Raw genomic sequence first — 55,261 nt, 5'->3', positions numbered from 1 at the left:
CGTCGAACGCTGCTTCAACCAGCTCAAGCAATGGCGCGGCATCGCGATGCGCTCCGACAAGACCGCCCGCCACTACAACGCCGCGATCACCCTCGCCGCCACACTGATCTGGATCAAATCAGACTTGATCCACACGCCCTAGAACAGGAGACTTTGGCTCCATTGCGCCGATTTCTCCTGCTTTAGCGCTGAGCAAGGAGAATCCGGCTGCGTTCTCCTTGTCACCACATCCGGCCATCTGGGGCCGTCGTCCACAGATTTCGAGAGGCGGCACCCTCACGATCGCCGCCGGCGCGACGATTGCTGCATGAAATGGATGGGGAGGCTTCACGAGCTCGGCGGCGCCGCGACCACCCTCCAGCTGCGAAACGCCGGAGCAACCCGCGAGACGCTCGCCGAAGCGGTGAACGCGGGCGTCGTGGTCAGGCCGCGGAGGGGAGTGTACGCACTCGCGACACTGGCGGGCCCGCCGCGGGCGGCGGTCGCGGCCGGTGCGCGGCTGTCCTGCGTGACCGCGTGCCGCAGCTACGGGATCTGGGCGGGGACCGACCCGCGCGTCCATGTCGTCATCCCGCCGAACGGCCGGCGGAGGCCGGACGGGTTCGTCTGTCACTGGCGCGCCGCGGAGCCCGGTGAACAGGTCTGGCGCGTCTCGCTTGCCGACTGCCTCCGAACCGTCGGCCACTGCGCCGACGAGGAGACCGCTGTCGCGGCCTTCGACACGGCACTCTCCGCGGGCCTCCTGTCGTCGTTCGAGCTGGCGGACATCATGCGTTCCGCTCCGCGAGCGGTGCGAGCACGCGCGGCCAGGGCCCGCACCGGCTCAGAGTCGGGTGTCGAGTCGCTCGTGCGTCAGCGTCTGGAGGCCCGCGGGCACCATGTCCAGCAGCAGGTGCACGTCAGCGGTGTCGGACGAGTGGACATGCTCGTCGATGGTGAGCTCTACCTGGAGGTCGACGGCTACGCGTTCCACGGCGATGCGGGGGCCTTTGAACGGGATCGGCGGCGCGACACCCGATTGGCGGCTGACGGACACCGGCGGCTGCGTGTCTCCGCGCGGAGTGTGCTCACCGAATGGCCCGTGGTGGCGCACTCGATCGAGCGTGTCCTGCGGCCCCTTCACCCTCAGCGAACTCACAGCAACGGCGGGACCAACCCGGCCCTCCCAGCTGTTCTCCTTACTGACGGCGCCGCAGCCAGCGCTCGCCGCACACAGGAGGAAACGTGACACAGGACTATCGCAAGAGCCAGGACGCCGTCGCGCGGCTCACCCCCGCGCAGTACGCGGTCACCCAGGAGGCGGCCACGGAGCCCGCTTTCCGCAACGAGTTCTGGAACAACCACGAGGCGGGCCTCTACGTCGACATCGTGTCGGGCGAGCCGCTCTTCGCCTCGGTGAACAAGTACGACAGCCGTTCCGGCTGGCCGAGCTTCACCGTTCCGGTCGACCCTGCGAACATCGTGGAGAAGACCGACCGCACCTACGGCATGGTGCGCACCGAGGTGCGCTCCGCCCACGGCGACAGCCACCTCGGGCACCTGTTCGACGACGGGCCCGCCGAGGCCGGCGGCCTGCGCTACTGCATCAACTCCGCCGCACTCCGCTTCATCCCGCTCGCCGAGCTGGAGGAGCAGGGCTACGGCGACTACACCCACCTTTTCGAGAACGAGGAGCAGCACTGATGACGACAGAGAAGGCCATCCTGGCCGGTGGATGTTTCTGGGGCATGCAGGACCTCATCCGCAAGCGTCCCGGCGTGGTGAGCACCCGCGTGGGGTACTCCGGCGGCGACGTCCCGAACGCCACCTACCGCAACCACGGCACCCACGCTGAGGCGATCGAGATCGAGTTCGACCCCGAGCGCATCAGCTACCGCGACCTGCTGGAGTTCTTCTTCCAGATCCACGACCCGTCGACGAAGAACCGTCAGGGCAACGACGTGGGCACCAGCTACCGTTCGGCGATCTTCTACGAGAACGACGAGCAGCGCCGCGTGGCGGAGGACACCATCGCCGACGTCGACGCGTCCGGTCTCTGGCCGGGCAAGGTCGTCACCGAGGTGGAGCCGGCCGGGCCGTTCTGGGAGGCCGAGCCCGAGCACCAGGACTACCTGGAGCGCATCCCGTGGGGGTACACCTGCCACTTCGCGCGTCCCGACTGGAAGCTCCCGCGCCGCGAGGCGGCGGCGAGCTGACCGCTCGTCCGATCCGGGGCCCGCGTCTCCTGCCGAGGCGCGGGCCCCGCCGCGTATCGGGAGGTCACACCCGATCGAGCAGCACCGCGACCTCCAGGTGGCCGGTCTGCGGGAACATGTCCAGGACCCGCCCGGTGCGGATGCGGTACGACGGCATGCGGGCGAGGTCGTGCGCCAGGCTGTTCGGGTTGCAGCTGGAGTACACCACGTTCGGGATGCCGGAGCCTTCGAGCCATCCCGACAGCTCTGCGCCGATCCCGCGCCGCGGCGGGTTCACGATGACCAGGTCCGGGGCGGTCTTCGCTCCGAGGGCGAACGCGGTGGCATCTCCCGCCCGGAACGCCACGCGCGCCAGCCCCGCGGCCGCCGCCGTCGCGCGGGCGCTGCGCACCGCCTCCGCGCTGGTCTCGACTCCGACGACGCGTCGTGTGGGCGCCGCCACGTTGAGCGCGAAGCCGCCGACGCCGCAGTAGAGGTCCCACACGCTCGACGGCGACACCTCGTCCACCCACTCGGTCACCTGCGCGTAGAGGCTCTCGGCGACCGCGGTGTTCGTCTGGAAGAAGCTCTGCGGGCGCAGCCGCAGCGGGATGCCGCCGACCCGCATGACGAGGGACGATTGTGCGGTCAGCACGATCTCGGTGTCGCCTTCGACGACCGCCTTGTGCTCCGGCTGGAGGTTCGCCGTCACGACGACGGCGTTCGGCAGTGCGGCGAGCAACTCGTCCAGCCTGGTCCGGATGCGGTCGACGGCGGCGTGGGTCCGCACGACGAAGCGGACCATCAGTTCGTCGTCGGGGGAGTGCGTCACGAGAACGTATTTGAGTTCGCCGCGCCGCTCCGGGACGCTGTACGGCTCGAGGCGGGTGCGGATGATGAAGTCCGCGAGCACCGGGAGCGCTGCCCGCACCCCGGGTGCGCAGATGCCGCACTCACGCAGGTCGACGCCGCGGCCCGCCTCGTCGAGGATGCCGATGGTCGGCGCATCGACGGTGCCGGAGACGACCATCTTCGCCTTGTTGCGGTAGCCGGACTCGGCGCTCGCCACCGGCGGAAGCCAGACCGTGTCGCCGTAGGCCGCGAGGAGGTCGCGCGCGTGGCCGTCCTTGCGGGCCAGCTGGTCGGCGTAGGGGACGCCCATCAGTGTGCACGAGCGGCATACGCCGGCGTCGAAGTACGAGCAGTCCATTCCGCGAACGATTGTACGTGGCCTCCTCGGGCGGCGCGGACGACGAAGAATCGCACAGAAAACCACAGAGAAGTGTATTGCTTCCTGTTGATCCATGTTGTATTGTGTTGGAAATCCAAAGGAGGCGCCAGGTGTATGCAATGGAGCGTCAGGAGCTGATCGAGCGGCTCCTCCTCGAAGAAGGCCGCGTCGCCGTGATCGAGCTCGCCGAGCGCTTCGGCGTCACGACGGAGACGGTGCGCCGCGACCTCGATGCTCTCGAGCTCTCCGGAGCCCTCCGCCGGGTGCACGGCGGCGCCGTCGCGGTCGACCGCGCGAGCACTGCGGAGGCCTCCGTCATCGAGCGCAGCGGGCTGCGCGCCGACACCAAGCTGCGCATCGCCGCGCGAGCGCTCGACGCACTCGGCGACGGCTTCCGCGGTTCCCTCTACCTCGATGCGGGCACGACCACCGGTGCTGTCGCACAGCTGCTCCCGGCCCGGCTCTCGGCCAGCGGGGGAGAGGCGGAGGTCGTCACCCACTCGCTCACCCTCGCGCCCGCGCTCGCCGCGGCCGATCGCGTCTCGCTGACCGTCGTCGGCGGCCGCATCCGCGGCGTCACCGCGGCAGCGGTAGGCGCGGCCACCGTCCGTGCGATCCAGTCGCTCCGCCCCGACATCGTCTTCGTCGGCGTCAACGGCGTCTCCGCCGGGTTCGGCCTGAGCACACCCGACCCTGAGGAGTCCGCGGTCAAGGAGGCCATCGTCCGGGCCGCGCGCCGCGTGATCGTCCTCGCCGATTCGTCCAAGTTCCAGCAGGAATCGCTGGTCTCGTTCGCCGCGCTCGACGCGGTGGACGTGCTGGTCACCGATCGCGCGCCGGAGGGCGAGCTCGCCGACGCACTGGCGGCCGCCGGTGTGGAGGTCTGGGCGGCATGATCGTCACCCTCACCGCCAACCCGTCGCTCGACCGGGCCGTGACGCTGAGTGCGCCACTGAGACCCGGCGAGGTGCAGGCGGCCGCGTCCTCGCGGGAGGACGCCGGCGGCAAGGGGATCAACGTGGCGCGCGTCGTCGCCGCGGCCGGCGTGCCCACGCTCGCGGTCCTCCCGCTGGCCGCCGACGATCCGTTCGGCGTCGTGCTGCACTCGACAGAGCTCGCCATCCGTCCTGTGCCGATCCACGGCAACGCCCGCGCGAACCTGACCATCACCGACCCCGCCGGTGTCACCACCAAGCTCAACCTGCTCGGTGCCGCCCTCGACGCGTCCGACGCCCGGCTCCTTGTGGCGGCCGTCGTCGACGCGTGCGCCGGCGCGGGCTGGCTGGTGCTCGCGGGCTCGTTGCCCCCCGGCGTCGACGACGACTTCTATGTGACGGTCATCCGTGCCGTGCGCGAGCACTGGGGCGACGCCGCTCCGAAGATCGCAGTGGACACCTCGGGGGAGGCGCTGCGTGCGGTCGTCTCGGCGGCGCGGCCCGACCTGATCAAGCCCAACGAGGACGAGCTGGCGGAGCTCACGGGTGTCGCTCTCGACTCCGACGACCTCCCCACCGCTGTGCTCGCCGTGGCGCAGACGCTCGTGCCGGAACGCGTCGGCTCCGCCCTCGTCACGCTCGGAGCACTCGGCTCCGTGCTCGTGACCCCCGACGGCGGCTTCGTCGCCGCCGCCCCTCGCATCCGCGTGCAGAGCACGGTCGGCGCCGGGGACAGCGCGCTCGCCGGGTACCTGCTGGCGGATCTGGCGGGGGCGACCCCGCCCGAACGGCTCGCGCACGCGATCCGCTACGGCTCCGCCGCCGCGGCGCTGCCCGGCACCCAGGCGCCCCGACCGGCCGACCTGTCCGCCGGCGACCTCCCCGTCGCCGCGCTCCACCCCTGAGCTTCGTCTCGACTCCGCACAGACACATTGGAGGAAACCGTGTCACCGAAGACCATCACTCCCGAACTCGTGAGCCTCGCTCCCGGCCTTCTCGGCGACAAGAGCGCCGTCATCCGCGAGCTGGCTGCCCGCGTCGTCGCGCAGGGGCGCGCCAGCGACACGGATGCGCTGTACGCCGACGCCTGGGCGCGCGAGCAGAAGGACGAGACCGGCCTGCCCGGCGGCATCGCCATCCCGCACGCGAAGAGCCCGTCGGTGACCGTGCCGACTCTCGCCTTCGCGCGGCTCGACCCTGCGGTCGACTTCGGCGCGCCCGACGGCCCTGCCGACCTGGTGTTCCTGATCGCGGCTCCCGCCGACGCGGCGGAAGCGCACCTCGCCGTGCTGTCCAAGCTGGCCAGGAGCCTGATGACCGAGGAGTTCACCTCCGGGCTGAGGGCGGCGCAGCGACCGGAGGACGTGGTCGCGCTCGTCGACGAGGCCATCGGGGAGGGCGAAGGTCGGAGCGCCGCGCGCGGCGCTTCCGCCGCAGCGCCCGCCGAGTCCGCGTCGGCGCCGGCCGCGCCCGCCGCCGACGGCTTCCGCATCGACGGCCGTCCCGCCCGGATCGTGGCGGTCACCTCGTGCGCGACCGGCATCGCGCACACGTTCATGGCGGCCGACGCCCTCACCGCCGCGGGCCCGAGGAACGGCGTCGACCTGGTCGTCGAACCCCAGGGATCGAGCGGCTACCAGGCGCTGCCGCAAAGCGTCATCGATGCGGCGGACGCGGTCATCTTCGCGAACGACGTGGACGTGCGAGAGGAGGCGCGGTTCGCGGGCAAACCCGTGGTGCGCTCCACCGTCAAGCGCGGCATCGAGCAGCCCGACCAGCTCATCGCCGAGGCGGTCGCCGTTGCGGCGGACCCGAACGGCGCGCGCGTGAGCGCGTCGGGAGTGGCCGTCTCCGCTCCTGCCGAGGCGCTCTCCTGGGGTGCCAACCTCAAGCGGATCCTGCTCACGGGCGTCAGCTACATGATCCCGTTCGTCGCCGGCGGCGGCCTCCTCATCGCGATCAGCTTCCTGCCGTTCCTCGGCGGGTACGGCATCGCCCTCGCCCACGGCGACTCGGGGATGAACAACGCTGTCTACACGCTGACCCATTACGCGATCTGGAATCTCCCTCCCGAGGGGCTGGGTTACTACTTGGGCGCGATCGCCTTCGAGATCGGGAGCGTGAGCCTCGGCTTCCTCGTTCCTGCACTCGCGGGCTACATCGCGTTCGCCATCGCCGACCGGCCGGGAATCGCTCCGGGTTTCGTCGCGGGTGCGATCGCGGTCTTCATGAACGCCGGCTTCCTCGGCGGCCTGATCGGCGGTCTGCTCGCGGGCTACGCGGCGTGGCTCATCGGCCGGCCCGCCGTGCCGCGCTGGCTGCGCGGCCTGATGCCCGTCGTGATCATCCCGCTCGGGGCGTCGATCATCGCCTCCGGATTGATGCTGCTCATCCTGGGCGCCCCGATTGCGTGGCTGATGACCCAGCTGACGAGCTTCCTGAACGGCCTCTCCGGAGCCGGCGCGATCTTCCTCGGGATCATCCTCGGCTTGATGATGTGCTTCGACCTCGGTGGCCCCGTCAACAAGGTGGCCTACGCGTTCGCGGTCGCCGGGCTGGCGCAGCAGACCGATGCGAGCTTCCACATCATGGCCGCGGTGATGGTCGCCGGCATGGTGCCCCCGCTGGGGATGGCACTGGCCTCCACGGTGCTCTACCGTCGCGGCTTCACGCAGGTCGAGCGGGAGAACGGCGCGGCAGCGTGGCTGCTGGGAGCCTCGTTCATCTCGGAGGGCGCGATCCCGTTCGCGGCGGCCGACCCGCTGCGTGTGATCCCCGCCAACCTCGTGGGCGGTGCGGTCGCCGGAGGCCTGGCGATGGCCTTCGAGGTGAGTTCGCGGGCCCCGCACGGCGGGATCTTCGTCTTCTTCGCCATCGACCCGATCTGGGGCTTCGTGGTCGCCCTCGCGGCCGGAACGCTCGTCACCGCCCTGTTGGTCGTCGGCCTGAAGCGCTTCACGGCCCCACGTCGCACAACAACCGTCGCCGAAGCCACCGACCAGTCCGCCGACCAGCCCGTCGCGGCGACCGTCGCCGCCTGACATCCGCCGTTTTCAGAAGGAGAGATCGATGACCGAACGTACCGCCACCGTGGCCAGCAGCTCCGGCCTCCACGCCCGCCCCGCGAAGCTGTTCGTGCAGGCTGTGCAGGAGAAGGGTGTGCCCGTGACCATCGCCGTGGGCGACGGACCGCAGCTGAACGCCGGCAGCATCCTGTCGCTGATGGGCTTGGCCGCGAGCAAGGGCACGGTCGTGACCCTGCGCTCCGACGCGCCGGGCTCCGACATCGCCCTCGATGAGCTGGTCGCGCTGCTCGAGACGGACCTCGACGCCGAGTAGCCGGCTCGAACAACGAAAAGAAGCCCCCTCCGCAAGGAGGGGGCTTCTTCTGCGTTACGGCGCTCAGCTGGGCTACGGTGCCCCCAGTAGGATTTGAACCTACGGCCTTCTGCTCCGGAGGCAGACGCTCTATCCCCTGAGCTATGGGGGCCAGGAGTGCCCGTCCAGGCTAGCAGCTTTTCGGAGCGCCTCAGTTCGCGGGCAGGTTGCCCAGGACGCTCTGCATGAGCGGCGCCGCATCACCCGGCTCATAGAACGCGGCCGACTCGGCGACGATCCAGAACGGGCCGCGGAAGATCTGCACCTGGCCGGCATTGCCTGCCTTGAAGTAGCCCTCGACCTGCGGAGGGGTGCCGTAGGTGGGTACCGGCTGGGCCGCCGTGATGGCGGCGTTCTTGAGGCCTTCCAGCTGGTCGGCGGGGGGATGAGCGATCGCGATCTGCACGACGTCGCCGCTGGTCTGGTTCTGCCAGGCACACGTGACGCCCTTCCAGTCGGCGATCTGCTTCTCGAGGCTGCCGGACTTGGGTGCGTATCCCGGCTGCGTCGAGTAGTTGGGGTTGTACGCGTACAGCTGGTCGGGCGTGACCACCTGGTCGCAGGTGAGGGTCACGGGAGTCGGCGGCAGGGTCGGCGTGGGAGTCGGTGTCGGGGTCGGCGTCTGCGAGGCGTTCGCGCCGCCGGCGGTAGCCGACGTGGACGGCGTGGAGCCGGGCTTGCCTGCCGGTGTGCAGCCCACGAGCGCGACCGCTGCGGCGGCGATCGCGAGTGCGGCGAGGGTCCTGGCGGTGTAATGCTGCATGGTGGGGTGCGTCTTCCGTCGTCTGGCGGTCGTGTCGAATCGCACCCTATCAAGCGTTGCGACGGGTTGCCCGTCAGTCCTAGGTAGAATCGTTCGTCATGACCCCCGCTGACCTCTCCGCCTCCCTGCTCGCCATCGTGACGACCGTGGTGGACCGGCGACGCGAGGGCCGCGATGACATCGCGGAGCTGACGATCACGGTCGACGACATCCCCCTGGAGCGGCCGAAGAACCGTGAGCACGGCGACTGGTCGTCGAACGTCGCGATGCGGCTCGCCAAGCGTGTCGGCGCCAACCCGCGCGAGCTCGCCGGCGAGATCGCGGAGGCTGCCGCCGGGATCGACGGTGTCGCCTCCGCCGAGGTCGCAGGCCCCGGGTTCATCAACTTCCGGTTGGAGGCCGCCGCTGCCGGGCAGCTCGCCCGGACGATCGTGGAGGCCGGCGACGCGTACGGCCGCAGCGACCTCTACGACGGACTGCTCGTCAATCTCGAGTTCGTCTCGGCCAACCCCACGGGCCCCATCCACCTGGGCGGCGCGCGCTGGGCCGCCGTCGGCGACAGCCTCGCGCGCATCCTGCAGGCGGCGGGCGCCGACGTCACGCGCGAGTACTACTTCAACGACCACGGGTCGCAGATCGACCGGTTCGCGCGCAGCCTGCTTGCCGCCCACCTGGGCGAGGCGACTCCGGAGGACGGCTACGGCGGCGCCTACATCGGCGAGATCGCCGAGAAGGTGGTCGCGCTGGCCGCGGCCGACCCGCAGACCGGCGACCTGGCCACGCTGCCGCGCGAGCAGCAGCAGGAGGTCTTCCGCCGCCTCGGCACCGGCCTGATGTTCCAGGAGATCAAGGACCGGCTGCACTCGTTCGGGGTCGACTTCGATGTCTACTTCCACGAGGACTCGCTGCACGAGTCCGGTGCGGTGGAGCGGGCCATCGAGCGGCTCCGCGAGCAGGGCCACATCTTCGAGGAGGACGGCGCGATCTGGCTGCGCACCACCACCTTCGGCGACGACCGCGACCGGGTCGTCGTGCGCTCCAACGGCGAGCCGGCCTACATCTCGGGCGACCTCGGCTACTACCTCGACAAGCGCGAGCGCGGCTTCGAGCAGAACATCATCATGCTCGGCGCCGACCACCACGGCTACATCGGCCGCATGATGGCGATGGTGGAGGCGTTCGGCGACGTGCCGAACGAGAACCTGCAGATCCTCATCGGCCAGATGGTCAACCTGGTCAAGGACGGCGAGCCGGTCAAGATGTCCAAGCGCGCAGGCACCATCGTGACGCTCGACGACCTCGTCGACGCCGTCGGCGTCGATGCCGCCCGCTACTCGCTGGTGCGTTCGTCCACCGACTCGCAGCTCGACATCGACCTCGACCTGCTCACCAAGCGCAGCAACGAGAACCCCGTCTACTACGTGCAGTACGCGCACGCCCGCACGCGCTCCGTCGCGGCCAACGCGGCCAAGTCGGGTGTCGATCGCAGCGTCTTCAAGCCGGAGCTGCTCACCCATGAGACCGAGAGCGCGCTGCTCGGCGGCCTCCAGGAGTTCCCGCGCGTCATCGCCCAGGCCGCGGAACTGCGGGAGCCGCACCGCGTCGCCCGCTACATCGAGGAGGTCGCTGGCCTGTACCACGCCTGGTATGCCGTGCGCGACGGCTCGACGCGGGTCCTCCCGCACGGCGACGAGCCGGTCACCGACGCGCACCGCACGCGCCTCTGGTTGAACGACGCGACTGGCCAGGTGGTCAGGAACGGCCTCGCTCTGGTGGGGGTGTCCGCTCCGGAGCGGATGTGACGCGATGAGCGATCAGCCCACCCAGGTCGTGCCCGACGAGTCGTCGCCAGCCGGCGGCGCGCCGACGCGCCCCCGCCCGCGCTGGCTGAAGCCGCTGCTGTGGGCGGCCGGCTCCGTCATAGTCGTGCTCGTGCTCCTCGTCGTCGCCGACCTCGTGACGCGAACCGTCGCCGAGCAGCGTGTCGCCGCGGAGATCGAGAAGAACCTTCCGAGTTCCGTGAAGGCCGATGTGCAGGTGCACATCGGCGGGTTCTCGGTGCTCGCGCAGTTCGTGGGCGGCAGCTTCGAGAGCGTCGACATCGACGCCCCCCATGCGGTCGTGAACGGTGCGCCGCTGAGCGCCTCCGTCCACGCCACCGGCGTGCCAGCCGACTTCAGCAAGCCGATCCAGGCCGCCACCGGGACCCTGAGCATCTCGCAGGCGTCGCTCAACAAGCTGGTCACGATCCCCGGCGCGAAGGGCGACATCACCCTGGGTGACGGCGTCATCGGGTACGACGGCACGATCGACCTGCTCGGCTTGCCCGTCGACTACACCGTCACCGCGACAGCGGAGGCCGCGGGTGACACGGTGCTGCTCACGCCGGGCAAGGCGACGGTCTCCGCCGGCTCCGGAAACGTCAACATCACCAAGCTCCTCCAGTCCCTGACCGCGAACGGACCGTTCCCGGTGTGCGCGGCCCAGTACCTCCCCGCCGGCGTCAAGGTCACCGACATCGCGGTCACGCCGGGCCACGCCACCGTGACGCTGAGCGCGTCGGACTTCGTGATGAACGAGGAGTTCCTGCACAGCAAGGGCAGCTGCTCGTAACACGGCGGCCCACCCCGGGCGGCCTCGATAGACTGCTGCTACTTCTCCACCGGCTTCAGGGGCCAATCCGGGTCCGCTCGCCAGAGAGAACCCCATCGACTGTACTCGTCAGTTTCTGTACTCGTGAGGTTGTCCCCATGGCATCGAATCCGCTCGCGCCCCCGTGGCTGCGCGTTCCCGACGATGCGAACGCGCTCGTCCCCGGTCTCTGGTCTCGCACCGTGCGTCGACGAGAGGGCGCGATCGAGGTGGGCGGAGTCTCCGTCGCCGACCTCGCCGACCGGTTCGGCACTCCGCTCTACGTGGTGGACGAGCACGAGGCGCGCGAGCGCGCGGTCGAGGTCCGCTCCGCCCTGCAGCGCGCGTTCGCAGAGGTCGGCTCCGCCGCCAAGGTCTACTACGCGGGCAAGGCGTTCCTCTCGATCGAAGTCGCGAGGTGGATGGCCGAGGCCGGCCTCAACATCGACGTCTGCTCGGGAGGCGAGCTCGCGGTCGCGCTCGCGGCCGGCGTGCCGGCCGAGCGGCTGGGGTTCCACGGCAACAACAAGTCCCTCGCCGAGATCGACCGCGCGGTCTCCGTCGGCGTCGGCGCCCTGATCATCGACAGCGTGCAGGAGATCGAGCGGGTTGCCGAGGCGGCCTCCCGGCACGGCGTCGTGCAACGGGTGCGTCTGCGGGTGAACTCGGGTGTGCACGCGCACACGCACGCCTTCCTGGCGACAGCCCACGAAGACCAGAAGTTCGGCATCGCGCTCGACGACGCCGCAGAAGCCGTCGCGCGAATCCGCTCGCACGCCGGGCTCGACTTCCTCGGGCTGCACTGCCACATCGGCTCGCAGATCTTCGGTGCGGACGGCTTCGCCGAGTCGGCAGCCCGCCTGCTTTCCGTGCACAAGCACCTGCTCGCGGGCGGCGACATCCCCGAGCTCAACCTCGGCGGCGGCTTCGGCATCGCCTACACGAGCGTCGACGACCCGGCGTCGATCGACGAGCTGGCGCGCCGCATCGCGCAGACCGTCGCAGCGACGTGCGAAGACCTCGAGATCCCCCTGCCCGCGGTGGCCTTCGAGCCGGGCAGGACCATCATCGGCACAGCCGGCCTCACCCTGTACACGGTGGGCACGACCAAAGACGTGACCGTCTCGGCGCAGGACGACGGCGAGACCGCCGTGCGACGCTACGTGAGCGTCGACGGCGGCATGAGCGACAACGCCAGGACCGCGCTCTACGGCGCCGACTACTCCGCCCGGATCGCCGGTCGCGAGTCGGCCGCGCAGCCTGCGCTCGTGCGCGTCGCCGGCAAGCACTGCGAGAGCGGCGACATCGTGGTCGATGCCGAGTACCTGCCGGGCGACGTGGCGCCAGGCGACCTCCTCGCGGTTCCGGCGACCGGTGCATACTGCTGGTCGCTGGCGAGCAACTACAACTATCTCGGCCGACCCGCGGTGGTCGCGGTGCGCGACGGCGCCGCCCGCGTCATCGTGCGCGGAGAGACCGAGGCCGACCTACTGGCGCGTGATGCCGCCTACGACGACGGGAGCACCGAGCGATGATCGAGTACCGCAATCTGCGGGTGGCGCTCCTGGGAGCCGGCTCCGTCGGGTCCCAGGTGGCGCGACTGCTGCTGGAGCAGGGCGACGAGTTCGCCTCCCGGGTCGGCGCGCGGCTGGAGCTCGTGGGCATCGCCGTGCGCGACGTCGACGCCCCGCGCGACGTCGACCTCCCGCGCGAGCTGTTCACGACCGACGCCAGCTCCCTCATCCTGGGCGCCGACATCGTCGTCGAGCTGATGGGCGGCGTGGAGCCGGCGCGCGGCTACGTGCTGGAGGCCCTCAACTCCGGAGCCGACGTCATCACAGCCAACAAGGCGCTGCTGGCCACCCACGGCCCCGAGCTGTTCGAAGCGGCGGAGCAGGTCGGTGCACAGCTGTACTACGAGGCGGCGGTCGCCGGGGCGATCCCGATCATCCGGCCGCTGCGCGACAGCCTCGCGGGCGACACCGTGACGCGCATCCTCGGCATCGTCAACGGGACGACCAACTTCATCCTCGACCGCATGGACACCCACGGCGAGACCCTCGCCGACGCGCTCGCCACTGCGACGGCACGCGGCTATGCGGAGGCCGACCCGACCGCGGACATCGGCGGCTACGACGCCGCCCAGAAGGCCGCGATCCTGGCGAGCCTCGCCTTCCACACCACGGTGCCGCTGGAGCGCGTGTACCGCGAGGGCATCACGTCGGTCACGCGCGAGCAGGTCGACGCCGCCCGTGAGGCGGGGGCGGTCATCAAGCTGCTGGCGATCTGCGAGCGCCTGACCGATCCCGAGACGGGGGAGGAGGGCGTCTCCGCCCGCGTCTACCCGGCCCTGATCAGCCGCGAGCACCCGCTCGCCGCGGTGCGCGGCGCGCACAACGCGGTGTTCGTGCAGGCGGCCGCCGCCGGCGACCTGATGTTCTACGGTGCCGGTGCCGGCGGGGTCGAGACGGCCTCCGCTGTGCTCGGCGACGTGGTGTCGGCTGCCCGCCGGCACGTGGTCGGCGGCCCCGGCGTCGCCGAGTCGACCCACGCGGGCCTCCCCGTGCTCGACATCGGCCGCGTGGTCACCCGCTACCAGATCACCCTGTCGGTGGAGGACCAGCCCGGCGTGCTGGCCACGGTCGCCCGCATCCTGAGCGACGGCGGCGTGAGCGTCGAGACGATGCAGCAGTCGGTGCCGAGCACGACCAGTGCCGTCGTCCTCCCCGGTCGGTCCCCGTTGCAGACTGTGGCGCCGATTCACGGCGCGGGCGCCCCCACCGCTACCCTGGTGATCGGCACCCACGAAGCCGAGGAGGCCGCGCTCGCGGCCACCGTGGAGGCGCTCGCGGCCAGCGACGTGGTCACCGCCGTCTCTTCCGTTCTCCGAGTCGAAGGATCTTAATGCCCGAGAAGTCCTACAGCCGTCAGTGGCGTGGCGTTCTGCGCGAGTACGCGGACCGCCTGAACATCTCCGAGGCCACCCCGATCGTGACGCTCGGCGAAGGCGGCACCCCGCTCCTCCCGGCCCCTGCGCTCTCGGCGCGCACCGGAGCGAACGTCTTCGTGAAGTTCGAGGGCATGAACCCGACGGGCTCGTTCAAAGACCGCGGCATGACCATGGCGATCTCGAAGGCCGTCGAGCACGGCGCGAAGGCCGTCATCTGCGCCTCCACCGGCAACACCTCGGCGTCGGCCGCGGCGTACGCCACGCACGCGGGCATCCAGGCCGTCGTGCTGGTGCCGGAGGGCAAGATCGCGATGGGCAAGCTCAGCCAGGCCATCGCGCACAACGCGCAGCTGCTGCAGGTGCAGGGCAACTTCGACGACTGTCTCGACATCGCCCGCGACCTGGCCACCAACTACCCGGTGCACCTGGTCAACTCGGTCAACCCCGACCGCATCGAGGGGCAGAAGACCGCCGCGTTCGAGGTCGTCGAGGTGCTCGGCGACGCCCCCGACTTCCACATCGTCCCCGTGGGCAACGCCGGGAACTACACCGCCTACCACCGCGGCTACACCGAGGAACTGCAGCGCGGCGAGTCGACGAAGCTCCCGCGCATGTTCGGCTTCCAGGCCGCAGGCAGCGCCCCGATCGTGCTCGGCCACGCCGTCAAGGAGCCCGACACCATCGCCACCGCCATCCGCATCGGCAACCCGGCGTCGTGGGAGCTCGCGCTCAACGCGCGCGACGACAGCGAAGGCTACTTCGGCGCGATCGACGACGCGGGCATCCTCGAGGCCCACCGCATCCTCTCGGCAGAGGTCGGCATCTTCGTCGAGCCGGCCAGTGCGATCAGCGTCGCCGGCCTGCTGGAGCGTTCCGCCGCCGGCGCCATCCCCGCCGGCTCCACCGTCGTGCTCACCGTCACCGGCCACGGCCTGAAGGACCCGCAGTGGGCGCTGCGCACCGCCGACGGCTCGGACGTTCAGCCGACGAGCGTCCCGGTGGACACCGCCGCGATCGCCGACGTGCTCGGCCTCTCGGCCAACGCGGGAGCGTCGGCGTGACCCCTCGCGCCGTCGACCTGCGCGGCCGCGCGGTCGCGGTCAAGGTCCCGGCGACGAGCGCCAACCTCGGCCCGGGCTTCGACACGCTGGGGCTCTCGCTCGCGCTCTACGACGAGCTGCGAGTGGCGGTCCGCGACGAGCCGGGCGCGACCGTCCAGGTCACCGGCGTCGGCGCAGGCGAGGTGCCGACCGACGAGACGAACCTCGTCGTTCGCGCGATCGCGCACACGTTCGAGTCGGTCGGAATCGCCCTGCCGGGGCTCGACCTCCAGGCGCGCAACAGCATCCCGCACGGCAGGGGCATGGGCTCCTCCGGCGCGGCGATCGTCTCCGGCATCATGGCGGCGAAGGGCCTGCTGGAGGGCGTCGTCGAGTTCGACGCCCAGGCGCTCCTCGCGCTCGCCAACGACATGGAGGGCCACCCCGACAACGTGGCCCCCGCCCTCTTCGGCGGCCTGACCATCGCCTGGGTCACCCCGGACGGACCGCGTTTCAAGAAGCTGATCGTGCACCGCGGGGTCTCGCCCCTGGTCCTGGTGCCGGAGCACGTCATGTCGACAGCGCTCGCACGCAGCCTTCAGCCGCAGTCCGTGCCCCACGAGGACGCGGTGTTCAACGTCTCGCGCTCCGCGCTGCTGGTCGCGGCTCTCATCCAGAGCCCCGAGCTGCTGCATGCCGCCACCGAGGACAAGCTCCACCAGAGCTATCGCGCCTCGGCCATGCCGGAGACCGACCGCCTGATCACGCTTCTGCGGTCCAACGGCTTCGCCGCGGTGGTCTCGGGGGCAGGGCCCTCCATCCTCGTGCTCTGCAGCGATCCGAGTCAGCGACTCGCCGCCGCCGAGCTGGTCGCCCGCGAGGCGCAGACGGCCTGGCAGCCGCTCATGCTCGCGGTCGACTTCAAGGGAGCGACGGTGACCGCGGCCCCTGCGGACGAGGCGGACACACCGGCCGCGTAGCGTCAGAAACGCCCGGTATGAAGTGGTAAACTGTTCGGGCACCCGTGAAGAACCCGCGTCACGAGCGAATCAAGCTTCCGGGTGATCTCTTAGCAATCATGCCGTCACTCCTGCCTGCGCTTTTCGGATATCCGGAGCATCCGGGTATCCCGAGCGCACCGTAGCGCGGATCCGTACGCAGCGCGGCAAGGCAGGTTCACGTGACGAGTGCTCCACAGCGGCGCGCAGAGTGCGCGTCGGGGGAAAGGAATCCTCTTCAGTGACTGATGTCGAACTCCACGCCGGGGGCGTGGACAACAGCGACCTGACCTCGCTCAAGGTGGCGGAGCTCCAGGCTCTTGCCGCCGAGCTCGGCCTCCAGGGCGCGACCCGGCTCCGCAAGGGCGAGCTGGTCGAGGCGATCGCGACGGCCCGTGCCGCCGTGGCCGGGGACGCCGCGACAGGGGACGCCGCCGCGGCGCCCGCGCAGAGCGAGGCAGAAGCCGCCGCTCCCGTCGTCGAGCCGGTCGTGGCCGAGCCCGTCGAAATCGCGGCCGAGCAGCCCGACCACGCGTCGGCCGCCTCCCAGGTCCTCGTCGAGCCGCTCATCGCCGAGCCGGCCGCGATCGCCGAGCCGCTCGTGGGCGATGCGCTCCTGGCCGGGGTCGAGGCACCGACGGCACCGCGTCGCCGCGGCTCGCGCCGCGCCTCCAGCCCGGACGGCACCATCCTCCCCGCCGCGACGAGCGTCGCCGCGGGCACCCACGTCAACACCGGTGAGACCGGCGTCGAGTCCCTCATCCCCGACGTGGATGCGCTGCTCGACTCCGCGCTCGCGTCGCGCGAGCAGGCTCAGCGCGACGGCCAGGGCGGTCGCCGCCGTCGTGGCCGCGGCCAGAACGGCGGCCAGGGCCAGCAGAACGGCGCGCAGGAGGCCGACGAGCAGTCGACCGACGCGAGCGCCGAGACCGAGACTGTGCAGGCCGAGTCGGCCGAGCAGGGCGGCGAGCAGCAGCAGGGCGGTCGCAACCGCCGCAACCGCAACCGCAACAAGGGCAACGGCCAGAACGGCGAGCAGAACCAGCAGGGCGGCCAGAACCAGGGCGGCAACCAGCAGGGTCAGCAGAACCAGCCGAAGGACCTCCAGGGCGACGGCGACAAGCAGGGCGGCCAGCAGAACCGCGGACCGCAGCAGCAGCAGGCCGACGGCGACCGTTCCGGGCGCTACCGCGACCGCAACCGCAAGCGCCGCGGCGGCGTCGCCGGTGACGAGTTCGAGCCCGAGATCGCCGACGACGACGTGCTGATCCCCGTCGCGGGCATCCTCGACGTGCTCGACAACTACGCGTTCGTCCGCACGACGGGCTACCTCCCGGGCGCCAGCGACGTCTACGTCTCGCTCGGCCAGGTCAAGAAGTACAGCCTCCGCAAGGGCGACGCCGTCGTCGGTGCGATCCGCCAGCCGCGCGAGGGCGACAGCAACAGCCGCCAGAAGTACAACGCGCTGGTGAAGGTCGACTCCATCAACGGTCAGACCGTCGAGGAGGCCGCGAACCGCGTCGAGTTCGGCAAGCTGACGCCGCTCTACCCGCAGGAGCGCCTGCGGCTGGAGACCGAGCCCGGCAAGGTGACCCAGCGGATCATCGACCTGGTCGCCCCGATCGGCAAGGGCCAGCGCGGCCTCATCGTCGCGCCGCCCAAGGCCGGCAAGACCATCGTGATGCAGCAGATCGCCAACGCGATCACCACCAACAACCCCGAGGTGCACCTCATGGTCGTCCTGGTGGACGAGCGTCCGGAAGAGGTCACCGACATGCAGCGCACGGTGAAGGGCGAGGTCATCGCCTCCACCTTCGACCGCCCGGCCGAAGACCACACCACGGTCGCCGAGCTCGCGATCGAGCGTGCGAAGCGCCTGGTGGAGCTCGGTCACGACGTCGTCGTGCTGCTCGACTCCATCACCCGCCTGGGCCGCGCGTACAACCTGACGGCTCCGGCCTCCGGCCGCATCCTGTCCGGCGGTGTCGACGCCTCCGCGCTGTACCCGCCCAAGCGCTTCTTCGGCGCCGCGCGCAACATCGAGCACGGCGGCTCGCTCACCATCCTCGCCTCGGCGCTGGTGGAGACCGGCTCCAAGATGGACGAGGTCATCTTCGAGGAGTTCAAGGGCACCGGAAACATGGAGCTCCGCCTGTCGCGCCAGCTGGCGGACAAGCGCATCTTCCCGGCCGTCGATGTGAACGCCTCCGGCACCCGCCGCGAAGAGATGCTCATGGGTCAGGACGAGGTCAAGATCACCTGGAAGCTGCGTCGTGCGCTCGCAGGCGTGGACCAGCAGCAGGCGCTCGAGATCGTGCTCGGCCGGCTCAAGGAGACCTCGAGCAACGTCGAGTTCCTGATGCAGGTGCAGAAGTCGATGCCGCAGCCGGCCAACGGCCACGGCACCGCGCACTCGCACGGTCACGAGAACGACCACCGCTAGCTGACGAAAGTGCCCGTCCGTCGCGCCCTCCGGTGCGGCGGCCGGGCACTTTTCCGTTCCCGGATCCAGCGCAAGCAGAAAGAAGCCCCCCATGTTCGAGTCGGTCACCGGCCTCATCGCCGAGCACGACGACCTCCAGCAGCAGCTCTCCGACCCCGAGCTGCACAGCGACCCGGTCCGCTCCAAGAAGGTGAACCGCCGCTACGCAGAGCTGTCGCGCATCGTCGGGATGTACAACCAGTGGCGCCAGCTCTCGGACGACCTGGAGGCCGCGCGTGAGCTGGCCGCGGAGGATCCGGCGTTCGCCGACGAGATCCCGGGCCTCGAGCAGGGCCTCGAGGAGACCGGCGAGAAGCTGCGCCGGCTACTGATCCCGCGCGACCCCAACGACAGCCGCGACGTCATCATGGAGATCAAGATGGGGGAGGGCGGCGCCGAGTCCGCGCTCTTCGCCGGAGACCTCCTGCGCATGTACTTGCACTACGCGGACTCGAAGCGCTGGAAGGCCGAGATCATCGAGCAGACCTCGAGCGACCTCGGCGGCATCAAGGACGTGCAGGTGGCGTTCAAGGGGACGTCGAGCGACCCGGCAGAGGGCGTCTGGGCGCACCTCAAGTACGAGGGCGGCGTGCACCGCGTGCAGCGCGTGCCGGCGACCGAGTCGCAGGGCCGCATCCACACCTCGGCCGCCGGCGTGCTCGTCTTCCCGGAGGTCGACGAGCCGGAAGAGGTCGACATCAACCCCAACGACCTCAAGATCGACGTGTTCCGGTCGTCAGGCCCCGGCGGTCAGTCGGTCAACACCACCGACTCTGCCGTGCGCATCACGCACGTGCCGACGGGGATCGTCGTCTCGATGCAGAACGAGAAGAGCCAGCTGCAGAACCGCGAGGCCGCGATGCGCGTGCTGCGGGCGCGCCTGCTGGCCAAGCAGCAGGAGGAGGCGGACGCCGAGGCCGCCGAGTTCCGCAAGGGCCAGATCCGCACGATGGACCGGTCGGAGCGCATCCGCACCTACAACTTCCCCGAGAACCGGATCGCGGACCACCGCACCGGCTACAAGGCCTACAACCTCGACACGGTGATGAACGGCGCCCTCGACCCCGTCATCGAGTCCAACATCCTCGCCGACGAGGAAGCCCGCCTGGCCGACCTAGCCCAAGACTGACCGCCCCGCAGCCATCGCTTCCTCACTTTCTCTCGCAACACGCCGGGCGCAAGCGGGAGAAACTGAGGAAGCGATGGCTGCTGCTCAGATGTAGAGCGCGGGGTCCCGCCAGTCGTCGCCGGGGATCTGCTCGTGGCCCGTGCGCGGGCGCGGGCGCGCGGGGACGCCCGTGAGCACCGAGTCCGGTGGCGCGTCGTGCACGACGACGGCGTTCGCGCCGATGACGGTGCGCGCGCCGATCTCGATCGCGCCGAGGACCTTGGCGCCGGCGCCCACGGTGACGTGGTCGTGGATGGTGGGGTGACGCTTGCCGTGTCCGCTGCCGCGGCCGCCGAGCGTGACGCCGTGATACAGCATCACATCGTCGCCGATCCAGGTGGTCTCGCCGATGACGACGCCCATCCCGTGGTCGATGAAGAAGCGCCGGCCGATGCGTGCCCCGGGGTGGATCTCGATGCCGGTCAGGAACCGCGTGAGCTGCGAGAGGATGCGCGCGGGCATCCGGAAGCCGGCCCGCCAGAGCCGGTGCGCGATGCGGTACGACCAGACGGCGTGGAGGCCGGAGTAGACGATCGCGACCTCCGCGCCACCGCGTGCGGCGGGGTCGTGCGTTCGCGCGTTGCGGATGTCCTCGCGCGCCCGGAAGAGCGGCACGCGGCTCAGTCCAGCAGGTCCGCCCAGAGGGCCGTCGAGATGTACCGCTCGCCGGTGTCGCAGACGACGGCGACGATGGTCTTGCCCGCGTTCTCCGGGCGCGCTGCCACCTGGAGGGCGGCCCAGACGATCGCGCCGGACGAGATGCCCGCCAGGATGCCCTCCTCGCTCGCGAGCCGCTTCGCCACGTCGATGGAGTCCTCGAACGACACGTCGATGACCTCGTCGTAGACGCTGGTTTCCAGGATCTCCGGCACGAAGTTGGCTCCGATGCCCTGGATCTTGTGCGGGCCGGGCTTGCCGCCGTTGAGGATCGGGGAGTCGGCCGGCTCGACCGCGATGACCTGCACGCCGGGCTTGCGCTCCTTCAGGACCTGGCCGACACCGGTGATGGTCCCGCCTGTGCCGACGCCGGCGATGAAGATGTCGACCCCGCCGTCGGTGTCCGCCCAGATCTCCTCGGCAGTCGTCGCACGGTGGATGGCGGGGTTGGCCTCGTTGGCGAACTGCTGCGCCCAGATCGCGTTGTCGTTCTCTGCGACGATCCGCTGGGCGGCCTCCACGGCGCCGCGCATGCCCTCGGGACCGGGAGTGAGGACGATCTCGGCTCCGAACGCGCGCAGCAGCACGCGACGCTCCTTCGACATGGTCTCAGGCATGGTCAGGATGACCTTGTAGCCGCGGGCGGCGCCGACCATCGCGAGGGCGATGCCGGTGTTGCCGCTGGTGCCCTCCACGATGGTCCCGCCCGGACGGAGGGCGCCCGCCTTCTCGGCGGCGTCGATGATCGCGACGCCGATCCGGTCCTTGACGCTGGCGGCGGGATTGAAGAACTCCAGCTTCGCCAGCACGGTCGCGCCGGTTTCGGCGGCGAGCCTGTTCAGCTTGACGAGCGGAGTGCGTCCGACGGTTTCGGTGATGTTCTCGTAGACCTGTGCTGGCATGGTTCACACTCTAATCGGCGCAGGCGCTCCAGCGCCCCGTGTGACGGTAAGCTCATCGGGCCATGTCAGATGCTCGCTCCGCGTTCACCGTCCGTTCCCTCCGCGACGAGACGGTCGCGGTGCTCGCGCAGGCGGGCGTTCCTGATCCCGAGGTGGATGCCGACCTCCTGATCGGGTTCGCGCTGGGTGTCGGGCGGGGCCGCGTGCAGGCGCTGGCGGTGATGGATGCGCCGGCCGATGAGGCCGACGTCGAACGCGTCCGCGGGCTCGCTTCGCGCCGGGCCACGCGGGAGCCGCTGCAGCACATCACCGGCACGGCGCCGTTCCGCTCACTCGAGCTGGCGGTGGGACCGGGAGTCTTCGTCCCACGCCCCGAGACCGAGCAGGTAGTGCAGTTCGCCATCGATGCGCTCCGTGCCGTTCCGTCGCCGTCGCCGATCGGCGTCGATCTGGGGACGGGCAGCGGGGCGATCGCCCTGGCGATGGCCACAGAGGTGCCGTACGCCCGGGTCTTCGCCATCGAGAAATCGCCGGAGGCGATCGCCTGGACGCGTCGCAACGTCGCATCCTCGGGCGCGACGAACGTGGAGTTGGTGCAGGGCGATCTCGCCGACGCGTTCCCGCAGCTCGACGGAACGGTCGACGTGGTCATCTCCAACCCGCCGTACGTGCCGGATGCCGCCATCCCGCGCGACCCGGAGGTGCGGCTGTTCGATCCCGCCATCGCGCTCTACGGCGGTGAGGACGGCCTGGACGTCGTGCGGGTCATCTCGTCGGTGGCGCGCCGGCTGCTCCGCCCCGGCGGCACGCTCGTGCTCGAGCACGGGGAGCTCCAGGGCGCCCAGATCCGCGACCTACTGACCGCAGACGGCTGGCGCGCTGCGGCCACCCACCGCGACCTCACCACGCGCGATCGCGCCACCACGGCGCTGCGCTGAGCCGCGCGGCGCCGCGCTGCGCCCGGTTCGCGTTGCCGTGTCCTCCCGTGCGCGACGTGCTGCCGCGAATCGGGCCCGGGTCAGCGGCGCTCGCGCTCAGCGCGCTCCTTGTCGCGCGCGATGCGCTCGCGGGCGCGGGAGATCGCTTCGCGCTCGCGCTTGCGCGCCTCCCGCAGCGCCTTCTCGGCCTCGCGTCGCTGCTTTGCGGCCTCGCGCACGGCCTTGTCGTGGGGGATCGGTTCCGGGCGCGGCTCGGCGGCCACGACCGGCTCGCCGGAGGCGCGTGCCGCGATGTACCGCTCGATCCCGTCGAGGATGCGCTCGAGGCCGAACGCGAAGTCGTCCTGTTCGTCTTCGTCGTCGGCATAGCCTCCTGAGGCCACCAGCGGGGCGAGGTCGGGGAAACGCTCCGGCGTGACGAGCTCTGCGAGTGCGGCGGCGAGGGCCTCTCCGTTCTGCGGCGGTTGTGCGCCCTTCTCGCGCGACTGGCGCACGTCGCGCTCGACGACGCCGGCGGCGCGCGCGTACGACGACAGCAGCAGGGCCGTGCCCATCTTCTCCGCGTCGGTCAGGGGCAGGCCGCGCATCTCGCGCAGCCCCCAGTCGAGCACCGCGAGATTGTTGGGCATCAGCGGGATGCCCGAGATCGGGATGTCGGGGAACCAGGGGTGCGCCTGGATCACCTCGATACTCGCCATCGACCAGCGGCGGAGGCCGCTGCGCCAGTCCGTCCCGCGATCGTCTTCTGCGGGAATCGGGACGTCGCACACCGCGTCCTGCATGAGCGCGAGAACGTCGTCCTTACTCGTCACATACCGGTAGAGCGACATCGTCGTGAAGCCGAGTTCGGTCGCGATGCGGCTCATGGAGACCGCGCCGAGACCTTCGTGATCGGCGATGGACACGGCCGTGTCGATGATCCGCTCGATGCTGAGCTCTCGTTTCGGGCCGCGCTGGGGGCGCTCGGCGACGCCCCAGCTCAGCGCGACGGCGCGGGGGAGCGCCTCTTCGACTTCGTCCGCCATTCCGCGCGCCTTTCCGGTTCGGTGTTGACACCCATCCTAGAACTGTGTATCACTTAAACCAAGCGTATACGCCATAAACAGTTTGCTACCTACACAGAACTCGAAAGGAACCGGACCATGACAGCACCAGCGATCGCGGTCGCCGGACTGCGCAAGTCCTTCGGCACGCAGACCGTCCTCGACGGAGTCGACCTGCACGTCGAGCGGGGGAGCGTGTTCGCACTCCTCGGCCCGAACGGGGCGGGCAAGACCACCGTCATCAACATCCTCAGCACCCTGGTCACGCCCGACGCCGGCACGGTGTCCGTCTGCGGCCACGACGTGGTCGATGACCCGGACGGCGTCAAGGAGTCGATCAGCCTCACCGGGCAGTCCGCCGCGGTCGACGAAGTCCTGACGGCCGAAGAGAACCTGCGCATGATGGCGCGACTCTCCGGCTTCGACAGGCCGGGCGCAGCCGAGCGTGCTGCAGACCTGATCGACCGCTTCGACCTCCGCGGCGCCGCCCGCAAGCGGGTCAAGACCTACTCCGGCGGCATGCGACGCCGGCTCGACCTGGCGCTCAGCCTCGTGGCGACACCGCCGGTCATCTTCCTCGACGAGCCGACGACCGGCCTCGACACCCGCAGCAGGCAAGCGTTGTGGGCGATCATCCGCGACCTCGCGGCGCGGGGCACGACCATCCTCCTCACGACGCAGTACCTCGAGGAGGCCGACCAGCTCGCCGACCGGATCGCGGTGCTCGATCACGGCCGTGTGGTCGCAGAAGGCACGGCGGTCGAGTTGAAGGCGCGTGTGGGCGGGGAGGTCGTCGAGCTGCGCGACGCGGCCGACGAGATCGTCCGCGAGCTGCCCACCGACGGCACCGTCGACGGCCTGCGCGACGCGATCGACCGACTCGACACGCTGGGCGTTCCCGGCGCCTCCATAGCCATCCGCAAGCCGAGCCTCGACGACGCGTTCCTGATCCTCACCGGCAGCCGCGCCGACACTGATTCCGATTCCGATTCCGAGCTCCAGAAGGAGGCCGTCCGATGACCACGCTCGCCGCTGTCACCCCGTCCCGCCGCGTGAGCGGCGCCACCTCCGCTGCCGTGTTCATCGGCCGCAGCGTGCGCCACTCGCTGCGCAATGTCGAAGCCCTCACCATGGCGATCGCCCTTCCGGTGATGCTGATGCTCCTGTTCACCTTCGTCTTCGGGGGCGCCATCGATTCCGGGGGCGGCTACGTCGACTATGTCGTGCCGGGCATCATCCTGCTCTGTGCCGGGTTCGGCGCGTCCAGCACGGCGGTGGACGTCGCGGAGGACATGAGCAACGGGATCGTCGACCGTTTCCGCACCATGCCGTTGCGGGCCAACGGCGTCATCACCGGGCACGTCGTGGCGAGTCTGCTGCGCAATCTGCTCGCGACTGGCGTCGTCGTCGGCGTCGCCCTCGCGGTGGGGTTCCGCCCGTCGGCGAACGTGCTGGAGTGGGTCGGAGCGCTCGCGATGGTCGCCCTGTTCATCCTGGCGATCACCTGGCTCTTCGCGGCGATCGGCATCGCGGCGGCCAATCCGACGGCGGCGAGCGGGTACGGCTTCGCCCTGCTGTTCCTGCCCTATCTGTCCAGCGCGTTCGTCCCGACCGACACGATGCCGTCGTGGCTTCAGTGGATCGCACAGAACCAGCCGATCACTCCGATCATCGAGACGATCCGAGCGTTCCTGTTCGGCCGCGATCCCGGGAGCGATCTGTGGTGGGCGCTCGGCTGGTGTGCCGTCATCATCGTGGGCGCGTACGTGTGGGCCGCCTGGTTGTTCAGGCGCAAGGCAGGGCGGCGCTGAGCTGCAGATTCCTCCACATTCGACGCCGCCGGTGTCTTCTCCACAGAAGACGCCGGCGGCGCTCTTCGCATGCTGACCCGGCGTTACGTTCGCTTCACGAGAACAGCACGGGGGAGCGATGAAGTACACGATCACGCACGCGGGGACGAGCGGGCCGGAGGATCTCCTGGTCACGGCCGACGTTTCGGTGACGGTCGCGGACCTCGCGGCGCGCTTGGCCGGACGGCGGGAGAGCGGTGCCGACAGGGCCGGCGGCGTCACGATTCGTGTCGAGCCGCCGGGAACGGCGCGGGCGATCGTGCTCGATCCGGCGTCGCCCCTCTACGCGTCCAGCCTGCGATCGGGTCACCGGGTCGAGGTCGTGCCGCCGGGTGTCCGTCGAGCCGGTGACGAACGGGACGACGAGCCGGCGGCGCTCGTCCGGCTGGTGTCAGGGCCGGATGCCGGGCGCGAGTTCCGGATCCCCACCGGGGTGAGCCTGATCGGTCGTGATCCGTCGGCCGCCGTTCGGCTCGACGGCGATCGGGAGGTCTCTCGACGCCACGCGACCGTCACGGTGGCCGAGACCGTGGCGGTCGCCGATCTCAACTCGGCGAACGGGGTCGTCGTCGACGGGTGCCTTGTGCGCAGTGCCGAGCTCGACGCCGAGACCCGCGTCCGTATCGGGGGCACGGAGCTGTGTGTTCTGCCGCTCGCCGGTTCCCTGCGCCGGCCTCCGTCGCAGACGGGAGACGGCTTCATCCGGCCGCCGCGCGTGGAGCCCGCACCCGTGGCGGCGAAGGTCGTGCTTCCCGAGCCGCCCGTCCCCGACGAGCCGCCCCGCCTCCCGGTGATCGCGCTCGCGGCGCCCGCTCTGCTCGGAGTGGCACTCTTCGCGGTGACCGGGCAGGCCCTGTCGCTGGTGTTCGCCGTGCTGTCGCCGGTGATGCTCGTCGGTTCGTGGGTCGACGGCAGGGTACGAGGGCGTACCCGAAGGTCGGCACGGAGGCGCGCGTTCGACGCGGCGCTCCGTGGTGCGCGCACGGAGCTGGTGGAGGCCCGCGCCCGGGAGGTCCGGGCGAGGATTCTCGAAGCGCCGTCCACGTCGGCCGTCGCCGAAGCGATGCACCTGCGCTCCCCGCTGCTGTGGAGCCGGCGGCCAGGGACGGACGCCTTCCTGCGCCTCCGGTTGGGCGCCGCCGACCTCCCGAGTCGCGTGGAGGTGACGTTGCCGGTCCGCGATGCGGGGGAGTCCGGCGATGTGGAGGCGGTGAAGGCACTCGCGCGGGAGTTCCGGGACGTGCCGGGTGTGCCCGTGGTGGAACGGCTCGACCACGTGCAGGCGATCGGTGTCGCCGGTACGGGGCCGCTTGCCGACGGCGTGGCGCGGGCGCTCGTCGTCCAGGCAGCCGGGCTCCACTCACCGGCAGAGCTCGCTATCGCCGCGATCGTCGGCGACCGGGCGATGCCCACGTGGAGCTGGCTCAAGTGGCTTCCCCACGTGGATTCGCGGCAGAGCCCGCTGCGCGGCACCCCGGCCCTGGCGTGCGATCCGACGAGCACGGCGACACTGCTGGGGGCTCTGGAGTCGATCGCCGCGGCCCGGAAGCGTCACGGCATTCCACGTCCCGATGAACCCGGGTTCGCCGTGTCGGTGCTCGTGGTGGTCGCCGGGGTCGCCTCCGCCGACCGGTCGCGGCTGGTCGCCCTGGCGGAGTCCCGCGTCGGAATGGCGTTGATCTGGACCGCCGACGAGGTCGACTCGCTCCCCGCGGTCTGCGGGACCTTCGTCCACCTCGGTGCCGCAGCGAGCGCTCCGTCCGTCGGCTTCGCGCGGGAGTCGCGAACGGTTCACCCGAGCGCACTGGAGACGATCGACCCGATCGCCGCCGAGACGGCGGCGCGAGCGCTCGCACCTGTCGCGGATTCCGGAGCGCCAGTGGGTGACCAGACGGATCTGCCCCGGAGCGTCGCGATGTTCGACCTCTTCGGCGACATCGTGGCCTCGGATCCGGAGGCGATCGTCCGACGCTGGACGCGCACGGACTCCCTCACCGCCGCGTGGGTCCCCGGGCGCCCGCGGGACCCAGGCGCGCTGCGCGCTGTCGTGGGTCGGAGTCAGAACGGTCCCATGGCCCTCGACCTGCGCGCGGACGGTCCGCACGCGCTCGTCGGCGGCACGACGGGTTCCGGCAAGAGCGAATTCCTCCAGACCTGGATCATGGCGCTCGCCGCCGAGTACGCTCCTGACCGACTGACCTTCCTGCTCGTGGACTACAAGGGCGGAGCCGCCTTCGCCGAGTGCGCGGACCTGCCGCACACCGTCGGATTGGTCACCGATCTGACTCGACCGCTGGTGCGACGCGCATTGGTCTCGCTGCGCGCGGAACTCGCCCGTCGCGAGCGCGTCCTGAGCCGCGCAGGTGCGAAGGACATGACCGCGATGGAGGCCGCGGGCGACCCGGCCGCTCCGCCCGCGCTCGTGATCGTGGTCGACGAGTTCGCCGCGCTGGCAGCGGACCTTCCCGAATTCCTGGCCGGCGTGCTCGACATCGCTCAGCGCGGGCGGTCGCTCGGGCTGCACCTCGTGCTCGCGACTCAGCGACCGTCCGGAGTCGTCAAGGACGACCTGCGGGCGAACACGAACCTCCGCATCGCGCTCCGGGTGGCCGATGCGGCGGACAGCGTCGATGTGGTCGGCGTGCCCGACGCCGCCGGGTTCGCCGTGGAGACGCCCGGGCGCGCGCTCGTCGCACGTGGCCAGGGACGGCGGGACATCTTCCAGACGGGCTACCTCGGCGGTGACACGTCATCTGTGCGCCGGCGTCCCGAGCTGACGGTGCAGTCACTGCCGTTCGGCGCGGGCGAACGGTGGCCGGAGGAGCCCGGGGAGCAGGAGAGTGCAGGCGCTCGTCCGGACCGGGGTGCGCGGAACGAGCGAGACATTGCGCGGCTCGCACGGACGATGTCCGCGGCGGCCGATCGGGCCGGCATCGCCGTTCCGCGCCGGCCTTGGGTCGAACCTCTCCCGACGTCCGTCGGGCTGGAGGAGCTGCCGAGCTTCCCGGACGGTGTGATCGCGCTCGGGCTCCGTGACGAGCCGAGACAGCAGCGGCAGCGACCCGTCACCGTCGACCTCGACACTGTGGGACACCTTGCGGTGCTCGGTGGCGGCGGATCGGGCCTGAGCACAACGCTGCGCACGGTCGCCGCCGCCCTGACGGCCTCCTGCGTATCGGCTTCGGCGACGGGCCTCGATCCACTGGCACGCGTCGAGCTGTACGCGATCGACTGCGCAGGCGGCGGGCTTGCGCTCCTCGACGGTCTGCCGACCGTCGGATCGGTCGTGCCCGGAGGCGACACTGAACGCATCGACCGGCTGCTGGGCGATCTGCTCGGCCTCATCGAACGGCGGTCGACCCTCCTGGGGGACGCCCGCGCATCCACAGTCGGCCAGTACCGCGCCGCGACCGGGAATGCCCTCGCGCGTGTCGTGCTCGTGCTTGACGGCCTCGAGGGGTTCCGAGCGGAGAACGAGTTCCGCGACGCGGGACGCCCGCTCGACCGGCTGATCGCGCTCGCGTCGACCGGGCGGCAGGTCGGCGTGCACCTCGTCGTCTCCTGCAGTCGAAGCGGGATGATCCCGACCGCGCTCGCCGCGAAGCTGGGGGCGACGATCACGCTCGGCTCAGTCGGCCGCGAGTCCCCGTTCGCCGATCGGTCCGCGTCATACGACGGCATTGACGAGGACATCGACGCCGCACCAGGGCGCGGAGTGTTCGAGGGGGACGCGGTCCAGGTCGCTGTGCCCGGCGGCAGCCAGGAGGCGGGCGCGCAGGCCGCTGCGCTCGACGAGCTCGCACGGCGCGTTCAGCAGGCCGGGCTGCTGCCGACCGCGCCGATTCGACGGTTGGAGCCGTGGATTCCACGCGGTGACCTCCCGGCTGTGATCGACGGGCGGCCGACGATCGGAGTCGGCTACGAAACGCTCGAACCGGTGGGGCTGCCCCCGCGCGGCCTGTTCGTGGTCTCCGGTCCGTTCGGATCGGGCCGGACCACGGCGATTCGCACCATCGTAGAAGCAGCCTTCGACGCGCACCCCGACACGGAGGCCCACCTGGTTTCGCTTCGTACCAGCGCGCTCGTGGACGCGGCACCGTGGGGTGCCGCAGCCGACACGCCAGACGCCACTTCGGCACTCGTCGCGGACCTGACGGCGCGAATCCCGAACGCGTGCGAGGACGAGCTCCGCCGTCTCCTGATCGTGGTGGAGGGGGTCGGCGACTTCGAGGGCGATCCCGTCGAAGCGCAGACCGCGCGGCTCGTCAAGGTGGCGCGCCGCGCCGGCGTGGCTGTCGTCGCCGAGTGCGATCCGGTGACGGCGCCCACCGCCTGGCAGATCTTCGCCGAACTCAAAGCGGCACGGGCGGGGCTCGTTCTGCAACCGGACGAGGGCGACGGCCTGGCGCTGTTCCGCACACCGTTCCCGCGGGTGCCACGCGGGGAGTTCCCGGCCGGGCGGGGCTATCTGATCGAGGGAGGGAGGCTGACGCGACTGCAGATCGCTGTGACGAAACCGTGAAATGCAAAGATTTTATCCAGGCATGAAATGCCATATGTTGAATCTCTAGCCGGTGACCGGCAGAGGACCAAGGGGGAAGCACAATGTCCAACATCAACGTCTCGTTCCAAGAATTGAACGGCAACGCCGATCGGCTCAACGCCGGACGGGAGGAGATCGGCGCAACGCTCAGCCGGTTGCAGAGTCAGATCGCCGGGCTCGTCTCCGCCGGTTTCACGACCGACCGATCATCGGGAGCGTTCGCCGACGCGTACGCGCGATTCACGACCGGCGCCCAGAACGCCGTGGGCGGACTGGACGACCTCGCCCAGTTCCTGCGATCGACCGCCCACACGTTGAGCGAGGTCGATGCGCAGCTCGCCGCCCGGCTCGGCCGCTGAGCGGGCGAGGGGCATCGATGTACGGGGACACCAGCAGGATCCGCGCGCGCTCGGCCGCGCTCCGCACAGCGTCGGCGACGCTTCGCGGGCAGGCCGGCGCGGCGGGCGCGAGAGCGGAGGCGTGCGCCTGGTCGTCGGCGGCCGGGGAGCTGCTGCGTTCGAGAGTCCGATCACTGGTCGCCGAGCTGGTGCAGCACGCCAGAGCTCTCGATGCCGCGGCCGACGCGCTGGACGCGCACGTCCGCGCCGTCGACGACTCGGTGGCGCAGATCACCGCGGCGGGGCAGACGGCGCTCGGAGCCGCTCCCGCCCTGCGCGCGGGTCTGACTCGGGTGGCAGAGGGCGTCGCGGCGGTGGCGCGATGAGCGCCGGTGTGGCGATGAGCGCCGGCGGCGTCCGGTTCGCGCCGACCGCAGGGCAGCTCCGCGCGATCGCCAGAAGCGTTCCCGGCCTGACGCTTCCGTCGTTCGCGGTCGACGCGCCCGCGCCGTCGCACCCCGCACCGTCGCACCCCGCACCGGATGTCTCGCCGGCCGCCGTCGATCCCCGCCTGCTCCTGGCACTCGGGCTTCAGGATGTCGCCGACGGGATCGTCCAGACCGTCTCCTGGTCACCGGGCGAGGTGGTCCGTCGCACCATCGCCGTCTCCGGTGTCGTGGCTGCGTCGATCGGGCGGCGCGACACGTCGAGCGCCGCGGTGACAGAGGCGACCGCGGCGACTGAGGTGACCGCCTCCTTCGATGTCGCACTGATTCCCGCAGTGCGGGTCGCGACCGAACTGCGTGACACTGTGCCCGCCTGCGCCGGCGGCCGGAGGAGCTCCGCACCACGAGACATCGGCATGGTCGCGTCGCGTGCGATCGTCGAGGCGACTCGCCACGGCGACCCGGTGCTCGTCGAGGAGGTGGCCGCCGATCTGTGGGTCGAGCAGCAGGCGGCGGCACTGCTTCAGGGGTTCCGCTCGAGGCAGTCGAGCGGGTACCGGGTCCGGTGCTTCGACGGCCGTTCCGGCCGCTGCATCGCGGGCGACGATTGGTTCGGCTCGGAACACGGCTGGCGTCGATTGCTACTCGGCCTCCCGGAGCCCCGCCTCCATGCACCCACTCAACAGCAGCTCCTGGATGCGACCCTCACGTTGGCTGAGGCGTCCGACGACCAGATCAGGGATTCGCTCACCTGGCTGACCGCGACTCTGCTGCGGGTGATCGCCCGATGAGCCGGGCGGAAACGGAGGGCGGCGGCCACGTCGGAGGAGTCACGGTTTCGGGTGCGCGAATCCCCCTCCACCGCGCGAGCACCGAGTCGCTCGACGAGAGGGCGGTCGCCGCCGCGCGGGCGATCAGCGGCGTCGGCGGGGCAACCGAGCGGCTGACCGTGGAGGCCGGCGCTGCGCTCGCGCGTGCCCGATCGGATGCCGGCGACTCGATCGCGGCGGCGGGCGGGCGGCTGCAGCTTTCGTTCCGGGACGTGGAAGCCATGACCAGCGAGATCGCCGCGCTGAGTCGCGAAGCGACGGAACTCGCGGCGAGCGCAGCGCGAATCGCGATCGACGGCGACCTTCTCGCTTCGTGCGCCGTGTCGCCGTTCACCGGAACAGCAGCGGAGGCCGCCGTCGGCGTCGCCGCGACCGGGCTGGCCCAGACCGCCGTCCGGGCGAGCGCGCTCGCCGTAGCAACCGGTGCTGTGGCGTCGACGTACGCCGCTGCCGACGCGTGGCTGGCCGCCGCGGCCGGTTCGCTCCACGCCTCGGCGGTGGCGGCCGGAGCGATCCTCCCGGCGGGAGCGGCATTCGCCGGCGAGCTCGCAGAGCAGGCCGCCGCGGCCTCCGCGGTCCGACTCCGAACCGATCTCGCCGTGTCCGGCGCGTCGGCGGCGGCCATCGCCGACCTGGGAGTCGCCGCAGCGGCGGCCCCCGCCCTCGCCGCGGGAGCCGTCGCCGCCGTCGCCGGAGGATTCGGTGCAGAGACGCTGCGTTCGCTCAACGCCGCGTTCGCCGAGGCAAACCGCGCTTTCGGAGGCGACGGTGAGGCGTTCAACCCGTTCGTCGCCTCGGATCAGGTGCGCTACGGAGCGGCGCTGGCGGCGGCCTTCGACCGCACCTTCTCCCTCGACGACGCCCTGGCCGGCTCGGTCGGCGGTATCCAGGCGATCCTCGGAGCGACGGGACCGTTCTACGACGACATCCTCGCCGGCCTCGTCACCGCGGGCGTCGCCGTGGGCTTCTTCCACGACGGCGACGTGCGGGTCCGCCCGGCGGAGGGCGTCGACCGGACACAGATGGAGGACAGCGCGGCCTCGACGTGGGCTGCTCTGGGTGTCGAACCCGGCTACGGCGACATTGATGGCCGAGTCGTCCCGAGCGACTGGGCGTCGATGGTGGCTGGTCTCGCACAGTTGGACGGCATCGGTGGTTCCGAGCGGGCACTCATCCGGGTCTTCACTGTTCTCGACGAGCGCGGCGGTGTCGTGAGCCATCGTGTGCAGATTCCATCGACGGCCAGTTGGAACCCCTCGACAGCGTCCGGCGGGAGCCCCGCCGATCTGACCTCGGATCTCTACTCGATTCTGCAGGGATCCGACGCGTCGTTGTCCAGCGCCGTCTACGAAGCGATGCGTCAGGCGGGGATCGCGACGGGGGAGAATGCCCCACCCGTCTCCATCGACGGCTTCAGCCTCGGCGGCATCGCGGCAGCGGCGATAGCTGCGGATCCCCGCGGGTTCAATGTCGTCGAGATTCATACAGCCGGATCGCCGATCGGGGGAATTGCCATCCCCCGGTCCACACGGGTCTACGCGTTGGAAGCAGACCAGGATCTCGTCGCCGCCCTGGACGGCCGTCTCAATCCGGACCGCCCAGGGTGGACGACCGTGCGTGGCACGGGCGTGCGCACAGCGGACGAGGACGCGGCGGGTCCGATGGTGCCTGGCGCTGTGCATTCGGCGCGTCGATACGCGGTGATGGGGGCGGGAACCGACGAACTCCGTGACGTGGGCGGGCTCCAGGTTCCTCCTGGCGGATCAGTGAGCGTGGCGGACTTCGAGGCGAAGCGATGGTCGCAGTGAGGGCGCGTGTCTGCGTCGCGATGGCGGTCGCTCTGATTTCGCTCGCCGGTTGTACTGCTGCTCCATCGACTGACACAGGCCTCAGCGCAGCAGGGGCAGAGAAGCTTCTCAACGACATCGCCGGTGTCGAGAACGCGACGGTCCGCAGCCGTACGACTCTGGACGGGTTCACGCAGCATGTCCCGACCACCGTCAAAGTCCACCTCCGGAGCGGCCATACCGTGCATGACGACGCGCGATTGGCGGACTACCTCATTCGTCTGCTGTGGTCCGTCGGCGAGGTGCGTCCGACCGAACTCGTCGTCTCGGTGAGTTCGTCGGACGGGTCGATGATCCGCCTCGTAGATGGCGCGACTGCAACGGGGTGGGAACCGATCATCGGGTCCCGCGACGCACCGGTCTTCGTTGTTCACCGTCTCGGCGATGAACCTGTGAAATCCAAACTCGGCCCCTGGCCGGGCCCCGTTCCATCACCGCCGCTCGACGCGATCCGCCCGCTGGAGGACGACGCCTCGGCTCAGCGCTCGCGCTCGGCGAACGCGTGGATCGCGGCCAGCATCCCGTCCGTGTCGAAGGATCCGTCGGCGTTGCGGATGAAGTGATGGGCGTGCATTCCGGCCTCGCGGGCTCCGTCGACGTTGGCGAGCGAATCGTCGAAGAGGATCGCGTCGCCGGGCTGCACGCCGAAGCGCCCGAGCGCGCGGGTGTAGATGCGGCGTTCCGGCTTGCGCGCGCCCAGCACGGCTGAGACGAGGTCGTTGTCGCGGAGCACATCGACGATCTCGGGCGTGAGCACGGGCAGGGAATCCTTGAACGGGATCGGGTTGTTCGACAGCAGGGACACCGTCCCCAGCGTCGCCGCCGTGTGAAGTGCTGCGATCGAACCCTCGATCGGCGTCATCGCGGCCTTGCGGGCGTCTTGCCACTGGGCCAGTGTCAGGTGCGCGCCCGTCACCTCGGCGAACGCGGCCAGGTACTCCTCGCTGGTCGCGTACTCGCCGATCTCGGCGGCGCGTTCGTGGCCTCCCGCCCACCAGGTCGACGCCAGCCGGTACTGGCTGACGCCGCCGAGCTCGGCCAGGCGGGGGAGGCGCATGTGGAAGTCGTAGTCGTAGAGGGTCTTGTCGCAGTCGAAGAAGTAGACGTCCATCGTGACCAGTATCGTCCAGCGGCGTCCCCGCGCGGTCGCAGAGAACCTTGCAGTCGCTCAACTATCATGGGTGCCGTCATGGCTGCTATCTACGACTGTTCCGTCGACTCCGAACTGCTCACCGGCATGCGCCTCGCCCGTGGGGCGATCGGGCGCGGTGAGCTTGTCGTCATCCCCACCGACACGGTCTACGGTGTGGCCGCCGACGCCTTCAGCCCTGCAGCGGTGCAGCGTCTCCTCGACGCCAAGGGGCGCGGCCGGCAGTCGCCGCCTCCGGTGCTGGTTCCCGGCATCCCCACCCTCGCGGCCCTCGCCGAGAGTGTGCCGGCAGAAGTGGAGGCCCTCGTCGCCGCCTTCTGGCCTGGCGGTCTGACCATCGTCCTGCCCGCTGCGCCGTCCCTCGTCTGGGATCTCGGCGAGACCCGCGGCACCGTCGCCCTGCGCATGCCGCAGGACCGCATCGCCCTCGAGATCCTCTCGGAGACGGGGCCGCTGGCCGTGTCGTCGGCCAACCTCACCGGGCGTCCGGCCGCCCGCACCGCGGCCGAAGCGGAGGCCATGCTCGGGGATTCGGTCGCCGTCTACCTCGACGGGGGAGAGGCGGGCACGGCGTACGAGCGCGTCGACGGCAAGGACTCGTCCTCGACGATCGTCGACGCCACAGCGCTGGCATCCGGCTCGGGCAAGCTGCGCATCCTCCGGCACGGCGTGATCACCGCCGAGCAGCTGCGCGAGGTCGTCGGCGACGCGCTGGCCGACGATCAGAGCGTCGAGACCGCGGACACGGCCGCCGGAACAGCCGCGGCCGAGTCGAGCGGTGCCGCCGCGGCCTCGACCGGCCCCGCCCTGCGCGACGGCGTCGACACCGCTGCGGACACCTGAGCCGTGACCCTCTTCCTCGCACTCGCTCTCATCTCGGCCGTCATCACGTTCGGGATGTCGCTGGTTGTCTACCGGCTGGCGATGCGCTTCAAGCTGTACCCGAAGATCCGCGAACGCGACGTGCACACCCGGCCGACGCCGCGGCTCGGGGGTGTGGCGATGTTCCTCGGCATCCTCGTCGCATTCGGGGTGTCCTGGCTGCTGTCCAGCCAGTTCGGCGTGCTGTCGCTGATCTTCTCCGACGCCGGGCCCATCGTCGCGATCCTCGGCGCCTCGCTTCTCATCGTCGTGCTCGGGGTCGCCGACGATCTGTGGGATCTCGACTGGATGACCAAGCTCGCGGGCCAGTTCGTCGCGGCGGGCCTCGTGGCGTGGCTCGGCGTGCAGATCTACTCGCTCCCGATCGGCGGCCTCACCATCGGCTCGCCGCTGATGAGCATCGTGATCACCCTGTTCGCCATCGTCCTCGTGATGAACGCGATCAACTTCATCGACGGGCTCGACGGCCTCGTCGCGGGCGTCGCGCTCATCGCCAACGGCACCTTCCTCGTCTACACCTACCTCCTGCAACGCGACATCAGCCCGCAGAACTACTTCAGCCTCGCCGGCGTCATCGCGGCCATCCTGGTCGGCGCCTGCGCCGGTTTCCTGCCGCTCAACTGGCACCCGGCCAAGATGTTCATGGGCGACGCCGGCGCCCTTCTGATCGGTCTCCTCATGGCCACGTCGGCGATCTCCGTCACGGGCACCATCAATCCGGAGGCGCTGCAGACGCTCGGCAAGTCGTCCCTCGTGCCCGCGTTCATCCCGGTCACCATCCCGTTCGCCGTCCTCGTCATCCCGCTCCTCGACTTCGGTCTCGCCGTCGTCCGCCGCCTGCGCGCGGGGAAGTCCCCCTTCAGCGCCGACCGCAAGCACCTGCACCACCGACTCCTCGACATGGGGCACACGCACCTGCACGCCGTCCTGATCTTCTACGCCTGGACCGCCGTGCTCTCCATCGGTTGTCTGCTGTTCTTCTTCGACCCGTACTGGATGGCCATCGTCTTCGTCGCGATCGGCCTCGTGATCTGCGCCGCCCTGACGCTTGCGCCGCTCAGCAGACGCAAGGCGAACGAGGCGGCGGCCGAACTGGCGCCCGCCGGGAGCAGGGAAGCCGAGGAAACGGCCAGGTACGACCAGCTCGACATCGCCAGCGAGGGCGTCCACGTCCCGGCGGCGCCGCCGACCCCCACCGACACCAGCACCGAGGAGACCCGATGACCGACCCCCAGGACGGTTCGCCCGCCCCGCGGCCGGACCAGCCAGCGAACCGTCCCACCCCGCAACAGCCCACGTCGACACCGGTCCTGAAGAACGCCCTCAAGTACGGGCTGATCCTCGCCGCTGCCATCGCCGTCGTCGGGATGGTGCTCGGCGGTATCTTCGCCGGCTGGGTGGGCGTGACGAGCGCCCTCATCGGCACACTCATCGCCGCGGTGTTCCTCGGGATCACCGCACTGAGCATCCTGATCGCGAACCGTTTCATCGCCTCCGACCTCTATGTCGGGATCTTCTTCGGCATCGTGCTCGGCGGCTGGATCCTCAAATTCGTGGTCTTCATCGTGCTGGCGATCGTGCTGCGCGACCAGCCGTGGATCAATCCCGTCGTGCTCTTCCTGAGTGTCATCGCCGGCGTGATCGGGTCGCTCGTCGTCGACATGATCGTCGTCTTCCGATCGCGCATCCCCTACGTCAGCGACGTCACGCTGCCGGGGGAGAAGCACTGACCTGTATCCGATTCGTTACCGGTTGAAAACTCTTGTAGAGTTGTCAGTGATCCCCCACCCGTACGCGCCCAAAGCACCACCGGCGCGCGAGCGCGGGTGTCCACCGTTCGTCGTCGCGAGAGCATTTGCTCGACGCCCCGAAACAGGAGATAGCGCTGTTAGCTAACGCTGTGAACCTGCTGGTCCAGGCCGCAAGCTCCGATGATGGAAGCTTCCACGGCCCGTCGATCAACGAGTTCTTCCCACCGGCCATTTTTTCCATCGGTGGCTTCGAGGTCAACCGGATCATGCTGGTCCGGTTCATCGCGGTCGTCGCACTCCTCCTGGTCTTCTGGCTCGGCACGCGGCGTATGCGCGTGGTCCCCGGCCGCTTCCAGTCGCTCGTCGAGATGGGCCTCGACCTCGTCCGCGTGAACATCGCGGAAGACCTGCTCGGTCGCAAGGACGGCCGCCGGTTCCTTCCGATCCTCACCACCATCTTCTTCATGGTGCTGTTCATGAACCTGACGGGTGTCATCCCGTTCCTGAACATCGCGGGGACCTCGGTCATCGGAGTGCCGCTCGTCCTGGCCGCCGTCTCGTACATCACCTTCATTCACGCCGGCGTCAAGAAGAGCCCCGGCGGGTTCTTCAAGAACGCGCTGTTCCCCGCCGGCGTGCCGAAGGCCATCTACATCATCGTGACGCCGATCGAGTTCATCTCGACCTTCATCCTGCGACCGATCACGCTGACGCTCCGACTCATGATGAACATGATCGTCGGCCACATGCTGCTGGTGCTCTTCTTCAGCGCCTCGGTGTTCTTCACCTTCGCGCTCGGCCAGGGCTGGATCGTCCTCGGCATCGGCGCGCTCGGCTTCGGCTTCGTCTTCACCCTGTTCGAGATCCTGGTCGCTGTACTCCAGGCCTACGTCTTCGCACTGCTCACGGCTGTCTACATCCAGCTCGCAGTCGCCGAGGAGCACTAATTACGGTTCGCGCATCCGCACGAACCGCCATCACGGAAGGAAACACATAACGTGGACATCGCTGCAATCAACGGCAACATCGCCACCGTCGGTTACGGCCTCGCCGCCATCGGCCCGGCCATCGGCGTGGGCATCGTCGTCGGCAAGACCATCGAGGGCGTCGCCCGTCAGCCCGAGCTGGCCGGCCGTCTCCAGGTCCTGATGTGGATCGGTATCGCGTTCACCGAGGCGCTCGCCTTCATCGGTATCGCGACCTACTTCATCTTCCAGTAATCCTCCTCATCTCTCTCAATAAGGAGGAACGATGATCAACGGTGTGATCCGCGCCGCTACGGAGGGCGAGACGATCAATCCGCTCATTCCGCAGTGGTACGACATCGTCGGGTCGCTGATCTGCTTCGTCGTCATCCTGATCTTCTTCTGGATCTACGCGCTGCCGCGCATGCAGAAGCTCCTGGATCAGCGTGCCGAGGCGATCGAAGGCAACATCGCGAAGGCCGACGAGGCTCAGCACAAGGCCGAGGCACTGCTGGAGGAGTACACCGCCCAGCTCGCCGACGCGCGTGCCGAGGCGGCCAAGATCCGCGAGACCGCGCGTACCGACGGTCAGCAGATCGTCGCGGAGGCCAAGGACAACGCGACTGTCGAGGCCGCACGCGTGACCGCTGCCGCCCAGGCGCAGATCGAGGCGGAGCGCCAGAGCGCACTCGTCTCGCTCCGCGGTGAGGTGGGCTCGCTCGCGATCGACCTCGCCTCCGGCGTGGTCGGCGAGGTGCTCACGGACGACAAGAAGGCTCAGGCGATCGTCGACCGGTTCCTGGCCGACCTCGAGTCCAGCGAGAAGGCCGAGAAGGCAGGGTCGAGCAACTGATGGGAAGCGCCTCCAGAGAAGCACTGGCCCGATCCGTCTCGGCTCTCGCCGGGCTCGGGTCCAAGGCCGATCTGGCGACGGCTGAAGACCTGTTCGCCGCAGGACGAGTCGTCGCCGACTCCGCCCAGCTCCGTTCGGTCCTCAGCGACCCCTCGGCTCCGGCGGAGGGCAAGACCGCGCTGGTCCAGCGCGTCTTCGCCTCGCTCTCCGCGCCGGCGGTCGAGCTGCTGAGCGTCGTGTCGAGCGAGCGCTGGTCGAACCAGGACGACGTCCTGGCGGCGATCGAGGAGCTCGGCATCCGGTCGATCGCCGCATCGTCGCCGCGCAATGTGGACATCCCGGGCGAGCTCTTCGCGTTCGGAGGCGCCGTGACCTCCGACGCCGAGCTCGAGCTCGCGCTCCGCAGCAAGCTCGCGGCGCCCGAGGCGAAGGCCGCACTGGCCGAGCGCCTGCTCGCGGGCAAGGCCTCGGAGCAGACCGTCTCGATCGTGCGCCAGCTGGTCCTCCAGCCGCGCGGCCGCAGCGTTCGCGAATCGCTGCGCGACGCCGCGCGCATCGTGGCCGCCCAGTACGGCCAGACGATCGCCACGGTCGTCACGGCCACGCCGCTCCCGGCCGAGCAGGCCGAGCGACTGCGCAAGAGCCTCGCCGCAACGTACGGCGAGCTCAAGCTCAACGAGGTCGTCGACCCGTCGATCCTCGGCGGCCTGCGCGTGCAGATCGGCGACGACGTGATCGACGGAAGCGTCGCGTCGCGCCTCACCGAACTTCGACTTCAGCTGGCGGGCTGACCGCCCTCTATACAGAGAAACCAGGGAATTACGATGGCAGACATTCAGATCAGCCCCGATGAGATCCGGGACGCGCTCAAGGACTTCGTCTCGAAGTACGAGCCGGCCAAGGCAGAGACCACCGAGGTCGGACACGTCCTCGACGCCTCCGACGGCATCGCCCACGTCGAGGGTCTCCCCGGCGTGATGGCCAACGAGCTCATCCGCTTCGCGGACGGCACCCTGGGCCTGGCGCAGAACCTCGACGAGAACGAGGTCGGCGTCGTGGTCCTCGGCGAGTTCGACGACATCGTCGAGGGCATGGAGGTGACCCGCACCGGCGAGGTCCTCTCCGTCCCGGTCGGTGACGGCTACCTCGGCCGCGTGGTCGACCCGCTCGGCAACCCGATCGACGGCCTCGGCGAGATCGCCACCGAGGGTCGCCGCGAGCTCGAGCTCCAGGCGCCCGGCGTCATGCAGCGCAAGTCGGTGCACGAGCCCCTCCAGACCGGCATCAAGGCCATCGACGCCATGATCCCCGTCGGCCGCGGCCAGCGTCAGCTGATCATCGGCGACCGCCAGACCGGCAAGACGGCCATCGCGATCGACACGATCATCAACCAGAAGGCCAACTGGGAGTCGGGCGACGTCAACAAGCAGGTCCGCTGCATCTATGTCGCCATCGGCCAGAAGGGCTCGACCATCGCCTCGGTGAAGGGCGCGCTCGAGGACGCCGGCGCGATGGAGTACACCACCATCGTCGCGGCTCCGGCCTCCGACCCTGCGGGCTTCAAGTACCTCGCTCCCTACACCGGCTCGGCCATCGGCCAGCACTGGATGTACGGCGGCAAGCACGTCCTGATCATCTTCGACGACCTGTCGAAGCAGGCAGAGGCCTACCGCGCCGTGTCGCTCCTCCTCCGCCGTCCGCCGGGACGCGAGGCCTACCCGGGTGACGTCTTCTACCTGCACTCCCGTCTGCTGGAGCGTTGCGCCAAGCTCTCCGACGAGCTGGGCGCCGGCTCGATGACCGGTCTGCCGATCATCGAGACCAAGGCGAACGACGTCTCGGCGTACATCCCGACCAACGTGATCTCGATCACCGACGGCCAGATCTTCCTGCAGTCCGACCTCTTCAACGCCAACCAGCGTCCCGCGGTCGACGTCGGTATCTCGGTCTCGCGAGTCGGTGGCGACGCGCAGGTCAAGTCGATCAAGAGCGTGTCCGGCACGCTCAAGCTCGAGCTCGCACAGTACCGCTCGCTCGAGGCGTTCGCGATGTTCGCCTCCGACCTCGACGCGGCCAGCCGCCGCCAGCTCGCCCGTGGCGCCCGCCTGACCGAGCTGCTCAAGCAGCCGCAGTACTCGCCGTACCCCGTCGAGGAACAGGTCGTCTCGATCTGGGCCGGCACCAACGGCAAGCTCGACGAGGTCGCCGTGGAGGATGTCCTCCGCTTCGAGTCCGAACTGCTCGACCACCTGCGCCGCAACACCGACATCCTCACCACCCTGCGCGAGACCAACGTTCTCGACAAGGACACGGTGGCGAAGCTCGGCGAGGAGGTCGACAAGTTCAAGCTCGAGTTCCAGACCGGCGAGGGCAAGCCGCTCGCCTCGGTCGGCCGCGAGGAGTTCGAGGCCAGCGCCGAAGAGGACGTCAACCAGGAGCGCATCGTCAAGGCGAAGCGCTGAGCACGGATAGGTACTGAGGAAGACACATGGGAGCACAGCTTCGGGTCTACCGGCAGAAGATCAGGTCTGCCCAGACGACCAAGAAGATCACCCGTGCCATGGAGCTGATCTCCGCCTCACGCATCCAGAAGGCGCAGGCTCGGGTGGCCGCCTCCTCGCCGTACGCCCGCGCGATCACGCGCGCGGTGTCGGCGGTGGCGACCTACTCGAACGTCGAGCACGTCCTCACCACGGAGCCCGAGAAGATCGAACGCGCTGCGATCGTCATCTTCTCGTCCGACCGCGGTCTCGCCGGTGCGTTCAACTCGAACGTGCTCAAGGAGTCTGAGAAGCTCGCCGAGCTGCTGCGCAGCCAGGGCAAGGAGGTCGTCTACTTCCTGATCGGACGCAAGGCGCAGGGCTACTTCAGCTTCCGCCGCCGCGCGTACGAGCGGGTGTGGACCGGCAACACGGACAACCCCGAGTTCGAGCAGGCCAAGGAGGTCGCCGATGCGATCCTCGAGTCCTTCCTGCGCGACGCGTCCGACGGTGGCGTGGACGAGATCCACGTCATCTACAACCGCTTCGTGAGCATGCTGACGCAGGAGCCGCAGATCGTGCGCCTGCTTCCGCTGGAGGTCGTCGAGGGCGTCGAGGAGCCGGACCGCACGCAGGTGCTGCCGCTCTACGAGTTCGAGCCGGATGTGAACACCGTGCTCGACTCGCTCCTGCCGGTCTACATCGAGAGCCGCATCTTCAACGCGATGCTGCAGTCCGCCGCCTCCAAGCACGCGGCGACGCAGAAGGCGATGAAGGCAGCGAGCGACAACGCCGACAAGCTCATCACCGACTACACGCGACTGGCCAACAACGCCCGACAGGCGGAGATCACCCAGCAGATCTCCGAGATCGTGGGCGGCGCGGACGCGCTGAGCTCGGCAAAATAATCGTCCAAACGAGAGAGAACGAATCATGACTACCGCTACCGCCGAAGCCCAGGCTTCGACCGCGCAGCCGGCCGGCGTGGGACGCATCGCCCGCGTCACCGGTCCGGTCGTCGACATCGAGTTCCCGCACGACTCGATCCCGGGCATCTACAACGCCCTGAAGACCACCATCACCATCGGCGAGCAGTCGACCGAGATCACGCTCGAGGTCGCGCAGCACCTGGGCGACGACCTGGTGCGCGCCATCGCCCTGAAGCCCACCGACGGCCTGGTCCGCGGTGGCGAGGTCCGCGACACCGGCGCCCCGATCTCGGTGCCCGTCGGCGACGTGACCAAGGGCAAGGTCTTCAACGTGACCGGCGAGGTGCTCAACGCCGAGCCGGGCGAGAAGATCGAGATCACCGAGCGCTGGCCGATCCACCGCCAGCCGCCGTCGTTCGACCAGCTCGAGTCGAAGACCCAGCTGTTCGAGACGGGCATCAAGGTCATCGACCTGCTCACCCCGTACGTGCAGGGTGGCAAGATCGGCCTGTTCGGCGGTGCGGGCGTCGGCAAGACCGTCCTCATCCAGGAGATGATCCAGCGCGTGGCGCAGGACCACGGTGGTGTGTCCGTGTTCGCCGGCGTCGGAGAGCGCACGCGTGAGGGCAACGACCTCATCCACGAGATGGAGGAGGCGGGCGTCTTCGACAAGACCGCGCTCGTGTTCGGCCAGATGGACGAGCCGCCGGGAACGCGTCTGCGCGTCGCCCTCTCCGCTCTCACGATGGCGGAGTACTTCCGCGACGTCCAGAAGCAGGACGTGCTGCTCTTCATCGACAACATCTTCCGCTTCACGCAGGCCGGTTCCGAGGTCTCCACGCTGCTCGGCCGCATGCCCTCTGCGGTGGGATACCAGCCCAACCTGGCCGACGAGATGGGCCTCCTCCAGGAGCGCATCACCTCGACCCGTGGTCACTCGATCACCTCGCTGCAGGCGATCTACGTCCCCGCCGACGACTACACCGACCCGGCGCCGGCGACCACGTTCGCCCACCTCGACGCCACGACCGAGCTCTCCCGCGAGATCGCGTCGAAGGGTCTCTACCCGGCCGTCGACCCGCTGACCTCGACCTCGCGCATCCTCGACCCCCGCTACCTGGGTGCCGACCACTACCGCGTGGCCATCACCGTCAAGCAGATCCTCCAGAAGAACAAGGAGCTGCAGGAGATCATCGCGATCCTCGGTGTCGACGAGCTGTCCGAAGAGGACAAGATCACGGTGTCGCGGGCACGTCGCATCCAGCAGTTCCTCTCGCAGAACACCTACATGGCGAAGAAGTTCACCGGTGTCGAGGGCTCGACCGTCCCGCTGAAGGACACCATCGAGTCGTTCGACGCGATCGCCAAGGGCGAGTTCGACCACGTCGCGGAGCAGGCGTTCTTCAACGTCGGTGCGATCTCCGACGTCGAGGAGAAGTGGGCACAGATCCAGAAGGAGAACGGCTGAGCATGGCTGTTCTCAACGTGAGCGTCGTCGCCGCCGACCACGAGGTGTGGGCGGGCGAGGCGAGCATGGTCGTCGCACGGACCGTGGAGGGGCAGATCGGTATCCTGCCCGGCCACGAGCCGCTGCTCGCCATCCTCGCCCAGGGCGAGGTGCGGGTGACCCTCAACGGAGGCGAGTCGATCACGGCGCAGGCCGACGACGGGTTCCTCTCCGTGGAGAACAACACCGTCACCATCGTGGCCCGCCAGGCGGAGCTCGTCTGACATGTCCGACAAGGCAGCCCCGCTCGATCGGCAGTTCGGAGACGTCCGCGTCCCCGTCCTCGTCGTGACGGCGGGGCTTCCTGGTTCGGGCAAGTCCACCATCGCGGAGATCGTCGCGGGCCGGCTCGGCGCCACGGCGATCTCGGTGGACCCGATCGAGGCCGCAATCCTCAAGGCGGGCATCGACGCCGACCAGCCGACCGGCCTCGCCGCATATCTTGTTGCGGAGCGGATGGCCGAGCAGGTGCTGGTGAGCGGCCACTCGGTGATCGTCGACGCGGTGAACGCTGTCGAGCCCGCCCGTCTGCAGTGGCGCGACCTCGCTGAGCGCTGCGGGGTGAAACTGCGCGTGATCGAGACGGTCTGCCCCGATGAGGCTCTGCACGCGGAGCGGCTCGCGAACCGCACTGGCCTGACCGCCGCGTACGCGGTGGAGCAGAGCATCGAGGACTACGCGGAGTGGAAGGGCGCGGCCGCGTCGCTTCCCCGCGTCACGCTCGACACCTCCCGGCCGCTCGGCCAGAACGTCGACGCGGCGCTCGCTTTCCTGGAGCGCTGAGTGCTCCTTCTCCTGCCTCCGTCCGAGACCAAGCGCGACGGGGGAGCAGACATCCCGCTCGCCTTCGAATCTCTGGGCTTCCCTTCTCTGACGCCGACCCGTTCCTCCGTCGTGGACGAGACGGTCGCGATGACGGCATCGCCGGACGCTGCCGCCCGCGCGCTGAAGCTGGGCCCGAAGCACGCTGCCGTCGAGGTGGAGCGGAACCGCGTGCTGCGGTCGGCGTCGACCATGCCGGCGCTCCTGCGCTACACCGGGGTGCTCTACGACGCGCTGGACGCCGAGTCTCTCACGGCTGAGCAGTGGCGCTTCGCGGCGGAGAGCGTCGCCGTCCAGTCCGCCCTTCTCGGCCTGGTGGGTGCCGCCGACCCCATCCCCGCCTACCGGCTGTCGTTCGACTCGCGGCTGTCGCCGTCGCTCAAGAAGCGGTGGAGCGCCGTCTGCGCCGATGAGCTCGCGTCGGTGGAGGGAGTCATCCTCGACCTGCGGTCGGAGGGTTATGCCGCGCTCGGCCCGCTGCCGGCGCGCGATGACGTGCACTACCTGCGGGTGCTCGCGCGCGACGAGAGCGGTACGGTGCGGGCGCTGAACCACTTCAACAAGCAGGCCAAGGGCCTGTTCACGCGGGCCGTGATCGAGCACGGGGAGCACTTCGCGTCGACGGACGCTCTGCTCGCATGGGCGGCGGGGGAGGGCTACGACCTCACCGTCTCGGCCGATCGCGCGGGCGAGCTCGACCTCGTGGTCCCGGAGGTGACCGGAACGCCCGGCAAGCTCACCGCGGTGCTCCGGGCGCCTCGCTGAGCCCGTCACGGCGGCGTTTCAGCGCTGACTGTCAGCCGGCTGAGAATGCACCGTGCCCCGTGGGCGCCTGTGGTGCTCGCCGCGTAAGTGAGATAAACTCAGCTCACAAGAGAGAGGGGACATCCCGTCGAGGTCGCACGCCGCGATGCGGTTCGACCTCCCCATGAGCCAGTCGGGTCGGCGAGTTGATCGCGGGCAGCGTCGTTCTGACGTTTCCCGTTGCCGGAGCCGGTGTGGCGGCTGCACAGTGATTCCGCCTGCGGTCGGGCACGAGCGGACGCGCCGTCACCAGCGAGAACGGTTCCACTGATCACGAGCGCCGGCCCGACTCCTTCTTCTCTGCCAGGCGGGTTCTCCCGTGCAAGGCGGGCTGATCGTTCGGTGCGACCCGGCGACACTCCGCCCTGGGCTGCCGGCCTATTCTTAGTCGCCCGCGCGGAAGCAGCCCTCGAAGTGGTCGTCCACCATGCCGGTCGCCTGCATGAGCGCATACATCGTGGTGGGACCGACGAACCGGAACCCGCGGCGGCGGAGCTCCTTGCTGAGGGCGGTCGACTCCGGCGTCACGGCCGGGACATCGCCCCAGGCGCGGGGCCGCTCGCGCTCGCCCGACGGGGCGAAGCTCCACATGAGGTCTTCGAGCGGCACGTCGAGAGCGAGTGTCGCCCGCGCGTTCGCGATGGTGGCCTCGATCTTGCCGCGGTGCCGGATGATCCGTTCGTCGCCCAGCAGGCGCTGTACGTCGTCCTCCGTCATCGCCGCGACAGCGACCGGGTCGAAGCCATGGAAGTCTTCGCGGAAGGCGGGCCGGCGTCTCAGGATGGTGATCCAGGAGAGTCCCGCCTGGAAGCCCTCGAGGCAGAGCTTCTCGTACAGCGCGCGCGGATCGTGTTGAGGTGTACCCCACTCCTCGTCGTGGTAGCGGCGATACTCGGCATCGTTCGCCGACCAGGAGCAGCGGGCCACGCCGTCGTCGCCGACGACGAGGGCGGATCGCGCCGCCGGCCCGGCGGTCGACGCTTCCGTGAATGCCGACTCGGCAACCGGGGACTCGGGGAGCTGATCGGTCGTGCTCATGCGGCCAGTGTGATCCCCTCGTGCTCGAGCAGCCAGAGTTTGGTGGGGATGCCCTCTCCGCCGCTGTATCCGGTGATCTTGCCCGTCGACGACAGCACTCGGTGGCACCCGATGATGATCGGGATGGGATTGGCGCCGACCGCGCCCCCGATGGCTCGACCGTAGCCGGGGCGCCCGATCGCGAGACCGAGCTCCCCGTACGTCGTGAGAGTGCCGTACTCCAGCCCAGACAGGCGTTCCCAGACCGCCGTGCGGAAGGGTGTGCCGGCCAGGTGGACGGGGACGTCGAAAGAGCGGCGTGTGCCGGCGAAGTACTCCTCGAGCTGTGCGGCCGTGTCGTCGAGCACGGCCGAGCTGCGTTCGGGGTGATCGTCGAGCGGGAGCACGTCGTCGCGTGCGATCGAGAGCGACGTGACCGCGGTGTCGTCTGCGGTCAGCTCGATGCGGCCGATCGGGCTCGGAATGCGGAGAAGGTACGAGAAGGAACTGCTCATGGATCGACTCTAGGGCGGGCGTCCGACAGCCACTCGCGGAAATCGGACACCGGGGATAAGTCGTTCGAAGCCGGCCCTGGGGAGGAGTTCTCGATTCGATCGCGGGTACCGCGCTGCCTAGACTCGACGGCATGGCGAACATCGAATACCGCACCCTCGGACCCTCCGGTCTGGTCGTCTCCACGATCGGCCTCGGCTGCAACAACTTCGGGCGTGCAGGCACCGCCACCGAGACTCAGGAGGGCACCGATGCCGTCATCGGCGCGGCGATCGACGCCGGAGTGACCTTCTTCGACACCGCCGACATCTACGGGAAGGAGCGCGGCCTCTCCGAGACCCTGATGGGTGCGTCGCTCGAGGGCAGGCGCGACAAGATCGTGCTCGCCACCAAGTTCGGGATGGACATGGCGGGCGCCAACGGTCCCGACTGGGGCGTGCGCGGCTCTCGGCGGTACATCCGCCTCGCCGTCGAGGCCTCCCTCCGACGCCTGCGAACGGACTGGATCGACCTGTACCAGCTGCACCGCCCCGACCCCACGACTCCCATCGAAGAGACACTCGCCACGCTCGACGACCTCATCACCGAGGGCAAGATCCGCTACATCGGTCACTCCAACCTCGCCGGCTGGCAGATCGCCGAGGCGGAGTTCACCGGGCGGCTCGCCGGGCATCCGCGCTTCATCTCCGCGCAGAACGAGTACAGCCTCCTGGAGCGCGACGTGGAGCGCGAGGTGCTTCCGGCGGTCAACGCGTACGGGCTCGGGTTCCTACCCTTCTTCCCGCTCTACAACGGCCTGTTCACGGGCAAGTTCAGCCGCACGGGCGGCCCGGCGGACAGCCGGATCATGATGCAGCGCAAGCATCTGCTCGACGACGCGCCGTGGGATGCCATCGAGCAGTACCAGGCGTTCTGCGACGAACGCGGGGTCACGATGCTGGCGGCGACCTTCGCCTGGCTGCTCGCCCAGCCGGGTCTCACGAGCGTCATCGCCGGTGCGACACGCCCCGAGCAGATCGTGGCGAACGCCGAGGCGGCAACCTCCTGGTCGCCCACGGCCGACGAACTGGAGACCATCTCAGGCTTCTTCCCGCGCCGATCCTGAGCTCTGGCGGCATGTTCGCTCTGGGCGAACAGTCGCACGCTTGTGAGTGAGCACTCACTCCGCCTACGATCCTGCTCGTGAACACTGGTGTGGAGACGCACGCGGAGACCGCGACGGCGGCCCGACCGGACGCGGGATCGGAGGCCGATCTTCCCGTGCGCACCCGCGCACAGCCGCTCGCGCCGGAGGACCGCAAGGCCATGATCATCGACGCTGTCATCCCACTGCTCGTCGAGCACGGCAGGGGCGTGACCTCCCGGCAGATCGCCGAAGCGGCCGGGATCGCGGAGGGCACGATCTGGCGGGCGTTCGGCGACAAAGACACCCTCGTCCGGGCGGCCGTCGAGAAGTACCTCGACCCGGAGCCGCTCCGCGATGCGTTGCGCGCCATCGACCCGGCCCTCCCGATCGAGAACAAGGTCCGCGCGATCGTCTACCTGCTGCGCGAGCGTTTCACGAACGTCATGCGGATCATGGCGGTCGTGGGTCACGAGCGTCCGCCGGTGCCGCAGGAGCGCACCGAGTTCGCCGCCATCATCGCCACGATCCTCGCGCCGGAGGCCGACGATCTGAACTGGCCGCCGGAGCGCGTCGCCCACATCCTCCGCCTCATCAGCTTCTCGTCCGCCTTCCCCGCGTTGAACGACGGAATCGAGTTCAGCGTCGACGAACTGGCCAGGATCGCCCTCGTGGGCGTCGCCGGCCGACCGTTCGCGATCTACACACCGACGACCGCCGCGACCGCGGCGCAGCAGGGAGAGCCACGATGCTCCTGAAACTCCTCGGCCGGTTCCTCCGGCCGCACTGGCCGCTCCTCGTCGGGGTGGTGGTCTTCCAGCTGGCGCAGTCGCTGCTCTCGCTATGGCTGCCCACCCTGAACGCCGACATCGTCGACAACGGCATCGCCAAGGGCGACACCGGCTACATCCTGTCGACCGGCGCGGAGATGCTCGGGGTCACGATCGTCCAGATCGCGTGCTCGATCACCGCCGTCTACTTCGGCGCGAAGGTCGCGATGCTGGTGGGCCGCGACCTGCGCGGCGCGATCTTCCACCGTGTCGGCGAGTTCTCCGAGCGGGAGGTCACCCACTTCGGCGCCCCATCGCTGATCACCCGCAACACGAACGACGTGCAGCAGGTGCAGATGCTCGTGCTGATGACCTGCACCCTGCTCGTCTCCGCACCGATCCTGGCCATCGGCGGGATCGTCCTGGCGATGCGCCAGGACATCCAGCTGTCGTGGCTGATCGCCGTGAGCGTCCCCGTCCTGCTGATCGCGGTGAGCCTGATCATCGTCAGGATGGTGCCGTTGTTCCGCATGATGCAGGAGCGGATCGACCGGGTGAACCGGGTGCTGCGCGAGCAGCTCAGCGGTATCCGCGTGGTCAGGGCATTCGTGCGCGAGGACGTCGAGACCGCGCGTTTCACGGTCGCGAACGACCAGGTGACCGACACCGCGATCCGGGCGGGCCGGCTGTTCGCACTGATGTTCCCGATTGTGATGCTCGTGCTCAATGTCTCCAGCGTCGCGGTGATCTGGTTCGGCGCGTACCGGGTCGCCGACGGGTCCATGCAGATCGGCACGCTGACGGCGTTCCTGCAGTACCTCATGCAGATCCTCATGGGCGTGATGATGTCCACGATGATGGCCGTCCTCGTCCCGCGCGCGGCGGTCTGCGCCGACCGCATCGGCCAGGTGCTGAACACCGAGCCGTCGGTCGCTGTGCCGGCGAACCCGGTGACGGAGGTCTCCGCGACGGGGACTGTCGAGTTCGTCGGCGTCGGCTTCTCGTACCCCGGTGCCGAGCAGCCGGTGCTCAGCGACGTGACGTTCTTCGCGGAGGCGGGCAAGACGACCGCGATCATCGGCAGCACCGGCGCGGGCAAGACCACGCTGATCAACCTCATCCCGCGCTTGTTCGACGCCACGAGCGGGATCGTGCTGGTCGACGGGGTGGATGTCGCCGAGCTGGACCCCGAGCTCCTCTGGTCGCGCATCGGTCTGGTTCCGCAGAAGCCGTATCTCTTCTCCGGAACGGTCGCGACCAATCTCCGGTACGGCAACCCGAACGCGACGGACGACGAGCTCTGGCGCGCGCTCGAGATCGCGCAGGCGAAGGGCTTCGTCGACGAGATGCCCGAGAAGCTGGACGGACCGATCGCCCAGGGCGGCACGAACGTGTCCGGTGGGCAGCGACAGCGGCTCGCGATCGCCCGCGCGCTGGTGAGCAAGCCAGAGATCTTCATCTTCGACGACTCGTTCTCGGCGCTCGACACCGCCACGGACGCGAGACTCAGGCAGGCGCTCGCACGCAGCGAGGCAGAGGCGACCATGATCGTCGTGGCCCAGCGCGTGTCCACCATCGTCGATGCCGATCAGATCATCGTGCTCGACGACGGGCGCGTCGTCGGCCACGGCACCCACGCCGAGCTCGTCGAGAACAACCCGACCTACGCCGAGATCGTCTCGTCGCAGCTAGCCGCGGAGGAGGCGGCATGAGCCGCGACGACGGCGCCGATCGCGGCGCGACGACGCAGGCCCCGGTCCGCACACCGGTGCGGCGTGGCCCGGGAGGCGGCGGCCCGTTCGGCGGCATGACGATGCCGGGCGACAAGTCCCTCAACTTCGGGCCGTCCGCGAAGCGGCTCGCCGGCCGGCTGCGCCCGGAGCGTGTCGGCATCGTATTCGTCACGCTGCTCGCCGTCGTGAGCGTGTTCTTCGCCGTGCTCGGCCCGAAGCTCCTCGGCAATGCGATCAACCTCGTCTTCTCCGGCGCGATCTCGGCACAGCTCAAGCCGGGACAGACACAGGCGCAGGCAATCGCGAACCTGCGTGCGAGCGGCCAGGGCCAGCGCGCCGACCTGATCTCGGGGACGACACTGACGCCGGGCGCCGGCATCGACTTCGCGGCCGTCGGCCACGTCCTGATGTGGGTGCTGGCGCTCTACATCGCGTCGTCGGTCTTCAGCTACCTGCAGGGCTACATCCTGAACGGGATCACCCAGCGCACCGTGTACCGGCTGCGTCAGGACGTTGAGGCGAAGATCCACCGGCTCCCGCTGACCTACTTCGACAGGATGCAGCGCGGCGAGCTGCTGAGCCGGGTCACCAACGACATCGACAACATCTCGCAGACCCTCCAGCAGACCCTGAGCCAGCTGCTCACGTCGCTGCTGACCGTGATCGGCGTGACCGTGATGATGTTCGTGGTGTCGCCGCTGCTGGCGGTGATCGCCCTGGTCACCATCCCGCTCACGCTGCTCGTCACGACCCTGATCGCGAAGCGCTCGCAGAAGCTGTTCGTGGCCCAGTGGCGCGGCACGGGCGAGCTCAACGGCCAGATCGAGGAGGCCTTCACCGGCCACTCGCTCGTCAAGGTGTTCGGCCGTCACCGCGAGGTGGAGGAGCGGTTCCGCGAGAAGAACCAGGAGATGTACCAGGCGAGCTTCGGTGCGCAGTTCATCTCCGGCCTGATCATGCCGTCGATGATGTTCGTCGGGAACCTCATGTACGTGGCCATCGCGGTGGTCGGCGGACTGCAGGTCGCCAACGGCGCGATGCAGCTCGGCGACGTGACGGCGTTCATCCAGTACTCGCGTCAGTTCACCCAGCCGCTGACGCAGCTGGGCTCCATGGCGAACCTGCTGCAGTCCGGCGTCGCCAGCGCCGAGCGCGTGTTCGAGCTGCTCGACGCCGACGAGCAGAGCGCCGACCCGGCCGAGCCGGAGAACCCGGAGGGCACCCAGGGGAGGCTCGCGTTCGAGGACGTCTCCTTCCGGTACGTGCCGGACAAGCCGCTCATCGAGAACCTCTCCCTGGTCGCGGAACCCGGCCAGACGGTCGCGATCGTCGGCCCGACCGGGGCAGGCAAGACGACCCTGGTGAATCTGATGATGCGCTTCTACGACCTCGACTCCGGACGCATCACCCTGGATGGCGTCGACATCGCGTCGATGACACGACACGACCTCCGCGAGCGGATGGGGATGGTGCTCCAGGACACCTGGCTGTTCAAGGGCACGATCCGCGAGAACATCGCGTACGGCCGGCCCGACGCCACCGAGGAGGAGATCCTCGACGCGGCACGCGCAACCTACGTCGATCGCTTCGTGCACTCGCTGCCCGACGGTTACGACACCGTGCTGGACGACGAGGGCTCGAACATCTCGGCGGGCGAGAAGCAGCTGCTCACGATCGCGCGGGCGTTCCTCGCGCGGCCGAGCGTGCTGATCCTCGACGAGGCGACGTCGTCGGTCGACACGCGCACCGAACTGCTCGTGCAGAAGGCCATGAGCGCCCTGCGCGCCGATCGCACGTCCTTCGTGATCGCGCACCGGCTGTCCACTATCCGCGACGCCGACCTCATCCTGGTGATGGAGGCCGGGACGATCGTCGAGCAAGGCACCCACGCGGAGCTGCTGGCGCGCGGCGGGGCGTACTACACGCTCTACAACGCGCAGTTCGCGGCGCCGGCGGAGGAGGAGGCGTAGTCCGCGCGACCTTCCGGTCACCGTAATGCGTATCGCGTTCGAGATGTAACATTGATCTCGATTCCAGGAGGCGCGATGCCTAGTTTCGATCACTTCGTGATCACCCGGTTCAGTGCGGTCTTCACACCAGACTCGCCGCCGGCCGACCCCGAGTGGCTCGAGTATCGATACAACTTCTTTCGGGAGGCAGCGTGTGCCGCGCTGGCACGTCAGCGTGGCGACGTGGAGTTTCGATGGCTCGTGTTCATCGACGATCGTGCCGACGCCGAGTTCATCGCGGCGATGGTCGAATTGTCGCGCGGAGTCTTCGAGCCCGTGCTCACTCATGAGGTCTGGGGCGCCGACCTGGTGCAGCGCGAGGTCGCCGCTCGCAGCAGCGCGCCGTTCCTGATCACGACGCGCCTCGACAGCGACGATGCGCTCGGGATGCGTTTCATCGAGACGGTCCAGTCGCATTTCGCGGAGCAGGAATTGATGTATGTCAATCTCAACCGCGGTCTCCAGGTCGACCGGACGGGCTCGATCTACCGTTTCGACGCCCCAGCGAATGCGTTCATCTCGTTGATAGAGAAACGGCTGCCCGCTCAGATGCCGCGTACGGTCTACCTGGACCATTACCACACGGCTTCGCGAAACCACGGGCCTGTCCTGGAAGTGATCACGCGTCCGATGTGGATCCAAGTCGTGCACGGCGGAAACATCGCCAACCAGGTGCGGGGCACACGAGTGCGCCCACAGGTCGCACGGGCCGCCATCGATATGGACCTGTGGTACCGCACGAGAATCGGACCGCTTCGCTATGCCGGTGAGAAGCTGGCGTGGTGGCGTGAGGTCGTCACGACTCCTGGCGGAATCGCGGGGCTGCTTCGCGACCGCGCGTACCGTCTGCAAGGCACACGGATGCGACCGATGCTTCCGCAGCCGGCAGAGACTTCACCTCGAAGCCTACGTGCGGCGAGCGACGAGAACCGAGCCTAGAGGCGCGCCCGCACCGCGCGAACGCACCAGAACAGCCCGTACGCGAGGAGTCCGAGCGCGATGGCGACGAGGAGGACGACCCCGTAGGGCACGCTCGCCAGGGCTTTGAGGCTTCCGTCGAGGCCGGCCGCCTTCGAGGGGTCGAAGGTGATCGCGCCGGCGACGACGAGGCCGCCGACCAGGAGGAGGGCCACCCCCTTGGCGATGTAGCCGACCCTCCCGAGCACGGTGATCGCCCCCGCCCAGCGATCCGGAGGCAGCTTCAGGTCGCGCTCGAAACGGTGCGTGACGCCGTTACGGATGAAGCCGACGCCCACCGCGACGACGATCAGCCCGATCAGACCGAGGACGAAGACGCCGCCGGGCAGCGCGAGAAGTCGCGCGCTGCCCGACTTCTCCGTCGATGAGGCGTTGTGATGACCGCCTGAGGCGATCGAGATCGTGACGACCGCCAGGGCCGCGTAGACCACCGCCTTGACGACCTCCAGCAGTTTCGTCCCCGCGCCGTGGGCGGTGACCGCGACCAGCACCTGCCAGACCGCGAGCACGATCAGCCCGACGATCACCAGCCAGAGCACGAACACGCCGCCCGGCACGGACGCCACGGCCTGCAGCGCGCCGGACTGGTCGGCCTGGCCGCCCGCCCCGCTCGCGACGGCCAGCGCGATGACGCCGATGAGGATGTGGAGGAGGCCGATGGAGGCCAGTCCGACACGGGTCAGGACGCGTACGGTCGTGCTGTGTTCGAGGCGAGACGCCGTTCGGGTTGGTGCGCTCATGGCCTGCACGGTACGCGGGGTCCCGGCCCTCCGGAATCTCGGGTACCGTAGAGAGCTAGGTCCGTCGCGCCATCGCGCGGCGGCGAAGATCTGAATAGAGGAGGCCGGCATGGACATCGACCTCAGCGTCTTGCGTCTTATGGAGCGCGAGAAGGAGATCCCGTTCGACGAGCTTGTGCAGATCATCGAGCAGGCCATCCTGACCGCGTATCTCAAGCACACCAACCAGGCCGACCACCGTCACGGGCACAGCGACCAGCCGCCCGCCGCACGTGTGCACCTGGACCGCAAGACCGGGCATGTCACCGTTTACGTTCCCGAGCGCGACGACGAGGGCAACGTCATCGGCGAGGCCGAGGACAGCCCGAGCGACTTCGGGCGCATCGCGGCCTTCGCGGCCAAGCAGGTGATCAACCAGCGGCTGCGCGACATCGCGGACGACGCCGTGCTCGGCGAGTTCCGCGGACGTGAGGGCGACATCGTCGCCGGCGTGATCCAGCAGGGCCCGAACCCGCGCATGGTGCACATCGACCTGGGCAGCGTGGAGGCCATCCTGCCGCCCGAGGAGCAGGTGCCGGGCGAGGAGTACACCCACGGCTCGCGCATCCGCGTCTACGTCACCAGCGTCGCCAAGGGCGCGAAGGGGCCGTCGATCACGGTCTCGCGCACGCACCCGGCGCTGGTCCGCAAGCTGTTCGCACTGGAGGTCCCCGAGATCGCCAGCGGCATCGTCGAGATCGTCTCGCTCGCCCGCGAGGCGGGCCACCGCACCAAGATCGCCGTTCGCGCGACGGAGCCGGGTGTGAACGCCAAGGGCGCCTGCATCGGCGAGCTCGGTCAGCGCGTGCGCGCCGTGACCGCCGAGCTCAACAACGAGAAGATCGACATCGTCGACTACTCGCCGGATCTGGCCACCTTCGTCTCGAGCGCGCTCTCGCCGGCCAAGGTGACCAGCGCGTTCGTGATCGACGAGTCGCTCAAGGCGGTGCGCGCCCTCGTGCCCGACTACCAGCTGTCGCTGGCCATCGGCAAAGAGGGGCAGAACGCGCGACTCGCGGCGAAGCTGACGGGCGCGAAGATCGACATCCAGC

The 55,261-nt window shown here is 69.5% G+C and carries 52 protein-coding genes and 1 tRNA gene; 43 read left to right on the top strand and 10 right to left on the bottom strand.

Translation table 11 applies throughout. The features are described 5' to 3' along the window. Nucleotides 1–307: 307 nt before the first annotated feature. Genes JNB50_RS25680 through msrA form a run of 3 tightly spaced genes read left to right on the top strand, consistent with a single transcriptional unit; the run spans nucleotide 308 to nucleotide 2,195 of the window. Nucleotides 308–1,228: a type IV toxin-antitoxin system AbiEi family antitoxin domain-containing protein gene (locus JNB50_RS25680; protein WP_208042543.1), complete on the top strand. Its 921-nt coding sequence runs from the start codon at nucleotides 308–310 to the stop codon at nucleotides 1,226–1,228. Beyond that, nucleotides 1,225–1,683 (top strand): peptide-methionine (R)-S-oxide reductase MsrB, encoded by a 459-nt coding sequence (msrB, locus tag JNB50_RS23630; RefSeq protein ID WP_208042542.1) that lies wholly within the window; start codon nucleotides 1,225–1,227, stop codon nucleotides 1,681–1,683. Before JNB50_RS25680 ends, msrB begins: the two co-directional genes overlap by 4 nt. Further along, a complete protein-coding gene (gene msrA, locus JNB50_RS23625; protein ID WP_243768901.1) occupies nucleotides 1,683–2,195 on the top strand; it encodes a peptide-methionine (S)-S-oxide reductase MsrA in 513 nt (170 codons plus the stop codon). Before msrB ends, msrA begins: the two co-directional genes overlap by 1 nt. Nucleotides 2,196–2,259: 64 nt before the next feature. Here the strand turns inward: msrA and rlmC are convergent, their stop codons facing one another. Beyond that, entirely contained in the window at nucleotides 2,260–3,384 is a 1,125-nt protein-coding gene (gene rlmC / locus JNB50_RS23620; RefSeq protein WP_208042541.1) for a 23S rRNA (uracil(747)-C(5))-methyltransferase RlmC, read from the bottom strand. Between the two features lie 131 nt (nucleotides 3,385–3,515). Between rlmC and JNB50_RS23615 the strand changes: the two genes are divergently transcribed. From JNB50_RS23615 to JNB50_RS23600, 4 genes are read left to right on the top strand one after another with little or no spacing between them, the layout of a single operon-like run. Then, on the top strand, nucleotides 3,516–4,301 hold the full coding sequence (locus JNB50_RS23615; protein ID WP_208042540.1) for a DeoR/GlpR family DNA-binding transcription regulator: 786 nt from the start codon (nucleotides 3,516–3,518) through the stop codon (nucleotides 4,299–4,301). After that, on the top strand, nucleotides 4,298–5,245 hold the full coding sequence (locus JNB50_RS23610; RefSeq protein WP_208042539.1) for a 1-phosphofructokinase: 948 nt from the start codon (nucleotides 4,298–4,300) through the stop codon (nucleotides 5,243–5,245). The genes JNB50_RS23615 and JNB50_RS23610 overlap by 4 nt, the downstream gene beginning before the upstream one ends. A 39-nt stretch (nucleotides 5,246–5,284) precedes the next feature. After that, on the top strand, nucleotides 5,285–7,381 hold the full coding sequence (locus tag JNB50_RS23605) for a fructose-specific PTS transporter subunit EIIC (RefSeq protein ID WP_208042538.1): 2,097 nt from the start codon (nucleotides 5,285–5,287) through the stop codon (nucleotides 7,379–7,381). Between the two features lie 28 nt (nucleotides 7,382–7,409). After that, nucleotides 7,410–7,679: an HPr family phosphocarrier protein gene (locus JNB50_RS23600; RefSeq protein WP_208042537.1), complete on the top strand. Its 270-nt coding sequence runs from the start codon at nucleotides 7,410–7,412 to the stop codon at nucleotides 7,677–7,679. Nucleotides 7,680–7,757: 78 nt separating this feature from the next. On the opposite strand, the gene JNB50_RS23595 is transcribed toward JNB50_RS23600, so the two are convergent. Together JNB50_RS23595 and JNB50_RS23590 are read right to left on the bottom strand one after the other, a co-directional pair. Further along, nucleotides 7,758–7,830, bottom strand: a tRNA-Arg gene (locus JNB50_RS23595). 39 nt (nucleotides 7,831–7,869) lie between these two features. Beyond that, complete coding sequence (locus JNB50_RS23590) at nucleotides 7,870–8,481, bottom strand: iron ABC transporter ATP-binding protein (protein ID WP_208042536.1); 612 nt, start codon at nucleotides 8,479–8,481, stop codon at nucleotides 7,870–7,872. 98 nt (nucleotides 8,482–8,579) lie between these two features. Between JNB50_RS23590 and argS the strand changes: the two genes are divergently transcribed. The 8 genes from argS (at nucleotide 8,580) to prfA (ending at nucleotide 19,711) form a co-directional block, all read left to right on the top strand. Then, the gene (gene argS / locus JNB50_RS23585; RefSeq protein ID WP_208042535.1) at nucleotides 8,580–10,283 is read left to right on the top strand and encodes an arginine--tRNA ligase; all 1,704 of its coding nucleotides are present in this window, start codon (nucleotides 8,580–8,582) and stop codon (nucleotides 10,281–10,283) included. Nucleotides 10,284–10,287: 4 nt separating this feature from the next. After that, a complete protein-coding gene (locus tag JNB50_RS23580) occupies nucleotides 10,288–11,094 on the top strand; it encodes a DUF2993 domain-containing protein (RefSeq protein ID WP_208042534.1) in 807 nt (268 codons plus the stop codon). A 137-nt stretch (nucleotides 11,095–11,231) separates the two neighbouring features. Beyond that, nucleotides 11,232–12,647 carry a diaminopimelate decarboxylase gene (lysA, locus tag JNB50_RS23575; protein WP_208042533.1) on the top strand — a complete coding sequence of 472 codons (1,416 nt, stop codon included), beginning with the start codon at nucleotides 11,232–11,234 and terminating at the stop codon, nucleotides 12,645–12,647. After that, nucleotides 12,644–14,017, top strand: a complete 1,374-nt coding sequence (locus JNB50_RS23570; protein ID WP_208042532.1) for a homoserine dehydrogenase — start codon at nucleotides 12,644–12,646, stop codon at nucleotides 14,015–14,017. Before lysA ends, JNB50_RS23570 begins: the two co-directional genes overlap by 4 nt. Next, nucleotides 14,017–15,123 carry a threonine synthase gene (thrC, locus tag JNB50_RS23565; RefSeq protein ID WP_208042531.1) on the top strand — a complete coding sequence of 369 codons (1,107 nt, stop codon included), beginning with the start codon at nucleotides 14,017–14,019 and terminating at the stop codon, nucleotides 15,121–15,123. The genes JNB50_RS23570 and thrC overlap by 1 nt, the downstream gene beginning before the upstream one ends. Continuing rightward, the gene (gene thrB, locus JNB50_RS23560; RefSeq protein WP_208042530.1) at nucleotides 15,120–16,082 is read left to right on the top strand and encodes a homoserine kinase; all 963 of its coding nucleotides are present in this window, start codon (nucleotides 15,120–15,122) and stop codon (nucleotides 16,080–16,082) included. Before thrC ends, thrB begins: the two co-directional genes overlap by 4 nt. 259 nt (nucleotides 16,083–16,341) lie before the next feature. Next, nucleotides 16,342–18,543: a transcription termination factor Rho gene (gene rho, locus JNB50_RS23555; protein WP_208042529.1), complete on the top strand. Its 2,202-nt coding sequence runs from the start codon at nucleotides 16,342–16,344 to the stop codon at nucleotides 18,541–18,543. 91 nt (nucleotides 18,544–18,634) lie between these two features. Next, nucleotides 18,635–19,711, top strand: coding sequence for a peptide chain release factor 1 (gene prfA / locus JNB50_RS23550; protein WP_208042528.1), 1,077 nt, complete (start codon nucleotides 18,635–18,637; stop codon nucleotides 19,709–19,711). 84 nt (nucleotides 19,712–19,795) lie between these two features. Here prfA and epsC read toward each other — a convergent pair whose 3' ends face one another. Further along, nucleotides 19,796–20,365 (bottom strand): serine O-acetyltransferase EpsC, encoded by a 570-nt coding sequence (gene epsC / locus JNB50_RS23545; protein WP_208042527.1) that lies wholly within the window; start codon nucleotides 20,363–20,365, stop codon nucleotides 19,796–19,798. Nucleotides 20,366–20,370: 5 nt separating this feature from the next. Continuing rightward, entirely contained in the window at nucleotides 20,371–21,309 is a 939-nt protein-coding gene (cysK, locus tag JNB50_RS23540; RefSeq protein ID WP_208042526.1) for a cysteine synthase A, read from the bottom strand. A 62-nt stretch (nucleotides 21,310–21,371) separates the two neighbouring features. On the opposite strand from cysK, the gene prmC reads away from it, so the two are divergent. After that, nucleotides 21,372–22,247 carry a peptide chain release factor N(5)-glutamine methyltransferase gene (gene prmC / locus JNB50_RS23535; RefSeq protein ID WP_208042525.1) on the top strand — a complete coding sequence of 292 codons (876 nt, stop codon included), beginning with the start codon at nucleotides 21,372–21,374 and terminating at the stop codon, nucleotides 22,245–22,247. Between the two features lie 80 nt (nucleotides 22,248–22,327). Here the strand turns inward: prmC and JNB50_RS23530 are convergent, their stop codons facing one another. Then, on the bottom strand, nucleotides 22,328–23,272 hold the full coding sequence (locus JNB50_RS23530; RefSeq protein ID WP_208042524.1) for a TetR/AcrR family transcriptional regulator: 945 nt from the start codon (nucleotides 23,270–23,272) through the stop codon (nucleotides 22,328–22,330). Nucleotides 23,273–23,389: 117 nt separating this feature from the next. Between JNB50_RS23530 and JNB50_RS23525 the strand changes: the two genes are divergently transcribed. From JNB50_RS23525 to JNB50_RS23490, 8 genes are all read left to right on the top strand, one after another. After that, complete coding sequence (locus JNB50_RS23525; RefSeq protein ID WP_208042523.1) at nucleotides 23,390–24,310, top strand: ATP-binding cassette domain-containing protein; 921 nt, start codon at nucleotides 23,390–23,392, stop codon at nucleotides 24,308–24,310. Then, entirely contained in the window at nucleotides 24,307–25,101 is a 795-nt protein-coding gene (locus tag JNB50_RS23520) for an ABC transporter permease (protein WP_208042522.1), read from the top strand. The genes JNB50_RS23525 and JNB50_RS23520 overlap by 4 nt, the downstream gene beginning before the upstream one ends. Nucleotides 25,102–25,219: 118 nt before the next feature. Next, a complete protein-coding gene (locus JNB50_RS23515) occupies nucleotides 25,220–29,662 on the top strand; it encodes an FtsK/SpoIIIE domain-containing protein (protein ID WP_208042521.1) in 4,443 nt (1,480 codons plus the stop codon). An 83-nt stretch (nucleotides 29,663–29,745) separates the two neighbouring features. Further along, nucleotides 29,746–30,042 (top strand): WXG100 family type VII secretion target, encoded by a 297-nt coding sequence (locus JNB50_RS23510; protein ID WP_208042520.1) that lies wholly within the window; start codon nucleotides 29,746–29,748, stop codon nucleotides 30,040–30,042. 17 nt (nucleotides 30,043–30,059) lie between these two features. Beyond that, nucleotides 30,060–30,407 (top strand): hypothetical protein, encoded by a 348-nt coding sequence (locus JNB50_RS23505; protein WP_208042519.1) that lies wholly within the window; start codon nucleotides 30,060–30,062, stop codon nucleotides 30,405–30,407. Further along, nucleotides 30,404–31,258, top strand: a complete 855-nt coding sequence (locus JNB50_RS23500; protein ID WP_208042518.1) for a hypothetical protein — start codon at nucleotides 30,404–30,406, stop codon at nucleotides 31,256–31,258. Before JNB50_RS23505 ends, JNB50_RS23500 begins: the two co-directional genes overlap by 4 nt. Then, nucleotides 31,255–33,105 carry a hypothetical protein gene (locus JNB50_RS23495; protein WP_208042517.1) on the top strand — a complete coding sequence of 617 codons (1,851 nt, stop codon included), beginning with the start codon at nucleotides 31,255–31,257 and terminating at the stop codon, nucleotides 33,103–33,105. The genes JNB50_RS23500 and JNB50_RS23495 overlap by 4 nt, the downstream gene beginning before the upstream one ends. A gap of 20 nt (nucleotides 33,106–33,125) precedes the next feature. Continuing rightward, on the top strand, nucleotides 33,126–33,707 hold the full coding sequence (locus tag JNB50_RS23490) for a hypothetical protein (protein ID WP_208042516.1): 582 nt from the start codon (nucleotides 33,126–33,128) through the stop codon (nucleotides 33,705–33,707). Here the strand turns inward: JNB50_RS23490 and JNB50_RS23485 are convergent. Then, nucleotides 33,623–34,255, bottom strand: coding sequence for an HAD-IA family hydrolase (locus JNB50_RS23485; RefSeq protein ID WP_208042515.1), 633 nt, complete (start codon nucleotides 34,253–34,255; stop codon nucleotides 33,623–33,625). The genes JNB50_RS23490 and JNB50_RS23485 overlap by 85 nt on opposite strands. Nucleotides 34,256–34,333: 78 nt before the next feature. On the opposite strand from JNB50_RS23485, the gene JNB50_RS23480 reads away from it, so the two are divergent. The 13 genes from JNB50_RS23480 (at nucleotide 34,334) to JNB50_RS23420 (ending at nucleotide 45,248) form a co-directional block, all read left to right on the top strand. After that, on the top strand, nucleotides 34,334–35,137 hold the full coding sequence (locus JNB50_RS23480; RefSeq protein ID WP_208042514.1) for an L-threonylcarbamoyladenylate synthase: 804 nt from the start codon (nucleotides 34,334–34,336) through the stop codon (nucleotides 35,135–35,137). 3 nt (nucleotides 35,138–35,140) lie between these two features. Beyond that, entirely contained in the window at nucleotides 35,141–36,400 is a 1,260-nt protein-coding gene (locus JNB50_RS23475; RefSeq protein ID WP_208042513.1) for an MraY family glycosyltransferase, read from the top strand. Further along, nucleotides 36,397–36,906 carry a hypothetical protein gene (locus JNB50_RS23470; RefSeq protein ID WP_208042512.1) on the top strand — a complete coding sequence of 170 codons (510 nt, stop codon included), beginning with the start codon at nucleotides 36,397–36,399 and terminating at the stop codon, nucleotides 36,904–36,906. The genes JNB50_RS23475 and JNB50_RS23470 overlap by 4 nt, the downstream gene beginning before the upstream one ends. A 170-nt stretch (nucleotides 36,907–37,076) precedes the next feature. Continuing rightward, a complete protein-coding gene (gene atpB / locus JNB50_RS23465; RefSeq protein ID WP_208042511.1) occupies nucleotides 37,077–37,874 on the top strand; it encodes a F0F1 ATP synthase subunit A in 798 nt (265 codons plus the stop codon). Nucleotides 37,875–37,925: 51 nt separating this feature from the next. Further along, entirely contained in the window at nucleotides 37,926–38,147 is a 222-nt protein-coding gene (atpE, locus tag JNB50_RS23460; protein ID WP_055919180.1) for an ATP synthase F0 subunit C, read from the top strand. Between the two features lie 31 nt (nucleotides 38,148–38,178). Further along, a complete protein-coding gene (locus tag JNB50_RS23455) occupies nucleotides 38,179–38,745 on the top strand; it encodes a F0F1 ATP synthase subunit B (protein WP_208042510.1) in 567 nt (188 codons plus the stop codon). After that, a complete protein-coding gene (locus JNB50_RS23450; RefSeq protein WP_208042509.1) occupies nucleotides 38,745–39,536 on the top strand; it encodes a F0F1 ATP synthase subunit delta in 792 nt (263 codons plus the stop codon). Before JNB50_RS23455 ends, JNB50_RS23450 begins: the two co-directional genes overlap by 1 nt. Nucleotides 39,537–39,569: 33 nt before the next feature. Further along, nucleotides 39,570–41,207, top strand: coding sequence for a F0F1 ATP synthase subunit alpha (atpA, locus tag JNB50_RS23445; protein ID WP_208042508.1), 1,638 nt, complete (start codon nucleotides 39,570–39,572; stop codon nucleotides 41,205–41,207). 26 nt (nucleotides 41,208–41,233) lie between these two features. Continuing rightward, nucleotides 41,234–42,133, top strand: coding sequence for a F0F1 ATP synthase subunit gamma (locus JNB50_RS23440; RefSeq protein ID WP_208042507.1), 900 nt, complete (start codon nucleotides 41,234–41,236; stop codon nucleotides 42,131–42,133). 25 nt (nucleotides 42,134–42,158) lie between these two features. Next, on the top strand, nucleotides 42,159–43,622 hold the full coding sequence (atpD, locus tag JNB50_RS23435) for a F0F1 ATP synthase subunit beta (protein ID WP_208042506.1): 1,464 nt from the start codon (nucleotides 42,159–42,161) through the stop codon (nucleotides 43,620–43,622). Between the two features lie 2 nt (nucleotides 43,623–43,624). After that, nucleotides 43,625–43,885, top strand: coding sequence for a F0F1 ATP synthase subunit epsilon (locus tag JNB50_RS23430; protein WP_208042505.1), 261 nt, complete (start codon nucleotides 43,625–43,627; stop codon nucleotides 43,883–43,885). 1 nt (nucleotide 43,886) lies between these two features. Next, on the top strand, nucleotides 43,887–44,444 hold the full coding sequence (locus tag JNB50_RS23425; protein WP_208042504.1) for an ATP-binding protein: 558 nt from the start codon (nucleotides 43,887–43,889) through the stop codon (nucleotides 44,442–44,444). Then, on the top strand, nucleotides 44,445–45,248 hold the full coding sequence (locus tag JNB50_RS23420; protein ID WP_208042503.1) for a YaaA family protein: 804 nt from the start codon (nucleotides 44,445–44,447) through the stop codon (nucleotides 45,246–45,248). A 423-nt stretch (nucleotides 45,249–45,671) separates the two neighbouring features. Here the strand turns inward: JNB50_RS23420 and JNB50_RS23415 are convergent, their stop codons facing one another. Both JNB50_RS23415 and JNB50_RS23410 read right to left on the bottom strand, forming a co-directional pair. Beyond that, nucleotides 45,672–46,325, bottom strand: coding sequence for a DNA-3-methyladenine glycosylase I (locus tag JNB50_RS23415; protein ID WP_208042502.1), 654 nt, complete (start codon nucleotides 46,323–46,325; stop codon nucleotides 45,672–45,674). Continuing rightward, nucleotides 46,322–46,819: a methylated-DNA--[protein]-cysteine S-methyltransferase gene (locus JNB50_RS23410; RefSeq protein WP_208042501.1), complete on the bottom strand. Its 498-nt coding sequence runs from the start codon at nucleotides 46,817–46,819 to the stop codon at nucleotides 46,322–46,324. Before JNB50_RS23410 ends, JNB50_RS23415 begins: the two co-directional genes overlap by 4 nt. Before the next feature lie 131 nt (nucleotides 46,820–46,950). Between JNB50_RS23410 and JNB50_RS23405 the strand changes: the two genes are divergently transcribed. The 5 genes from JNB50_RS23405 to JNB50_RS23385 all read left to right on the top strand — a co-directional run bounded on the left by JNB50_RS23405 (nucleotide 46,951) and on the right by JNB50_RS23385 (nucleotide 53,391). Then, on the top strand, nucleotides 46,951–47,922 hold the full coding sequence (locus tag JNB50_RS23405) for an aldo/keto reductase (RefSeq protein WP_208042500.1): 972 nt from the start codon (nucleotides 46,951–46,953) through the stop codon (nucleotides 47,920–47,922). A 77-nt stretch (nucleotides 47,923–47,999) separates the two neighbouring features. Continuing rightward, complete coding sequence (locus tag JNB50_RS23400) at nucleotides 48,000–48,698, top strand: TetR/AcrR family transcriptional regulator (RefSeq protein ID WP_307794853.1); 699 nt, start codon at nucleotides 48,000–48,002, stop codon at nucleotides 48,696–48,698. After that, a complete protein-coding gene (locus JNB50_RS23395; protein ID WP_208042499.1) occupies nucleotides 48,689–50,422 on the top strand; it encodes an ABC transporter ATP-binding protein in 1,734 nt (577 codons plus the stop codon). The genes JNB50_RS23400 and JNB50_RS23395 overlap by 10 nt, the downstream gene beginning before the upstream one ends. Further along, nucleotides 50,419–52,413 carry an ABC transporter ATP-binding protein gene (locus tag JNB50_RS23390; RefSeq protein ID WP_208042498.1) on the top strand — a complete coding sequence of 665 codons (1,995 nt, stop codon included), beginning with the start codon at nucleotides 50,419–50,421 and terminating at the stop codon, nucleotides 52,411–52,413. The genes JNB50_RS23395 and JNB50_RS23390 overlap by 4 nt, the downstream gene beginning before the upstream one ends. 75 nt (nucleotides 52,414–52,488) lie before the next feature. Next, nucleotides 52,489–53,391: a glycosyltransferase gene (locus JNB50_RS23385; protein WP_208042497.1), complete on the top strand. Its 903-nt coding sequence runs from the start codon at nucleotides 52,489–52,491 to the stop codon at nucleotides 53,389–53,391. Here the strand turns inward: JNB50_RS23385 and JNB50_RS23380 are convergent. Then, a complete protein-coding gene (locus JNB50_RS23380; RefSeq protein ID WP_208042496.1) occupies nucleotides 53,388–54,170 on the bottom strand; it encodes a DUF1206 domain-containing protein in 783 nt (260 codons plus the stop codon). The genes JNB50_RS23385 and JNB50_RS23380 overlap by 4 nt on opposite strands. Before the next feature lie 109 nt (nucleotides 54,171–54,279). Between JNB50_RS23380 and nusA the strand changes: the two genes are divergently transcribed. Next, nucleotides 54,280–55,261: transcription termination factor NusA (nusA, locus tag JNB50_RS23375; protein WP_208042495.1), on the top strand; the 982-nt coding region annotated here is incomplete at its 3' end.

Source organism: Leifsonia sp. TF02-11 (assembly GCF_017565305.1).
GTDB lineage: Bacteria > Actinomycetota > Actinomycetes > Actinomycetales > Microbacteriaceae > Leifsonia.
Note: the sequence above shows the minus strand (reverse complement) of the source record. Positions and strands in the feature narration are given on the sequence as shown.

Bases quoted from the DNA above. Each gene is read 5' to 3' on its own strand.
- JNB50_RS23450 (WP_208042509.1), top strand. From the start codon at position 38,745: ATGGGAAGCGCCTCCAGAGAAGCACTGGCCCGATCCGTCTCGGCTCTC.
- thrC (WP_208042531.1), top strand. From the start codon at position 14,017: ATGCCCGAGAAGTCCTACAGCCGTCAGTGGCGTGGCGTTCTGCGCGAG.
- prfA (WP_208042528.1), top strand. From the start codon at position 18,635: ATGTTCGAGTCGGTCACCGGCCTCATCGCCGAGCACGACGACCTCCAG.
- JNB50_RS23390 (WP_208042498.1), top strand. From the start codon at position 50,419: ATGAGCCGCGACGACGGCGCCGATCGCGGCGCGACGACGCAGGCCCCG.
- JNB50_RS23490 (WP_208042516.1), top strand. From the start codon at position 33,126: ATGGCGGTCGCTCTGATTTCGCTCGCCGGTTGTACTGCTGCTCCATCG.
- JNB50_RS23500 (WP_208042518.1), top strand. From the start codon at position 30,404: ATGAGCGCCGGTGTGGCGATGAGCGCCGGCGGCGTCCGGTTCGCGCCG.
- JNB50_RS23395 (WP_208042499.1), top strand. From the start codon at position 48,689: ATGCTCCTGAAACTCCTCGGCCGGTTCCTCCGGCCGCACTGGCCGCTC.
- JNB50_RS23455 (WP_208042510.1), top strand. From the start codon at position 38,179: ATGATCAACGGTGTGATCCGCGCCGCTACGGAGGGCGAGACGATCAAT.
- JNB50_RS23425 (WP_208042504.1), top strand. From the start codon at position 43,887: ATGTCCGACAAGGCAGCCCCGCTCGATCGGCAGTTCGGAGACGTCCGC.
- JNB50_RS23485 (WP_208042515.1), bottom strand. From the start codon at position 34,255: ATGGACGTCTACTTCTTCGACTGCGACAAGACCCTCTACGACTACGAC.
- JNB50_RS23510 (WP_208042520.1), top strand. From the start codon at position 29,746: ATGTCCAACATCAACGTCTCGTTCCAAGAATTGAACGGCAACGCCGAT.
- JNB50_RS23430 (WP_208042505.1), top strand. From the start codon at position 43,625: ATGGCTGTTCTCAACGTGAGCGTCGTCGCCGCCGACCACGAGGTGTGG.
- argS (WP_208042535.1), top strand. From the start codon at position 8,580: ATGACCCCCGCTGACCTCTCCGCCTCCCTGCTCGCCATCGTGACGACC.
- JNB50_RS23520 (WP_208042522.1), top strand. From the start codon at position 24,307: ATGACCACGCTCGCCGCTGTCACCCCGTCCCGCCGCGTGAGCGGCGCC.
- JNB50_RS23385 (WP_208042497.1), top strand. From the start codon at position 52,489: ATGCCTAGTTTCGATCACTTCGTGATCACCCGGTTCAGTGCGGTCTTC.
- msrA (WP_243768901.1), top strand. From the start codon at position 1,683: ATGACGACAGAGAAGGCCATCCTGGCCGGTGGATGTTTCTGGGGCATG.
- JNB50_RS23515 (WP_208042521.1), top strand. From the start codon at position 25,220: ATGAAGTACACGATCACGCACGCGGGGACGAGCGGGCCGGAGGATCTC.
- rlmC (WP_208042541.1), bottom strand. From the start codon at position 3,384: ATGGACTGCTCGTACTTCGACGCCGGCGTATGCCGCTCGTGCACACTG.
- JNB50_RS23580 (WP_208042534.1), top strand. From the start codon at position 10,288: ATGAGCGATCAGCCCACCCAGGTCGTGCCCGACGAGTCGTCGCCAGCC.
- cysK (WP_208042526.1), bottom strand. From the start codon at position 21,309: ATGCCAGCACAGGTCTACGAGAACATCACCGAAACCGTCGGACGCACT.
- JNB50_RS23470 (WP_208042512.1), top strand. From the start codon at position 36,397: ATGACCGACCCCCAGGACGGTTCGCCCGCCCCGCGGCCGGACCAGCCA.
- JNB50_RS23440 (WP_208042507.1), top strand. From the start codon at position 41,234: ATGGGAGCACAGCTTCGGGTCTACCGGCAGAAGATCAGGTCTGCCCAG.
- JNB50_RS23505 (WP_208042519.1), top strand. From the start codon at position 30,060: ATGTACGGGGACACCAGCAGGATCCGCGCGCGCTCGGCCGCGCTCCGC.
- JNB50_RS23530 (WP_208042524.1), bottom strand. From the start codon at position 23,272: ATGGCGGACGAAGTCGAAGAGGCGCTCCCCCGCGCCGTCGCGCTGAGC.
- JNB50_RS23405 (WP_208042500.1), top strand. From the start codon at position 46,951: ATGGCGAACATCGAATACCGCACCCTCGGACCCTCCGGTCTGGTCGTC.
- JNB50_RS23380 (WP_208042496.1), bottom strand. From the start codon at position 54,170: ATGAGCGCACCAACCCGAACGGCGTCTCGCCTCGAACACAGCACGACC.
- JNB50_RS23480 (WP_208042514.1), top strand. From the start codon at position 34,334: ATGGCTGCTATCTACGACTGTTCCGTCGACTCCGAACTGCTCACCGGC.
- atpD (WP_208042506.1), top strand. From the start codon at position 42,159: ATGACTACCGCTACCGCCGAAGCCCAGGCTTCGACCGCGCAGCCGGCC.
- atpA (WP_208042508.1), top strand. From the start codon at position 39,570: ATGGCAGACATTCAGATCAGCCCCGATGAGATCCGGGACGCGCTCAAG.
- JNB50_RS23570 (WP_208042532.1), top strand. From the start codon at position 12,644: ATGATCGAGTACCGCAATCTGCGGGTGGCGCTCCTGGGAGCCGGCTCC.
- JNB50_RS25680 (WP_208042543.1), top strand. From the start codon at position 308: ATGAAATGGATGGGGAGGCTTCACGAGCTCGGCGGCGCCGCGACCACC.
- JNB50_RS23590 (WP_208042536.1), bottom strand. From the start codon at position 8,481: ATGCAGCATTACACCGCCAGGACCCTCGCCGCACTCGCGATCGCCGCC.
- JNB50_RS23415 (WP_208042502.1), bottom strand. From the start codon at position 46,325: ATGAGCACGACCGATCAGCTCCCCGAGTCCCCGGTTGCCGAGTCGGCA.
- JNB50_RS23610 (WP_208042539.1), top strand. From the start codon at position 4,298: ATGATCGTCACCCTCACCGCCAACCCGTCGCTCGACCGGGCCGTGACG.
- JNB50_RS23495 (WP_208042517.1), top strand. From the start codon at position 31,255: ATGAGCCGGGCGGAAACGGAGGGCGGCGGCCACGTCGGAGGAGTCACG.
- JNB50_RS23600 (WP_208042537.1), top strand. From the start codon at position 7,410: ATGACCGAACGTACCGCCACCGTGGCCAGCAGCTCCGGCCTCCACGCC.
- JNB50_RS23410 (WP_208042501.1), bottom strand. From the start codon at position 46,819: ATGAGCAGTTCCTTCTCGTACCTTCTCCGCATTCCGAGCCCGATCGGC.
- prmC (WP_208042525.1), top strand. From the start codon at position 21,372: ATGTCAGATGCTCGCTCCGCGTTCACCGTCCGTTCCCTCCGCGACGAG.
- JNB50_RS23525 (WP_208042523.1), top strand. From the start codon at position 23,390: ATGACAGCACCAGCGATCGCGGTCGCCGGACTGCGCAAGTCCTTCGGC.
- lysA (WP_208042533.1), top strand. From the start codon at position 11,232: ATGGCATCGAATCCGCTCGCGCCCCCGTGGCTGCGCGTTCCCGACGAT.